Source organism: Sphingomonas sp. TDK1, from assembly GCF_001650735.1.
Classification (GTDB): Bacteria; Pseudomonadota; Alphaproteobacteria; order Sphingomonadales; family Sphingomonadaceae; genus Sphingomonas.
In genome coordinates, this window is sequence record NZ_LXVY01000019.1 from 1 (window position 1) to 57,671 (window position 57,671).

Annotated in this window: 46 protein-coding genes, 1 tRNA gene, 1 rRNA gene and 1 pseudogene (1 of these 49 running past the window's edge); 32 read left to right on the forward strand and 17 right to left on the reverse strand. The window is 64.7% G+C overall.

Translation table 11 applies throughout. The features are described from left to right. The first annotated feature begins 56 nt into the window (after window positions 1-56). The 4 genes from rrf (at window position 57) to A7X12_RS11550 (ending at window position 2,785) form a co-directional block, all read left to right on the forward strand. A 5S ribosomal RNA gene (gene rrf / locus A7X12_RS11535) occupies window positions 57-171 on the forward strand. Between the two features lie 88 nt (window positions 172-259). Next, a tRNA-Met gene (locus A7X12_RS11540) sits at window positions 260-336 on the forward strand. Between the two features lie 187 nt (window positions 337-523). Beyond that, window positions 524-1,771, forward strand: coding sequence for a tyrosine-type recombinase/integrase (locus tag A7X12_RS11545; RefSeq protein WP_064311785.1), 1,248 nt, complete (start codon window positions 524-526; stop codon window positions 1,769-1,771). Between the two features lie 198 nt (window positions 1,772-1,969). After that, window positions 1,970-2,785: a COG4705 family protein gene (locus A7X12_RS11550; RefSeq protein WP_232318479.1), complete on the forward strand. Its 816-nt coding sequence runs from the start codon at window positions 1,970-1,972 to the stop codon at window positions 2,783-2,785. 132 nt (window positions 2,786-2,917) lie between these two features. Here the strand turns inward: A7X12_RS11550 and A7X12_RS25105 are convergent, their stop codons facing one another. Continuing rightward, window positions 2,918-3,727, reverse strand: a complete 810-nt coding sequence (locus A7X12_RS25105; RefSeq protein ID WP_198162012.1) for a glyoxalase superfamily protein — start codon at window positions 3,725-3,727, stop codon at window positions 2,918-2,920. A gap of 1,571 nt (window positions 3,728-5,298) precedes the next feature. Here A7X12_RS25105 and A7X12_RS25940 point away from each other — a divergent pair. The 3 genes from A7X12_RS25940 to A7X12_RS11570 all read left to right on the forward strand — a co-directional run bounded on the left by A7X12_RS25940 (window position 5,299) and on the right by A7X12_RS11570 (window position 15,249). Continuing rightward, a complete protein-coding gene (locus A7X12_RS25940) occupies window positions 5,299-6,147 on the forward strand; it encodes a hypothetical protein (protein WP_198162013.1) in 849 nt (282 codons plus the stop codon). Window position 6,148: 1 nt separating this feature from the next. After that, a complete protein-coding gene (locus tag A7X12_RS11565) occupies window positions 6,149-8,803 on the forward strand; it encodes an AAA family ATPase (RefSeq protein ID WP_064311787.1) in 2,655 nt (884 codons plus the stop codon). Between the two features lie 326 nt (window positions 8,804-9,129). Beyond that, window positions 9,130-15,249, forward strand: coding sequence for a DUF3320 domain-containing protein (locus A7X12_RS11570; protein ID WP_064311788.1), 6,120 nt, complete (start codon window positions 9,130-9,132; stop codon window positions 15,247-15,249). A gap of 266 nt (window positions 15,250-15,515) precedes the next feature. Here A7X12_RS11570 and A7X12_RS11575 read toward each other — a convergent pair whose 3' ends face one another. Next, window positions 15,516-16,148: a tyrosine-type recombinase/integrase gene (locus A7X12_RS11575; RefSeq protein ID WP_064311789.1), complete on the reverse strand. Its 633-nt coding sequence runs from the start codon at window positions 16,146-16,148 to the stop codon at window positions 15,516-15,518. A 379-nt stretch (window positions 16,149-16,527) separates the two neighbouring features. Between A7X12_RS11575 and A7X12_RS11580 the strand changes: the two genes are divergently transcribed. The 9 genes from A7X12_RS11580 (at window position 16,528) to A7X12_RS11620 (ending at window position 26,965) form a co-directional block, all read left to right on the forward strand. After that, a complete protein-coding gene (locus tag A7X12_RS11580; RefSeq protein ID WP_064311790.1) occupies window positions 16,528-18,459 on the forward strand; it encodes a methyl-accepting chemotaxis protein in 1,932 nt (643 codons plus the stop codon). A gap of 5 nt (window positions 18,460-18,464) precedes the next feature. Continuing rightward, on the forward strand, window positions 18,465-19,844 hold the full coding sequence (locus A7X12_RS11585) for a chemotaxis protein CheW (RefSeq protein WP_064311791.1): 1,380 nt from the start codon (window positions 18,465-18,467) through the stop codon (window positions 19,842-19,844). Beyond that, on the forward strand, window positions 19,841-20,920 hold the full coding sequence (cheB, locus tag A7X12_RS11590) for a chemotaxis-specific protein-glutamate methyltransferase CheB (protein WP_064311792.1): 1,080 nt from the start codon (window positions 19,841-19,843) through the stop codon (window positions 20,918-20,920). The genes A7X12_RS11585 and cheB overlap by 4 nt, the downstream gene beginning before the upstream one ends. Next, window positions 20,917-21,771, forward strand: a complete 855-nt coding sequence (locus A7X12_RS11595) for a CheR family methyltransferase (protein WP_064311793.1) — start codon at window positions 20,917-20,919, stop codon at window positions 21,769-21,771. Before cheB ends, A7X12_RS11595 begins: the two co-directional genes overlap by 4 nt. After that, window positions 21,771-23,681 (forward strand): chemotaxis protein CheA, encoded by a 1,911-nt coding sequence (locus A7X12_RS11600; protein ID WP_064311794.1) that lies wholly within the window; start codon window positions 21,771-21,773, stop codon window positions 23,679-23,681. Before A7X12_RS11595 ends, A7X12_RS11600 begins: the two co-directional genes overlap by 1 nt. Beyond that, on the forward strand, window positions 23,678-23,911 hold the full coding sequence (locus A7X12_RS11605) for a hypothetical protein (protein WP_064311795.1): 234 nt from the start codon (window positions 23,678-23,680) through the stop codon (window positions 23,909-23,911). Before A7X12_RS11600 ends, A7X12_RS11605 begins: the two co-directional genes overlap by 4 nt. 78 nt (window positions 23,912-23,989) lie before the next feature. After that, window positions 23,990-24,373, forward strand: coding sequence for a response regulator (locus A7X12_RS11610; RefSeq protein WP_064311796.1), 384 nt, complete (start codon window positions 23,990-23,992; stop codon window positions 24,371-24,373). Beyond that, on the forward strand, window positions 24,370-25,008 hold the full coding sequence (locus A7X12_RS11615) for a chemotaxis protein CheX (protein ID WP_064311797.1): 639 nt from the start codon (window positions 24,370-24,372) through the stop codon (window positions 25,006-25,008). The genes A7X12_RS11610 and A7X12_RS11615 overlap by 4 nt, the downstream gene beginning before the upstream one ends. Beyond that, complete coding sequence (locus A7X12_RS11620; protein ID WP_064311798.1) at window positions 25,001-26,965, forward strand: hybrid sensor histidine kinase/response regulator; 1,965 nt, start codon at window positions 25,001-25,003, stop codon at window positions 26,963-26,965. The genes A7X12_RS11615 and A7X12_RS11620 overlap by 8 nt, the downstream gene beginning before the upstream one ends. A 304-nt stretch (window positions 26,966-27,269) precedes the next feature. Here A7X12_RS11620 and A7X12_RS11625 read toward each other — a convergent pair whose 3' ends face one another. Continuing rightward, the gene (locus A7X12_RS11625) at window positions 27,270-27,491 is read right to left on the reverse strand and encodes a helix-turn-helix transcriptional regulator (protein ID WP_064311799.1); all 222 of its coding nucleotides are present in this window, start codon (window positions 27,489-27,491) and stop codon (window positions 27,270-27,272) included. Window positions 27,492-28,247: 756 nt separating this feature from the next. Here A7X12_RS11625 and A7X12_RS11630 point away from each other — a divergent pair. The 3 genes from A7X12_RS11630 to A7X12_RS11640 all read left to right on the forward strand — a co-directional run bounded on the left by A7X12_RS11630 (window position 28,248) and on the right by A7X12_RS11640 (window position 30,356). Next, window positions 28,248-29,156, forward strand: a complete 909-nt coding sequence (locus tag A7X12_RS11630; RefSeq protein WP_064311800.1) for an ArdC family protein — start codon at window positions 28,248-28,250, stop codon at window positions 29,154-29,156. Next, window positions 29,153-29,362 (forward strand): sigma factor-like helix-turn-helix DNA-binding protein, encoded by a 210-nt coding sequence (locus A7X12_RS11635; protein ID WP_064311801.1) that lies wholly within the window; start codon window positions 29,153-29,155, stop codon window positions 29,360-29,362. The genes A7X12_RS11630 and A7X12_RS11635 overlap by 4 nt, the downstream gene beginning before the upstream one ends. A 70-nt stretch (window positions 29,363-29,432) precedes the next feature. Continuing rightward, window positions 29,433-30,356 (forward strand): HEPN domain-containing protein, encoded by a 924-nt coding sequence (locus A7X12_RS11640; RefSeq protein ID WP_064311802.1) that lies wholly within the window; start codon window positions 29,433-29,435, stop codon window positions 30,354-30,356. A 42-nt stretch (window positions 30,357-30,398) separates the two neighbouring features. Here the strand turns inward: A7X12_RS11640 and A7X12_RS11645 are convergent, their stop codons facing one another. From A7X12_RS11645 to A7X12_RS11655, 3 genes are all read right to left on the reverse strand, one after another. Beyond that, entirely contained in the window at window positions 30,399-30,908 is a 510-nt protein-coding gene (locus A7X12_RS11645; RefSeq protein WP_064311803.1) for a MucR family transcriptional regulator, read from the reverse strand. 100 nt (window positions 30,909-31,008) lie between these two features. Beyond that, window positions 31,009-31,224 (reverse strand): conjugal transfer protein TraD, encoded by a 216-nt coding sequence (locus tag A7X12_RS11650; protein WP_232318480.1) that lies wholly within the window; start codon window positions 31,222-31,224, stop codon window positions 31,009-31,011. Between the two features lie 13 nt (window positions 31,225-31,237). Further along, window positions 31,238-31,561, reverse strand: a complete 324-nt coding sequence (locus A7X12_RS11655) for a conjugal transfer protein TraD (protein WP_064311804.1) — start codon at window positions 31,559-31,561, stop codon at window positions 31,238-31,240. A gap of 172 nt (window positions 31,562-31,733) precedes the next feature. On the opposite strand from A7X12_RS11655, the gene traA reads away from it, so the two are divergent. Together traA and A7X12_RS11665 are read left to right on the forward strand one after the other, a co-directional pair. After that, entirely contained in the window at window positions 31,734-34,757 is a 3,024-nt protein-coding gene (gene traA, locus A7X12_RS11660) for a Ti-type conjugative transfer relaxase TraA (protein WP_064311805.1), read from the forward strand. Window positions 34,758-34,759: 2 nt separating this feature from the next. Further along, window positions 34,760-35,464, forward strand: coding sequence for a DUF6118 family protein (locus tag A7X12_RS11665; RefSeq protein WP_064311806.1), 705 nt, complete (start codon window positions 34,760-34,762; stop codon window positions 35,462-35,464). A gap of 409 nt (window positions 35,465-35,873) precedes the next feature. On the opposite strand, the gene A7X12_RS26780 is transcribed toward A7X12_RS11665, so the two are convergent. Next, the gene (locus tag A7X12_RS26780; RefSeq protein WP_157105580.1) at window positions 35,874-36,155 is read right to left on the reverse strand and encodes a DUF6894 family protein; all 282 of its coding nucleotides are present in this window, start codon (window positions 36,153-36,155) and stop codon (window positions 35,874-35,876) included. Between the two features lie 869 nt (window positions 36,156-37,024). On the opposite strand from A7X12_RS26780, the gene A7X12_RS25945 reads away from it, so the two are divergent. The 9 genes from A7X12_RS25945 (at window position 37,025) to A7X12_RS11705 (ending at window position 46,636) form a co-directional block, all read left to right on the forward strand. Then, window positions 37,025-37,513 (forward strand): hypothetical protein, encoded by a 489-nt coding sequence (locus A7X12_RS25945; RefSeq protein WP_232318481.1) that lies wholly within the window; start codon window positions 37,025-37,027, stop codon window positions 37,511-37,513. A gap of 715 nt (window positions 37,514-38,228) precedes the next feature. Next, the gene (gene hemA, locus A7X12_RS11675) at window positions 38,229-39,431 is read left to right on the forward strand and encodes a 5-aminolevulinate synthase (RefSeq protein ID WP_064311808.1); all 1,203 of its coding nucleotides are present in this window, start codon (window positions 38,229-38,231) and stop codon (window positions 39,429-39,431) included. A 239-nt stretch (window positions 39,432-39,670) separates the two neighbouring features. Beyond that, window positions 39,671-40,489 (forward strand): AraC family transcriptional regulator, encoded by an 819-nt coding sequence (locus A7X12_RS11680; protein WP_198162016.1) that lies wholly within the window; start codon window positions 39,671-39,673, stop codon window positions 40,487-40,489. Window positions 40,490-40,754: 265 nt separating this feature from the next. After that, complete coding sequence (locus A7X12_RS11685) at window positions 40,755-41,582, forward strand: alpha/beta fold hydrolase (RefSeq protein WP_064311810.1); 828 nt, start codon at window positions 40,755-40,757, stop codon at window positions 41,580-41,582. A gap of 88 nt (window positions 41,583-41,670) precedes the next feature. Next, the gene (locus tag A7X12_RS11690; protein WP_064311811.1) at window positions 41,671-43,137 is read left to right on the forward strand and encodes a catalase; all 1,467 of its coding nucleotides are present in this window, start codon (window positions 41,671-41,673) and stop codon (window positions 43,135-43,137) included. A gap of 69 nt (window positions 43,138-43,206) precedes the next feature. After that, a complete protein-coding gene (locus A7X12_RS11695) occupies window positions 43,207-44,163 on the forward strand; it encodes an MBL fold metallo-hydrolase (RefSeq protein WP_064311812.1) in 957 nt (318 codons plus the stop codon). A 199-nt stretch (window positions 44,164-44,362) separates the two neighbouring features. Continuing rightward, window positions 44,363-44,800, forward strand: coding sequence for a DsrE family protein (locus A7X12_RS11700; RefSeq protein ID WP_064311813.1), 438 nt, complete (start codon window positions 44,363-44,365; stop codon window positions 44,798-44,800). Window positions 44,801-44,910: 110 nt separating this feature from the next. Beyond that, window positions 44,911-45,099, forward strand: coding sequence for a hypothetical protein (locus A7X12_RS25950; protein ID WP_269747816.1), 189 nt, complete (start codon window positions 44,911-44,913; stop codon window positions 45,097-45,099). A 331-nt stretch (window positions 45,100-45,430) separates the two neighbouring features. Next, window positions 45,431-46,636: an aspartyl protease family protein gene (locus A7X12_RS11705; protein WP_064311814.1), complete on the forward strand. Its 1,206-nt coding sequence runs from the start codon at window positions 45,431-45,433 to the stop codon at window positions 46,634-46,636. 38 nt (window positions 46,637-46,674) lie between these two features. Here A7X12_RS11705 and A7X12_RS11710 read toward each other — a convergent pair whose 3' ends face one another. Both A7X12_RS11710 and A7X12_RS11715 read right to left on the reverse strand, forming a co-directional pair. Beyond that, window positions 46,675-48,084, reverse strand: coding sequence for an ISNCY family transposase (locus A7X12_RS11710; RefSeq protein WP_064311815.1), 1,410 nt, complete (start codon window positions 48,082-48,084; stop codon window positions 46,675-46,677). Between the two features lie 388 nt (window positions 48,085-48,472). After that, window positions 48,473-48,805: pseudogene (locus tag A7X12_RS11715) on the reverse strand (transposase); the annotation flags it as partial. Between the two features lie 239 nt (window positions 48,806-49,044). On the opposite strand from A7X12_RS11715, the gene A7X12_RS11720 reads away from it, so the two are divergent. Then, window positions 49,045-49,563, forward strand: coding sequence for a thioredoxin family protein (locus A7X12_RS11720; RefSeq protein WP_064311817.1), 519 nt, complete (start codon window positions 49,045-49,047; stop codon window positions 49,561-49,563). Window positions 49,564-49,598: 35 nt separating this feature from the next. Then, window positions 49,599-50,315, forward strand: a complete 717-nt coding sequence (locus tag A7X12_RS11725; protein WP_064311818.1) for a DOPA 4,5-dioxygenase family protein — start codon at window positions 49,599-49,601, stop codon at window positions 50,313-50,315. A gap of 21 nt (window positions 50,316-50,336) precedes the next feature. Here the strand turns inward: A7X12_RS11725 and A7X12_RS11730 are convergent, their stop codons facing one another. From A7X12_RS11730 to chrA, 8 genes are all read right to left on the reverse strand, one after another. Then, window positions 50,337-51,134 (reverse strand): MetQ/NlpA family ABC transporter substrate-binding protein, encoded by a 798-nt coding sequence (locus A7X12_RS11730; protein WP_064311819.1) that lies wholly within the window; start codon window positions 51,132-51,134, stop codon window positions 50,337-50,339. An 8-nt stretch (window positions 51,135-51,142) separates the two neighbouring features. Then, complete coding sequence (locus A7X12_RS11735; protein WP_064311820.1) at window positions 51,143-51,808, reverse strand: methionine ABC transporter permease; 666 nt, start codon at window positions 51,806-51,808, stop codon at window positions 51,143-51,145. Then, window positions 51,805-52,773 carry a methionine ABC transporter ATP-binding protein gene (locus A7X12_RS11740; protein ID WP_064311821.1) on the reverse strand — a complete coding sequence of 323 codons (969 nt, stop codon included), beginning with the start codon at window positions 52,771-52,773 and terminating at the stop codon, window positions 51,805-51,807. The genes A7X12_RS11735 and A7X12_RS11740 overlap by 4 nt, the downstream gene beginning before the upstream one ends. Further along, window positions 52,770-53,783: an LLM class flavin-dependent oxidoreductase gene (locus A7X12_RS11745; protein ID WP_064311822.1), complete on the reverse strand. Its 1,014-nt coding sequence runs from the start codon at window positions 53,781-53,783 to the stop codon at window positions 52,770-52,772. Before A7X12_RS11745 ends, A7X12_RS11740 begins: the two co-directional genes overlap by 4 nt. Next, complete coding sequence (locus A7X12_RS11750; RefSeq protein ID WP_064311823.1) at window positions 53,780-54,697, reverse strand: ATP-grasp domain-containing protein; 918 nt, start codon at window positions 54,695-54,697, stop codon at window positions 53,780-53,782. Before A7X12_RS11750 ends, A7X12_RS11745 begins: the two co-directional genes overlap by 4 nt. Further along, window positions 54,694-55,611, reverse strand: a complete 918-nt coding sequence (gene epsC / locus A7X12_RS11755; protein WP_064311824.1) for a serine O-acetyltransferase EpsC — start codon at window positions 55,609-55,611, stop codon at window positions 54,694-54,696. The genes A7X12_RS11750 and epsC overlap by 4 nt, the downstream gene beginning before the upstream one ends. A 302-nt stretch (window positions 55,612-55,913) precedes the next feature. Continuing rightward, complete coding sequence (locus A7X12_RS11760) at window positions 55,914-56,114, reverse strand: hypothetical protein (protein ID WP_064311825.1); 201 nt, start codon at window positions 56,112-56,114, stop codon at window positions 55,914-55,916. A 185-nt stretch (window positions 56,115-56,299) separates the two neighbouring features. Next, window positions 56,300-57,671, reverse strand: partial view of a chromate efflux transporter gene (gene chrA, locus A7X12_RS11765; RefSeq protein ID WP_064311826.1) — the 3' portion only. The gene runs 26 nt beyond the window's last position; 1,372 of the gene's 1,398 nt are visible here — the last part of the coding sequence; its start codon lies off the right edge, out of view; it ends in the stop codon at window positions 56,300-56,302.

Genomic DNA, 57,671 nt, shown 5'->3' on the forward strand with positions numbered 1-57,671 from the left:
GACAGTGCACGATTTGAAAAAAACCTGTTCCCATGCGCGCCACACCGGCTTCATTGCTTGGTGGCCATAGCGTCTGTGACCCACCCGATCCCATCCCGAACTCGGCCGTGAAACCAGACAGCGCCGATGGTACTATTGCTCAAGCAATGGAAGAGTAGGTCGCCGCCAGGCATTGAAGCCGGTGTCGCACGCACGGAAACAGGAAAAACCCATTCACAGTCGTCCCCCGTTCTGCCTCACACGAGGCATCCAGCTTTGGCGCGGGGTGGAGCAGCCCGGTAGCTCGTCAGGCTCATAACCTGAAGGCCGCAGGTTCAAATCCTGCCCCCGCAACCAAACCCAAACATACCAAACCGCTTCAGGACATCCTGAGGCGGTTTTTTTGTGCCTGTTTCCCGTGGCTTATCCCCGAGTCGCGTCGTCTCATACGGCCCCTTTGGACCCCATCGGACGCCAGGACGTCGATTTGCTTTTGGGGGTATTTTCTGGGGTAGTTGCCGCAACCCCAGCGGAGTACCCCCAGATGGCACTCAAGGAACTCGAAGTCCGCTACGCGACGAAGCGGCAGAAGGATTACAAGCTCGCCGATGGCGAGGGTCTGTACCTGCTCGTTCGGCCCAATGGCTCGAAGCTCTGGCGCATGAAGTACCGCTTCGACGGCAAGGAGAAGCTGCTCTCCTTCGGTCGCTATCCCGATCTCAGCCTTGCAGAGGCGCGCCTCCGCCGCGCCGAGGCCAGGGTGACGCTGGGGCAGGGCAGGGACCCCGGTGCCAACAACAAATCGCCAGCCGGCAAGACCTTCGAACAGGCGGCGCGTGCGTGGCATGAGAACCGCGAGGGCAATCTCGACGACGGCCATGCCAGGCGGCTGATGACGCGGCTCGAGCGCGATGCCTTTCCGGTGATTGGCGATCGGCCGCTTCGGTCTATCACCAGCGCCGACGTGCTGGCGATGGTTCGGACCGTGGAGGCGCGCGGCGCGCTCGACGTCAGCCGGCGGATCAAGCAGCATGTCAGCCAGATCTATCGCTTCGCCATTCCTCAGGGCTGGGCCGATCAGGATCCTGCGGCCTATCTCTCCGACCTGTTGAAGCCTAAGCCGCGGGTGCGGCACATGGCACGGGTGGGGCTGCAGGAGTTGCCGGCACTGGTGCAGGCGATCGACAACTATGACGGCGAGGAGAACCCTCGGCGGCGTGCCGTTACCCGTGCAGCATTGCTGTTCACGCTGCTGACCTGGGCACGTACCAACGAGACGCGGCTTACCCGATGGGACGAGTTCGAGGGGCTCGATGGATCGGAGCCGATTTGGCGCGTGCCAGCGCAGCGGATGAAGATGGAGCGCGAGCACATCGTGCCGCTTTCGCGCCAAGTCGTGTCTCTGCTTGAAGACGTTCGAACCTACGCGGCTGGGATCTATGTCTTTGGAGGCGACAAACTCGGCCAGCCCATTTCGCAGAACACCATGATCTATGGCTGTTATCGCATGGGCTATCGGGGGAGGCAGACCGTCCACGGCTTCCGCGGGCTCGCATCGACTTGGGCGAACGAAGCCGAATGCTATCGCTCTGATTGGATCGAGATGTCGCTTGCCCATGACGATCGTGATGACGTCCGCAGCGCGTATAACAGCGCGCTGTACCTTTCACCCCGCAGGCGCATGCTGCAGGATTGGGCCGATCACGTGTTCTGCTTTTTGAAGCAAGTTAGCGACACGCCCCACCTCAACGATCTCGAACCGGCTCATGCGGTGCTGACATCCACCTGCTGACAAGCTTCGGATCAACGATAGGCTGCCGCAGCCAATAATGCCCAGGGGGGCCGCTCGCGACCAAAGTACGCCGTTCCGACGGGCGAGCGGAAACGACCGCTTCGCCCGGAAGCGGTCGCTCGCGGCGCTGATAGCTCCTGATTCGCGCCCAATTTGCGGACCTGCTGCGTTCGCCTATAACAATAGGTGCTCGGTGTCGTGGAGATCGCAGACGTGCCAGAAACAAAGCCGACAACCAGCAAAGTTCCGGCGGTGACAATCACCTTCTGGGTCATCAAGATACTCGCCACAACGCTTGGCGAGACGGGCGGGGACGCGGTGAGCATGAGCTGGTTGGGCGAGACGACGCCTGACGCTGGCAGCAACGGAGTCAACGGATATCTCGTCGGCACCGCCATTTTCGGCGTGCTACTGGCCGCATTGGCCTTTTTGCAGATCAGGGTGCGGCGGTTCAATCCTTGGCTCTATTGGGCTACCATAATTGCGTCCACCACCGCAGGCACCACGCTCGCGGATTTTGCCACCCGGTCCCTAGGCTTGGGGTATCCCGGCGGCTCGACACTGCTATTCGGGCTGGTGCTCGCATCGCTGTTCAGCTGGTATCGCGCCCTCGGCACGGTCGATGTCAACGCCATCGATAATGCCCGTGCTGAGACGTTTTATTGGGTCACGATCACCTTTTCCCAAACGCTCGGCACGGCGTTAGGGGATTGGGTAGCCGACGGCTCACTCGGTTATTCCGGAGCCGCGATCCTTTTCGGGGCGGCGCTTGGCGTGTTGGCCTTGCTCTATTTCAGCAGCACCGTTTCCCGAGTGATGTTGTTCTGGGCAGCTTTCATCCTTACGCGCCCACTGGGGGCAGTCGTCGGAGATTTCCTCGACAAGCCAGTGGCGAAGGGCGGGTTAGATTTCAGTCGTCCGCTTGCCACGGCCACGCTCTCCATCGCGATCATCCTTTTGATCCTGTTCGTGCCGCAGCGCGCGGGGGCAGGTCACGGCGAGGTCGCCCGCTGATCGCCACGACGGGGGTCCGCCATCCCGGTCTTCGGGCCTGGGCCGCCGTTAAATTCAGCCGTCTGCTGCCGACCTGGTGCGGCCATTCAGGGCACAGCGGCGAAGGTCAGCTCTCCGTCTGTATATCCGCGATCAGGGTCGCTGAGCTTCTCGAGTTCCCGCCGCAACCTGACGATATTGCACAAAAGAAATCTCGTTGCCGTCCGGATCACGAACGTGGAAATCCGTTCCGCCCCAGGCTTGATCGACCAGCTTTCGGGAAATGGTCACGCCCCGGCTTTCACATTCAGCATGAAGCGCTTCTATGTCCGATACCTCGATAGTCGCCAGTATCAGATCCCGTTCCTTCGCGGCCAGTTCGGCGAAATTGGGCTGACCGACGTGGCGCAGATGTAGGCAGGCTACGCCACGCGATACAGACCCGTAAAAGGGCGGGTTACCGTGTAGGAAGTCCGTTGCGAAGCCGAGCTTCTCGCTAAAGAACTGCGCGGTCCGGCGCACATCGCTGACGAGGAGGATGGGAACGACGCCTTTGACGCGTACCTGTCCCGCGCGATCCTGATCAGGCGCCCCACCTCGCCCCAGACCGATCAGGGCAGCCAGCATTTTGCGCAGTGCCAACATGCCCGCTTCGCTGGTGCGCTCCGCGAGAGAGTCATCAACCATCTGGCGCGCCTCTGCTTGCACAAGCGCCGCATCTCGCCCGCGCTTGCTCAGGGAAATGACCAGACGTCGCCGATCCTGCGGGTCCGTCTGGCGTTCCAGATAGCCGCGCGTCACCAGCGTATCGACCAATTGCCCCCCCGCCTGCTTTGACAGGCCCAGATCCTCAATAATGTCCGCGAGGGGGATATCGCGCGTTGCCTGCGCCAGCCCGCCAATCACATAAAGGCCGTTGCGGGGAATGTCGTTATAGCCCTCGACCTCTAACGCCTTACGCATGAACGTGCCGTAAGTTGTACGCGCATGGCGCAACAGAACCGGAATGGACGCAGTCTCGTATGTGGGAGCATCTGTCATGGAACACCATTTAGTCCCGAATCATGATAGTATGATATCAGTACTAAAGACTTAGGGCAATATCGGTGCAGTGCTTGATAGAAGGTTTACGTGGAGGTTCCTAAAGGCTGGACGCTGAAGGACCGATTGGAACAATAGTCGCCGGTCTGCAGGTGGCGCATACGGCAGCAAAGCCCCACTTCGCCCCATTCAGGGCAACCGGCGGCAGCCGACCAACACACGCCATTCCGAGGCGGCAGCGGGAATGTCCGCTCAGGCCGAAACCAGTCGTTGGCGGTGCCTATGGTCTTCCCCGCCATTAGCGCCTGATGTTCGTCGAAAGCATCACTTGTTCTTGCTCGCGAAAGCCGACATGCTCTGGTTTCTCTACCGAATTAGGGCAGACTTATGCTGAAGATGCTCGGTGGTTTCGTACTAACTGCAGCGTTGGCGTGGCCGTCGCTAGTACTTGCGCAAGCGACTACACGACCGTGCAGCGCGATCGAGATTGCGGGTCCGGCCTGCCTGCTCGCTCACAGCCAACTCCCATCCTTGCCGGCCGGTAAGGTATACTGGCACCTCGATCGCTTCTCGTCGAAATCGGACGCAGAACGCGCTGCCATTTCGACCAGCGTTGTTGTGGAGGCATTCAGCTCAGTCTGGCTCTTTACTATCACGAAATCCGGATGGCACGCTCGCGGCGGCAAACACGTGTCGACCGTTGGACCGCTTCCCATTGCGCCAGCAGCTACCTACGCGACGGAGTATATCCGGTCCGTGTTTGAGCCTGGTACGACTGCACCGTTGCATGTGCACTCTGGCCCGGAAGCTTTCTTTGCAGTTGAAGGGGACACTTGCCTCGAAACACCCCAAGGAATCCGAATCGGGCGGGGTACTGGCAACCAGATGATGATCGAGGCTGGGCCGCCAATGCTGCTGATGGCGATCGGGAGAATTCCTCGGAAGGGCTTCGCGCTAATCTTACATGACGCAAGCCAGCCTCCCACGACACTGACGCAGGCGTGGAAGCCACGGGGGCTTTGCGCGAGGCAACTCTCTGCTGATCAGGGTCGTTAGCCGCTGTTCCACTCCCCTTCCACGGCCGTTCAGCGCAACTTTTCCCAAAAGCCGAGAGTCTGCTCTCGACCAGAATGGGACGTTCGCGGGTTGAGCTAACAACGGCAGCTTCTGCCAAGACCTGCCTTTCGCCCGACGTGAACACGCTTGGCAGCTGCGCGCCCCAATAGCGGTCGCTGCGTGGTGGAACCATAGTTCTCGAAAGCCGCCGTAGGTCGAAGTGGGATCCTGGTCGCTGACTTAATCCGAAGATGATGAGCAAAAGTCTTTCTAGACGTACAGCGTTTATAGTCGGCCATTCAAACTCTCGTCGATCCACACCCAATGCTCGGAAAAGTCGGACAAAAAGGGATAAAGGAATCTGATTCGATCCAGTAGGCCGTATTTACATGCGTCTCCCACTAGTGCAGCCTCGCGACCCTGAGGGGGAATTGATCATGACGGATTTCGCGAACATCGCACGATGGGCGAGCCATAGAAGCGCGTTACCGCCCGTCACCCCCACGCTCATCATTGACGCGGTCCCCCTTGATCCAGATCGGGATCTACCGGCAATTGGGGCGGCGGAGCCGCAGCCCATCTCAGCCTTCGTCTGTATAATCGAATACGAGGGTAACACGCGCCTTATCACCTGCCGACGCTTCGATAGAATCGGAGAGGCGGTCTATGTGGGCGCCATATGCCACTCAGCGCGCGCGTACCGTCAGTTCAGGTCCGACAGAGTGAGCGCTGTATATGATGCGGCCACCGGCGAAGTATTGGGTGATGGCAGCTACTTCGAACGCTTCTCGGTCGACTCGCAGCGCGAGCGCGCCGCGACTTGGAACCTCTCGCCTGCACGGAAGGCGACGCTGGTTGCAGGGCTGAACGTGCTTGCCTTCATGGCCCGCTGCGACGGCTACTGGCATCCCTTGGAAGCCGACGTGGTGGAAGGATTCATATGCTCCATGTGGCTGCGCAAGGAGTGGGAAGGCGAGCCGCCGTTGGCTGATATCGTTGCGCACGCACAGCGCCTGTCGCCCGATGCCAACACCTTCTTCCACGCGCTGCGGCACTATGCGGGGAGCCGCACGTCGACGCGGATCTTATGCGGAGCTGTGTCGGATCTGATCACGGCCGACGGTGTCATTTGCTCGAGCGAGGCGCGTTGGGGCGCAGAGATCGATGCGTTCCTCAGAGACTACAGAGAGGACGAGTTCGAACGATATTTCGGCTCGGCTGGAGGATCCCATCCGGTGGCTTCGGTGCCTCCCGCCGGCGGAGGTACGGTGCTCCCAGAGAAATAACATGGGCAAGTTACAAGATTGGGTCGCGGGGCAGGATACGTGGGTAGGCGACGCTCTACGACGCGCTGCGTTGGCGGGCAGCGCAACGGCGTCTGATGCAGATGCGGTGGCGGCAAGGGTTCAGGCCGCCAACGGTATTGCGGCTGCCGGCGCGCCCGAGTGCATCGCATTTGACGAGCAATGCCTCGCGCCCAGCAGGGCCGCAGCGGATGTAGAGTTACTTTGCTCGATCGGTCCGGTCAATCACGTTGACCGCTTGGCCGACGGCCAGGAACTCAAGTTTGCGCTCGACGGGCTCACGATCATCTTCGGTGAGAATGGCTCAGGTAAGAGCGGCTACGCGCGTGCTGCACGCCGGCTTTGTACGTCTCGCGTTCCAATCACGCTGCAGGGCAATGTCTTTGCGGAAACGGAAGCGCCCCCGACGATTACATTCAAGGTCAGGGCCGGGAATGCCGAACCTGTCCCGCATCAATGGGCTGAGGGATCGGCGCTGCCCGATTGCTGCCGCCAGATGAGCTTCCTCGATACTGCCAATGCGCGGACCTATGTCGAGGACAAGACTGAGATCTTGTTTCTTCCGCCCGAAGTTCGATGTCTCACGACTCTCGGCCAACTCTATGTGCTTGCGGCCGAGCGCTGCCAAGCGGCGGCTGACTTGCTTTCGGCTACCCATGGGTCCGCGATCGGCGTCCAGTTCGCCTCCAGCACCAGCGCAGGAGCACTAGTGGCCTTGCTGACAACCGTCACGCCTTTGGCGAAACTACCGTCGGCAGAGCAACTTCAGGCTGCCGCCACGTGGGACGATACGGCTGCCGCCCAGCTCTCTGAGATTCGGATCCAGCTCGCCGAAGGACCCGCCGGCCAAGCACGAACCCTGCGGCGATTAGGGGACACTGCCAAAGCGGTCACCGACAAGGCCCTCGCCGCGATCGTCGCGTTGGGCAAGCCGCAGCTCGATCGTGATGCCGAGCTGCTGGGAGCTCTAGCTCAAGCTCGTGCGGCTGCAGAAGCCTTTGCCGCAGCGCAAACGGGGCGTTTCCCCATCGTCGCCACCGGCAGCGACACTTGGCGTCAGTTGTTCATGATCGCACGAAAGTTCGCCGCAGAAGCCGACCTTGTGCCCGAGGATGGCGCGTTTTCTGTCGGCGACCCCTGTATGCTGTGCCAACGTCCGCTCGACGAAGCCGCAAGCGACCGGATGAACGCGTTTGACGCGTTCGTGGCAGGTGAGGTGGCTGCCGCTGTCTCGACGGCGGAAGCCGAGATCGATGCCAGAATCGAGCTGCTGCGGGCTCTCGATCTGGACAGCGCAGACCAGATCCTGCTGGCGCTTGCCGAGCATCGCGCTCGGGAGGAGCCGGTTCGCATTGCTGTCGAAAACGCTGCGCATGAATCGCAGGAGCTTCGTGTCCGCCGCGACTATATGATTGCACATCTTGAAGGTGGCGCCGTCGTTGACGGCCTACCGGCGATCGGTTCGATAGTGCAGTTGTCGCGGATAGCGGATGATATGGTCGTGCGCGCCGATGCACTTGCGCAAGGCGGCAGCGCTGACTCTGCAGCCATCGCGGCGGAACTGGAGCTTCGCGATCGTGAAACCCTCGCCAGCTGCATCGACCTGATGACCGCGCGACGTGACGGACTTGCCGACCGCCAGCGCTATCTCGCCTGCGTCGCGGCGCTGGGAACCCGACCAATCTCCCTGCTCGCCTCGTCAGTTCGCGGCGAACTAGTGACGCCCGAATTGCGTCAACGGATCGAACGCGAGATCGCCGCGCTGGGGATCGATCATATCCCCTTGCGCTTCACCGAACAGAGCGCATCGGGCAAGAGCTTCTTCGAAATGGCGCTTGCGAGTGCGGGCAAGGCGAAAAAGGCGACGGTGCTTAGTGAGGGCGAGCAGCGCGCCCTGGCGATCGCCTGCTTTCTTGCAGATGCTCATGTCAGCGCGAGCAGGGGCGCGATCATTGTCGATGATCCTGTAACTAGCCTCGACCATCAGCGAATTCGCCGCGTGGCCAATCGGTTCGCGGCGGAAGCCGCACGGGGGCGGCAGGTAATCATCTTCACTCATAATCTACTTTTCTATCAGGAGGTTTTGCGAGCTTGCGCTGATCGAGATCCGCAGGTCAGTGCGCTTCCCTGCCTTGTCCAGCAATCGCAGGAGGGCTTCGGCTTTGTATCAGTTGACGACCAGCCTTGGATTGCCAAGAAGGTCAAGGAGCGCGAACGTGTACTCGATGCTCAGGTCACGGCCATTCCTGATGATTTGGCGGTCGACAGCGAGAAGATGCGTCTCCTCGCGAAACAATTTTATACCGATTTGCGCGAGACTTGGGAGCGCGCGGTTGAGGAAGTGGTGCTCGGCGGGGTTGTCGAGCGCTTCGGCACCGACGTTAAGACCCAGAGTCTAAAGCTCGTCGATATCGATGATCAGGATTACCGCACGATTTTCTTTGCGATGAAGCGAGCGTCGGAACGCTCCGGGCACGACCAGGCCGCAGCCAAGCAGATCGATCCGCCGGACAAGAAACAGATGGAGGCGGACCTCCTTGAGCTACGCGGTTTCATCGCGACTCATCGAAAGAAGGCGCGGTCGGCGGAGGAGCGACGCAAGGAGCTAGAGCAAGCACCTAAGGCAGCGGTTGCGTAGTACCGAATTTTTCGATTTGACAGCTTCCAGCCCGCCGCAGGCTCAGCATTCATCCGTCGAACTTTCACTCGGCTAGTCTGCTTTAACCGGTGGTAATTCTGAAAGCGCACAGACCATTGACGGCTCGTGCCATGCGTAGGATTATGAGTTTCTCTCGCCGGCTACCCCTTATCCGGCGAAGTGCGCGGTGGTCACTCAGCCTTTGACCATCGTAACCGGGGCTGCCTCATCGCCGTACCCGCCATTGCCAATAAGGATGGAATTCGACTCGACATACCACTTCTGACGCGGAATCATCGACTTCGGGCGATCTGCAGGGGGTTGGGGTGGCGACGAATCCGATTGACGAACAGACGGGTGAGATCCCGTCAGTGTTCCAGAGCAATCTGCCGCTACGAGAGAAGCTCGACAGGGCGCGCACCGAGCTACTGGATCTGTCCGCCAGGAATCGGCTTCTCAACATGCCGCGCTCGTCGAAGAGTGTCCGCGCCCTCGAGGTGATCGACGAGATCAGCGCGGAGGTGTTCCGGCTGCTGGTGCGGGAAAACCGACCCTTCACTTTCGTTGCCGGCAAGTCGGCGGGCGAGGAACAGGCTGCGGACGGGGAACAGGAGGAGGTCGACGAAATCGTCGACCTCGCGCAGCCAGAGGACGACGAGGTCGATGAGCGCGGCGTCCATGTCCGACACTCCGACACGCGGCTGCAGACCCGGCTGACGCCGAAGGGACTGCAGAAGCGCCTGCTCGACCTTTTCTTCGACGCACGCACTCTGGAGGAGGAGCAGGGCGTCAACATCCTCTATCTGACGCTTGGCGCGCTCAAGTGGATCGATCCTCAGAACGCGGCCAACATCCGCTACGCTCCCCTCGTACTTGTCCCTGTGTCGCTGGAACGCGGAAACGCCGGCGAGAAGTTCAAGCTGCGCGCGCGTCAGGAGGAATACGCCTCCAATCTGTCTCTCGAAGCCTTCCTTGAGAAGGTGCACGGCATCCGGCTGCCGGGGTTCGAAGCGAGCGACGCCTTCGATATCACATCTTACTTCGACGAGGTCGCGGAAGCGATCTCCGCGAAGCCGGGTTGGGAGGTGATCAGCGACAACATTGTCCTCGGTTTCTTCTCCTTCGCCAAGTTTCTCATGTATCGCGACCTAGACCCGGATGTCTGGCCGGAGGGTCGCAGGATTGTAGACCGCGATCTGATCAGGGGCCTCATCTCGGACGGGTTCGAGGGATCCGACGCGATGATTCCCGAAGACTCGAACATCGACCCGTTCATCCCGCCCAGCGAAATGCTCCATATCGTGGATAGCGACAGCTCGCAGGCGCTGGCGGTGCACGAGGTCCGGCGGGGCAGGAACCTCGTCATCCAGGGTCCGCCCGGAACCGGCAAGAGCCAGACCATCGCCAATGTGATCGCCTCGGCCGTGGCGGACGGCAAGACGGTCTTGTTCGTCGCCGAGAAGATGGCGGCGCTGGAGGTGGTCAAGCGGCGCCTCGACGCGACCGGCGTCGGCGACGCCTGTCTCGAGCTCCACAGCAACAAGGCGAACAAGCGCGCCCTTCTGGAGGAGCTGCGCCGGACGTGGGAACTGGGCGCTCCACGCGGCCAGGCTCCGGGGACGCTGAACGCGAGGCTCACCGAGACGCGCGATCGTCTCAACGCACATGTCCAGCGAATGCACGCGGCCCACGGCACCTCCGGTTTGACGCCGTTCCAAGTCGTCGGTCAGCTGAGCCGTCTGCGGCTCGACGGCGAGAAGCCTTCCGACTTGGAGCTTGAAGGCGCCGCAGATTGGACTGCCGGCGATTTCGCAGAGCGCCATTCCCTGCTGGCGGATCTTGCCGAGAGGGTTGTCACGCTGGGACGACCGGACGAACACCCCTGGCTGGGCGTCGGCCTTTCATCCATCCTGCCGACCGACGTCGAGCGACTCATGGTGCGGCTGTCGGACCTTGTAGCGAGGATCGGCGCATACGATGCCGCGCAGGGGGATCTTGCTGCCAAGATTGAGACCGATAGGCCCGCAACGCTCGCCGGCCTGTCGTCGCTCACCAACCTGGCAGCGCGAATTGATGCGGCTCCGGCGATAGCGGCCGACGCCCTGTCCGCCGCCGTCTGGGAGGTGGATGCGGCCCGCATCGGCAACCTGCTCACGGTCGGCGCCCGGCATGCAGACCTGAAGCTCGAGCTCGAGCCGGCGGTTTACGATGCGGCGTGGGCCGCCGACCTCGACGAGACCATCACCGCGCTGTCGCTGCTCCCGGCTTCCTGGTCGCTAGAGGCGTTCGACCGGATGGCAGCATCCGCAGCCGACCTGCCGCGTCTGATCGCGGACAGCGCGGCGCTCGCCCGCGCGCTCGGCCGCGATGCGCCCATCACGCTCGCCGGTGCCGGGATGCTCGCGCGCGTGGGTGAACGGGTCGCGGCGGCCCCCGACGCCAGCCCCGAAGCCTTCGCCGCGGATCTGTGGGACAACGGCGTCGAACGCGCTGCGGATCTCGCCCAGGCGGTCGCCCTCCTCGAACGTTCGCGGGTGGAGATCGACGGGCGGCTATCCGATGCCGCGTGGTCCCTCGACCTCGCCGAAGCGCGTGCCGTCCTGGCCTCGCATGGAAGCGGCCTCTTCAGATTTCTCAGCGGCGAGTGGCGGCGCCGTAACCGCTTGGTGAGGTCCGTACTGACGCGGTCCGACATTCCGCTGGACGATGTCCTGTCGCTTCTGGATTCGCTCGCAGCGGGGCAGAAGGCCATGCGAGCAATCGACGCCGACGAGGAATTCGGCCGGAGCGCGTTTGGCGCTGATTGGCGCGGCGAGCGCTCCGCCTCGGCTCCGCTGCTGGCGCTGGTCGAGTGGATGCGCTCGCTACGGGGACTCGGTGCCGAACCACGGCTGATCGCAGCGAAGCATCCGGAGAAGCCCGAGGTCGCGAACCGCGCGGCCCGCGTCGCCCAACTCGAGGCAGGCCTTTCCGCTACCATATCGCGGCTGTGGGACGATCTGGCAGATGTCCGTGAGCTTGCCTTCGGCGATGCTGACGACGCCAGACGAGCAGACCTCGCCGCAGTTCTCGCGTTCGCTGACCGGATCGCAACAGCTCGCCGGGTGTCCGCAAGCCTGCTGAAGGCTGAGCCGGGCGGGATCGAGGCGCGTATTCGTGTGCTGCAGACGGCCGTCGCTGGGCAGCGGGCTGCCGCCTCGATCGAAGAAGGCGAGGCGATTGGCCGCTCCGCTTTCGGCGAGCTCTGGAGCGGGCAGGCGTCGGACTGGACGTGCCTGCGCGAGGTCGCCGACTGGGTCGGGCGGAATGGCGACATCCGCCTGCTCGTCGGCCGGATCGAAGACCGGGGCGAACCGCTGCGTAGGGTGCGCCAACTTGATGAGGAGCGTGCTACTCTGTCCTCTAACCTGTCCGCCCTCTTCGACCTGCTGCAGCTGGATCGCCAGCTGGCGCTCGGTTCGGCCGACCCCGAGGCGACCGAAATCTCGGCCCTGCAGGCCAAGCTCACCCTGTGGACGGCATCCGACGAGAAGCTGTTCCAGTGGGTCGCCTATCGCGACCGAGCCGGACGAGCCGCTGCGCTGGGGTGCGGTGACGTAGTGCGGCGGCTCGCCGACGGGCGCTTGGCGCCGGACGCTGCGATTGGCGCTTACGAGATGGCCTATTACGAGGCGGTCTATGCCGATCAGGTACAGTCCGATCCCGAGCTCGGCACGTTCGACGGGACGGCGCATGGTCGTCTTGCGCGCGAGTTCGCCGACATGGATCGCCAGCGCATCGCCGCCGCGAGCTACGAGGTAGTGAAGGCGCACCATCAGGCAGTGCCGCCGCGCGACGGCGGCTCGGTCGGGCCGCTCGGCGTTCTGCGCGCCGAGATCGCGCGCAGGCGCGGACACATGCCGATCCGCAAGCTCATGGAGCGGGCTGCTCCTGCGGTGCAGGCGCTGAAGCCTGTCTTCATGATGAGCCCGCTCTCGGTCGCCCAGTTCCTTGCGCCGGGAATCTTCGACTTCGACCTTCTCGTCATGGACGAGGCGAGCCAAATCCAGCCGGTCGACGCACTGGGTGCAGTGGCGCGGGCCAAGCAGGTCGTCGTGGTGGGCGACCCCAAGCAGCTGCCGCCCACGGCCTTCTTCTCGAAGATGACCGGCGCGGCAAACGACGAGGACGACGATGCCGGCAGCAGGGTCGCCGACATCGAAAGCGTGCTCGGCCTATTCACCGCTCGCGGCTTGCCGACGCGAATGCTGCGCTGGCACTACCGCAGCAAGCACCAGTCCCTGATCGCCGTCAGCAATCGCCAATTCTACGAGAACAAGCTGTTCATCGTGCCGAGCCCCTACACGGCGGAGGCCGGCATGGGTCTGCGCTTCCACCACATTCCGCAGGGCATCTGGGACGCCGGCGGCACGCGGACCAACGCGGTCGAGGCCAAGATGGTGGCGCAGGCGATCGTCGCGCATGCGCGCGAGCACCCGCACCTCTCGCTCGGCGTCGCGACTTTCTCGACCTCACAGCGTAGAGCAATCCTCGACCAGCTCGAAGTGCTGCGTCGGTCCCTGTCGCCGGAGGTTGAGAACTTCTTCCAGTCGCACCCTTCCGAACCGTTCTTCGTCAAGAACCTCGAAAACGTGCAGGGCGACGAGCGCGACGTGATCTTCATCTCGGTCGGCTATGGACCGACGGTTCCCGGCGGTCGCGTGCCCATGCGCTTCGGCCCGCTCGGGACCGAGGGGGGCGAGCGTCGCCTCAACGTGCTCATCAGCCGCGCGAAGCAGCGCTGCGAGGTCTTCTCCTCGATGACGGACGAGGACATCGAGCCCGACTTCGCGCAGACCCGCAAGGGGGTGTTCGCCTTCAGGCTCTTCATGCACTTCGCGCGCACCGGGCAGATGACGATGGCCGAGAGCACCGGCCGGGATCACGACAGCGTCTTCGAGGAACAGGTCGCCAAGGCGCTGCAGGCTCGTGGCTATCAGGTGAGCCGGCAGGTCGGACTGGCAGGCTTCTTCATAGACCTGGCCGTGGCGGACACGGACCGGCCGGGCCGATATCTGCTCGGCATCGAATGCGACGGCGCCTCCTACCACGGAGCACGGTCCGCCCGCGACCGCGATCGGCTCAGGCAGTCGGTGCTGGAGAGCCACGGCTGGAACATCCATCGAATCTGGAGCACGGACTGGTTTCAGCGGCCGAACGAGCAGTTGGACCTCGTCATCGCGCGGATCGAAAGCGCTAAGGCGGAATACGACGCTCAGGCCGAAGGACGGCGCTCGACCCGTGCGGTCCCGATCGAGATCGTATCGGTAGAGCGCGAGGGGCTCACGGAGATCGGCCTGGTCGCCAACGACGATCAGCCGGAGGTCTCCTTCTATCAGGAGGCGGCGCTTACGATACCCGCCCACGTGACCACCGAACTCCACAGCACGCCGCGCGGCATCCTGTCGTCGCTGGCCGAAGAAGTCGTGGCCGTCGAAGGCCCGATCCACATCGACGAGATCGTGAACAGGATCCGGGAGGCTTGGGGCCTGAAGAGGGCGGGCGGTCGCATCCAGGAGGCGATCGAACGGGCGGTCGAGGTCTCGGTTAAGGTCGGTCGATTGTCGGAGGACGGCGACTTCGTCTCGATTCCGGGCAGCAAGCCGAAGGTCCGGGATCGCGGTGCCGTCCGGTCGGCGACGCTGCGCAAACCGGACATGTTGCCGCCGGCCGAGATCGAAGCCGCCGTGATGGACGTCGTTCGCGCGAATTTCGGAGCGACCGAGGAGCAGGTCAGCACCGTCGTCTGCCGCACCTTCGGCTTCAAATCGACCAGCGCGCAACTGCGCAAGATCGTCGCGGACGTCTGGATCAAGGCGATCGCCAAGGACTGGCTGGCACGACGCGACGGCCTGCTTGTCCTGGGTGCCGCGGCGCCGGTCGCCGAGCCGCCGCGGTCCGCATCGCCGATCCAGACGCTGATCGCCGAAGGAGAACACGAACGGCTCGAATTCAAGGAGACGATCCGCTGGGACGTTCGGCTGGGAGGTGAGAATAGGAAGCTCGAGGACATCGTGCTGAAAACGCTCGCCGGCTTCGCCAACCGGGTGGGCGGCACGCTTTTGATTGGCGTCTCGGACGAAGGCGAGGCAAACGGCCTCGAGCGCGACTTCTCATGCCTCGGCGGAAATCGTGACAAGTTCGAGCTCCACCTCACAAACCTCTTCGCCAAGCACTTCGGACAGGCCTGCCGGGCCTCGAAAATCAGGATCACCTTTCCTGAAGTCGACGGGATGGCCCTATGTCGCGTTGACATGGACGCGTCGGCGCAACCGGTGTTCATCAACGTGGCAGACCGTTCTGGTAGCGTGGCCGAGCGCTTTTATGTTCGATCGGGAAACTCCACCCAGGAACTGAAGCTCAGCGAGGCGACAGGCTATATCCGCGACCATTTTCGGACTGCTTGAAATTTTCGTTGCGAAACTGGTCCGCGCGAACACGGCGACCGCGCGGTTTCAGTCGACCGCATATTGGCTGTCGGCTTTAGCGCTGTTTGAGTTTGGAAGCTGCCAGTCCACTGACGGCCCAATCTCCGTCGTTCTGCGGAACCGGTCGTCCAAGCGCGGGCCGTCGGCTTCTGGCCAGACCTGACGTTCAACACGGCGCCACGGAACGGCAGAAAAGTCCCATGCGCAGTAAGGTCGGCCCCTCGCCCGAGCGAGGAGCCGACAGGTCAAATCTCGGTGTTCTCGGCGAGGGCAAGTGCGTCTTCCACATCGATGCCGAGATAGCGGACCGTGTTCTCGATCTTGCTATGGCCGAGCAGGATCTGGACGGCACGCAGATTGCCGGTTGCCCTGTAGATGATCGATGCCTTCGTTCGGCGGAGCGAGTGCGTACCGTATTCACTTCGGATCAGACCGACCCCTGTCACCCATTCATCGACAAGCCGGGCGTACTGGCGAGTGCTGAGATGCCCATTACGATCGACCCGACTGGGGAAGACGTAGTCGTCCACCGTGCCGCCCCGCCGCTCCAGCCAAGCCAGCAGGCTGGCGCGAGCGTCTGGAAGCAGCTCGAACTGAACCGGTCGGCCTGTTTTCTGCTGCATGACAATCGCTCGCGTTCGGACTTGCCCACCGCTGACAAGGTCGCCGATCCTCATCTGCACCAAGTCGCAGCCTCGGAGTTTGCTGTCGATCGCCAGATCGAACAGCGCCCGATCTCGCAGGCGTCGACGCTGATTGAGATAGAACCGAATTTCCCAAATCTGCTTCGGTTTGAGGGCACGCTTCGCACCGACGGTTCTTCCGGCATTCCAGACTTGCCGCTTTGTGACGGTGCGCTCGGTTTCAGGCATCTCCATAATCGTTCTCCAATGGCCAGATCGGCCTTCGGAAGAACGCTTGCGGGTATGAGGGTCTGGTATTGCTCGGGGGCCTATGCCGACCACAATCGGTCGATGCCTTTCGAACGATTGAACGTCCGATACTGCCGAAAGCAGCCGATGGGACTGGTAAGATCGCCCTTCACCCGTCGAAAGGAGGGCCTAGTCCGGCCCGAACGGATCGTCAGAAGCGCTTGATGACCCTCCGCCATAGTCCCCAAATCGGCGGTAGCGCGCTGCCACAAACGCAGTCGGTCCCCGCATCGCTTGGCGGCAGGTGGCCGCAGCTACGCGGATGCTGGCGCCATCGTCTGCTGTGCTCTAAGCAGGCTGAAAGCCCAATATCCCTGGAGTTCTGATGGCGCTGGTGAAGAAATCGACCCTTGGCGCTCGCGCAAAACGAGACAGGGAAGAATCTGCGGCGGCTGAGGCCAAGCCGGTATCGGCGCCCGTGCCGCAGGCGCGGGCCGTCCGCCGGGCGCGTCGCCCCGCCAATGCCGTCGAAGGGATGGACCGGGCCGTCCAGGAACTCGCGAGCGGGATCGCCGAGGCCTCCGCCGCCGCAAGCGAGCTGCAGCGGGCGATGGACCATATCGCGAGCGGCGCCGAAGAAGCCGCCGGCGCGGCCCAGGAATCGCAGGGCCTCATCGCCTCGCTCAACACCAATTTCAGGGACGCGAGCAACCGGGCCGAGGACGCGCGCCGCCAGATCGAGATCGTCCAGAACGCCTTTACCGAGGTGGGGGTGCAGATCGAGGTGTCGGTCGTCGCGATCGAGCTCAACGCCCAGCGCCAGCTTGCGACCGTCACCGTGATCGACGCACTGGAGCAGGTCGCCGGGGAGATCGGCACGGTCGGCGTCAGCGTCGCCGATGTTGCGGACGAAACCAGCCTGCTCGCGCTTAACGCGACGATCGAGGCGGCGCGGGCAGGGGACGCCGGCAGCGGCTTCGCGGTGGTCGCGGACGAGGTTCGCGCGCTGTCCGAAAGCTCCGAAGCCAGCGCGGGCGAGATCCAGCAGCTGGCGGCAAGCGTCGTCGGCGAGGTGAACCGCGTGGTGCAGCAGGTGCGCGCGGCCTCCGAACTTGCAACGCGCGAGGCGCAGTCGGGCCGCGCGGTCGTCGTGCAGCTCAAGGAAGCGCGCGAGGAGCTGTCGGCGCTGGGTGCGGGCACGGCGGCGATCGTCCAGGCCTCGTCGGAGGCGGAGGCTGCCGCCGCGGAGGCCGAGCAAGGCGCCGAGCAGGTCGCAAGCGCCGCCGAGGAGCAATCGGCGGCCACCGCGCAGGCGCAGCAGGCGGTGGAGCAGCAGGGCACGTCGCTGGAGGAAAGCCAGCGCACCGCCGAGATGCTGGGCGATCTGATCCAGGCGCTGGAAGGCAACGGCGCGAACCAGGGCGCGGTCGAGCAGATCGCTGCCGCGGCCGAGGAGCTGTCGGCGACGGTGCAGGAGCTTTCGGGTGCCTCGGGCGAGATCCTCGTCGCGCTCGAACAGATCGCGCGCGGCACCCAGATCCAGGCGTCCGCGACCATGCAGGCCGATACGGCGATGGGCCAGATCGAGGGCCTGGCCGAGGTGCTGCAGGCGCGCGCCTCCGCGGCCGCCGAACGGATCGGCGCCATCGTCGAGGGCGTCGTGGTGAGCGGCTTGGCGATCGAGCGGGTGGCGGGCGGCGTCGAGCACGGGCTGACGGAGCTTCGCGCCGTGCTCGATCTGCTGGGGGCCCTGGCGGATACGGCGCGCGGCATCGACAAGATCATCGGCAAGCTCGCATTGATCTCGGTGCAGACCAACATGCTCGCGGTGAGCGGTTCGGTGGAGGCGACGCGCGCGGGCGAGGCCGGGCGCGGCTTCACCCTGGTGGCGGGCGACATCCGCAAGCTCGCGCAGGATTCGGGGACGCGCGCAGATCACGCGGCGGACATCGTGCGCACGATGCAGGACCAGATCGCGACGGTGCGTCGCGACCTCGAGCAGGTGATCGGCGCGGCCGAAGTGGAAATCGGCCGCAACCGTGCGTTCGTCGAGCGCTTCCGCTCAATGATCGAGGACCTGCAGGCGGCGCGCGGCGCGAACGATGCGATCCTCGCGGGCACGCAGGACATCCTGCGCTCCGTGCGCGAGATCCGCAGCGGTACCAACCAGATCGCCGAAGCGGCGGACCTCGCGAACGGCGCCGCGCGCGAGGCCGGCGCCGCCGCGCGCCAGCAGGCGCAGGGTGCCGAGCTGCTGGCCGCCGCGATCGAGGAAATCGCCCAGATCGCGACCGCAATCGCCGCGCAGGCGGCCTGAGCGCGATGGGCAGCGAGGGCGAGGCGGGGCTTCGGGTGCTGACGCTGCAAGCCGGCGGCGAACGGCTTGCCGTGCCCGCGCCGATCGTCCGCGAGGTCGCCCGGATTCCGCGGCTGACGCGGGTGCCGCATGCGCCCAGGGCGCTGCTGGGGCTGGCCAATATCCGCGGGGCGGTGGTGCCGGTGTTGTCGCTGGCCGAAATGGTGGAGCGCCCGGTCGGCGTCGCGCGGCGGGTGGTGATCGTCGACGACGGCGCGCTGTTCGGGCTGGCGGTGGACGCCGTCGATGCGCTGGCGGAGGACGGCGATAGCGGCGCCCGCATGCTCGATCTGCCCGCGCTGATCGCGGCGAGCCTGGCCCCGGATGGCAGCCGACGGGGCGTCGGTCGCGCCGTAGCGGAGGAAATGGTGGCCGAAGCCGCGGACCATGCGGTGCTGCCGCTCGTCGTCTTCGCGCTCGGCAGTCAGGAATTCGCGCTGCCGCTTGGCGCCGTCGAGAGCGTGCTGCGGCTGCCCGAGGCGATCGCGGCAATGCCGCACGCCGAAGCGGTGGTCGTCGGCAGCGCCACCGTACGCGGCGCGCTGCTGCCGTTGCTCTCCCTCCGCGCGCTGCTCGCGATGCCGGCGGCGGCAGCGACCTCGCGCACCCGCGTCGTGATCGCGCGGATCGGGCCGCACCGCGTGGGCCTGGTGGTCGATTCGATCCGCGGGGTCGAGCGCGTGCCCGAAACCGCGATCGACGCGATCCCGCAGGTGCTTACCCGGGGGAGTGCCGAGGCGCGGATTCAGGCGATGTGCCGGCTCGACGGGGGACGGCGGCTGGTATCGCTGCTCGCCGCCGAGCATCTGCTGCGCGAGGACATCACCGCTCGGCTCACGCAAGCCAGCACCGCGAACGAGATCGAGGAAAGCGCCATGGACGCGACGGGCGAACAGTTTCTCCTGTTCCGGATCGGCGACAGCGACTTCGCGCTGCCGATCGCCGCGGTAGGGGAAGTCGCCCCCCTGCCGCGCAAGCTCACCCGCCTGCCCAAGGCGCCCGCCTTCGTGCAGGGGGTGATGAACCTGCGCGGCGCGGTGGTGCCGGTGATCGACCAGGCCGAGCGCTTCGGCGCGGCCATGGCGGCGGGCGGCAAGCGGCGCGTGGTGGTGGTCCGCATCGGCGATCTGCAGGTGGGCTTCGTCGTCGATTCCGCCTCCGAGGTGCTGCGCATCGCCGCCGATGCGGTGGGCCCGGCGCCCGACCTCGGCGGTGCGGAGACGCGCGTGTTCGAACGGGTCGCCAATCTGCCCGATCAGGACCGGATTGTGCTGATCGTCTCGCCGCGCGAACTGCTCGACCGCGCCGAACAGGATCTGCTGCGGGGCATGGCCGCCGCATCGTGATCAAGCTGCTCGTCGTCGACGATTCCCCGCTGATGCGGCGCCTGCTGGTCGACATCTTCACCGAGGCCGGCGGGTTCGAGGTGGCGGTCGCACGGAATGGCGCCGAGGCGATCGATCTGCTCGCCGAGGTCGCGCCCGACGTGATCACGCTCGACATCCATATGCCCGGCATGGACGGGCTTGCATGCCTCGACCGGATCATGGTGACGCGGCCGTGCCCGGTGGTGATGGTCTCGGCGCTGACCGCGGAGGGGGCGGACGAGACGCTGGAGGCGATCGAGCTCGGCGCGGTGGACTTCATCGCCAAGCCGCGGGGCGCGCTGTCGCTGGAAATCGATTCCGTCGTCCCCGCGCTGGTTGAGAAGGTCCGTAGCGCAGCGGGCGCGCGGATCTCGCGGACGACGCGGCTGCGCGAGCGCGTTCGGGCACGGGCAGAGGGTGCCGCCGAACCCAAGCCCGCCGCGCCGCGTCGCACCGCGCCGCTCGCGGCGCCGCTGCCACCCGAGGGGCTCGTTTTGGTCGGCTGCTCGACCGGCGGGCCGCCAGCGCTCGATGCGCTGCTCGGCAATTTGCCCGAGGATTTCCCCTGGCCGATTCTTGTCGCGCAGCACATGCCGGCGAGCTTCACCGGCCCGCTCGCGCGGCGGCTCGACAAGCTCTGCGCGCTGAGCGTCCAGGAGGTGACGGGCACGACGGTGCTTGCGCCCGGCAACGTCTATATCGGTCGCGGCGATGCCGATCTGGTCGTTACCCGCCGTGCCGGGGCGCTCGCCGCTGCTGCCGCGCCGAGTAGCGCCGACCATTTCTGGCATCCCAGCGTCGATCGCCTTGTGGCGAGCGCGATGAAGAGCGTCGCACCCGAGCGGCTGGTTGGCGTGTTGATGACCGGTATGGGAAATGACGGAGCCGGCGCCATGACGGAATTGAAGGCGCTGGGCGGCACGACGCTTGCGGAATCTGCCAAGAGTGCGGTGATCTGGGGCATGCCGGGGGCGCTGGTCGCCGCTGGCGGCGCCACGATCGTGGCACCGCTGGACCGGCTCGCGGCCGAACTGCTCGCCTGCTTCGCACGGTGACGCGGGAAAGCACCCTCGCCAGCGCGCCCCCGGCGGCGCTTTCCGACGACGAGGTCGCGCGGGTGGGGGCGCTGCTCTATCGCTGGACCGGCATGATCTTCGGCGCCAACAAGCGCTATTATATCGAGCGGCGGATCGGTGCGCGGATGGCGCGGAGCGGGATCACCGAGGCGACGCGCTATCTCGATTTCGTTGCCGCCAACCCCGCCGAGCGCGAGGCGCTGATCAACGCCTTCACGATCAACGAGACCTATTTCTATCGCGAGGAGCACCAGTTCGCCGCGCTCGCCCGGCAGATCCTGCCCGAGCTGATCCGCACGCGGCGCCCCGGCGACCTGATCCGCATCTGGTCGATGCCCTGCTCGACGGGCGAGGAGGCCTATTCGATCGCGATCTGGCTGCTCGAAAACTGGCCGCTGGTCGACGCCTATCATATCGAGATCGTCGGTTCGGACCTCGATACCGCCGCGCTCGCCCAGGCGCAGGCGGGGCGCTACGCGGCACGCGCGCTGGCCAGGCTGCCGGCGGACGTGGTCGAGCGCTATTTCGAGCCCGAGCGCGGCCACCGCCGCAAGATCATCGACGATCTGCGCGAATCGGTGCGCTTCACCCCCGCCAACATCGTCGATCGCGCGACGCTCACCGGGCTCGGCCGGTTCGATGTGATCCTGTGCCGCAACCTGCTGATCTATTTCGACGATGACTCGCGGCAGCTGGCGGCATCCAACCTGTTCGAGAGCCTCAACAGCGGCGGCTTCGTCTGCCTCGGGCACAGCGAATCCATGGCGCGGATCACGGACCGGTTCACAATGGCTCGCCTTGAAGACGCAATCGTCTATCGTAAGCCGTGATGGACGAGCTGCTGGCGCAATTTCTGGTCGAGGGGCGCGACCTGGTCGCCCAGGCGGCGGCGGCGTTCGATGTGCTGGCGCGCGACCCCGGCAACGCCGCCGCGATCGACGACGCCTTTCGCGCGATCCACACGCTGAAGGGCTCGGTCGCGATCTTCCCGATGGCCGCGGCGGAACGCACGCTCCACGCCGCCGAGGACGTGCTCGAACGCGCCCGCAAAGGCAGCATGACGCTCGACGGCGCGGCGACGGTCGCGCTGGTCGCGTGCCTGGACGGCGTCGACCGCTGGATCGACGAAGTGGAACTGCGGGGCACACTGGGCGAGGACGCGGACGGCATCGCAGCGTCGTTGATTGCGGGCCTGCCCGGGCGGGAGGCCGCCGCACCCATGTCGTCCTCCGCCGCCATACCGGACTGGGCCCGGCAGCTGGCCGACGTCGCCGAGGGCCCCGTGGTGGCGTTCCGCTACACGCCCGATCCCGACTGCTTCTTCCGCGGCGAGGATCCGCTGGCGATCGTCGCTACGATCCCGGACCTGCTCAGGCTCGATATCCGTCCGGCTGGAGGTCGCTGGCCCGCGCTCGATGTGATCGAGCCCTTCCGCTGCATCTCGATCCTCGAAGGGCTGAGCGCAGCCTCGCCGGAGGCGGTGCGCGCCGCCTTCCGGATGATGCCGGACCAGATCGCGCTGCATCGAATCGAGGCTGCCGCCCCGGCGCCCGCCACCGATGCGCCCGCCGACGCAGGCCCCACGACCACGCTGCGGATCGACGCCGCGCGCATCGACGCGCTGGCCGACGGCCTCGGCGAACTGCTGGTCGCGGTGAACGCCCTTGCGCCGCTCGCCGCCCGCGTCGAGGCGCAGGACCGCGCGCTGGCCGCTGCCATCCGTACCGCGCAGGCGGGCATCGAACGCAGCGCAGCCAACCTGCAACGCAGCGTCGCGGCGGTGCGGCTGGTGCCGCTCGCGCCGACGCTCCGCCGCCTGCCGCGGCTGGCCCGCGAGATCGCCGCGACGCTCGGCAAGCCGATCGCCTTCGCCATCGAGGGCGACGGGCTGGAGGTCGACAAGCAGATCGCGGAAGGGCTGTCCGAGCCGCTGCTGCACCTGCTGCGCAACGCGATCGACCACGGCATCGAGGATGCGGCGACGCGCGTCGCCGCCGGCAAGTCCGCCGAGGGCCGGGTCACGCTGACCGCGACCCGGGAGGGCGATGCGGTGGCGATTACCCTGGCCGATGACGGCGGCGGGATCGACCCGGCGCGAATCCGCGCGACCGCCACGGCCCGCGGCCTGCTGGAGGCCGAGGCCGCCGACCAGCTGAGCGACGCCGCCGCGCTCCGCCTGATCTTCGCGCCCGGCTTTTCGACGGCGGAGACGGTCACCGGCGTCTCCGGGCGCGGGGTCGGCATGGATGCGGTCCAGGCGGCGGTGGAGAAATTGCGCGGCACGATCGCGATCGACAGCACGCCTGGCCAGGGCACCCGCTTCCGGCTGCGCTTCCCCGCCAACGCGCTCACCACCCGGCTGCTCGTCGTCGAGGCGGCCGGGGATCGCTACGGCGTGGCGCTCGATCAGGTGATGGAGACCGTCCGCGTCGAGCAATCGGCGCTGCTGCCGATCGGCGAGGGTACCGCCTGTGTCCTGCGCGGCCGCACCGTGCCGGTGCTCAGCCTCGCCCGCCTGTTGGGTGGTGCGGAGGTGCCCGGCGCCCATGCCAAGCTGCTCGTCACCAGCGCCGAGGGCGAACGCGTCGCGCTGCGGGTCGATGACTTCGCGGATCGCATCGATGCGGTGGTGCGGCCGCCCAGCGGGCTGCTCGCGGGCGTGTCGGGCATCGGCGGCGCGACCCTGCTCGGCGATGGCGGCGTGCTGCTCGTCCTCGATCTGCCGGCGCTGGTCGCATGACCGTCCGGATCGATGCCGATGCCATCCATCTGGTGGGCCGATGCGCGGCCGAGGATGCGGACACGTTGCTGGTCGCGGTGCAGGAAGCGCCCGGGCGGACGGTCGATCTGGGCGCGGCGCAGCGGCTGCATCTTGCGGTGGCGCAGGTGCTGCTTGCCGCGCGGCCGCCGATACGCGGCGTGCCGCCCGGCGACTTTCTGGCACGATACCTGCTTAATCTGTTGCAATGACATCGGGACGATTCGTCGCTAGGACTGTTGCGCAGCCGAACCGCTTCGTGCTGCGCACGCCTTGATCTGGAGTTCCGAATGCCGGTTACCGTCCTTATCGTCGATGACAGCAAGCTTGCGCGCATCGTCGCCGGCAAGGCGCTCTCGGAGCTGCAGCCGGAGTGGCAGAAGGCCGAGGCGGGCAGCGCAGCGCAGGCGCATGAGGTGGTCGCCGCCCAGCCGGTGGACGTATGCCTGATCGATTTCAACATGGCCGACAAGGACGGGCTGGAACTTGCCGGCGAGCTCCACGAGATGCGTCCGGACATGCCCATCGCGATCATCACCGCCAACATCCAGGACGAGATCATCGCTCGCGCCCGTGCGATCGGGGCCGCGTTCGTCCCCAAGCCGGTCAGCGCGGACAGCCTCGAGGCGTTTCTCTCGGGCGCCGCGCTTCGCCTGCGATCGGCGAAGGCGTGATCCGCGACAGCGTGACGCTCGGCGAACTCGAGCGCGATGCGCTGACCGAGATCGTCAATATCGGCGTGGGGCGCGCCGCCTCCAGCCTGCGCAAGATGATCGGCGACCAGGTGACCCTGTCGGTCCCGGCGATCGACATCGTCAGCCAGCGTCGCGCGGCCCGGCTGATCAGTGAGCGCGAGGCGGCCGAGCTGGTCGCCGTGCGGCAGGATTTCGACGGCGCGTTTGCCGGCCGCGCGCTTCTCATCTTCCCCGAGAGCAACAGCCTGGAGCTGGTCCGCGCCGTCACCGGCGAAAGCCTCTCCGCCGAGGACCTGGCCGAGATGGAGCGCGAGGCGCTGACCGAAACCGGCAACGTCATCCTCAATGCCTGCCTCGCCACGATCGCCAACATGCTCAAGCGCTCGCTGGCGATGACCATTCCAGAGGTGCTGCACGGCAACAGCGCGGCGCTGTTCGAGATCGAGAATGCCGAGGACGAGGACGGGCTGGTGCTGTTCCTCTATATCGACTTCGCCGTGCGCAAGCGCGACATCCGCGGCTATATCGCGATGATCATGGACATCCCCTCGCTCGAAAAGCTGAAGGAACTGCTCGACGAATTCATCGCCCGGGTGGTCGGGGACGATGGCTGAGGCAGGCGCCGAGCAGGTCCGCTCGATCCTCGCCGCTGCCGGCGCAAGCGGCAGCTGGGACTGGGACATCGCGGCCGACGCCCTGCGCATCGATACGCGCTTTGCGGAGCTGTACGGGCTGGAACCCGAGGCTGCCGCGGGGAATCTGCCGACGGCGACCTTCTTCGCCGCGATCCACCCGGCGGACCGACCGCGGATCCGCATCGCCGTGGCCGGCATGCTCGCCGGGGCGGAGCGTTTCTCCAAGGAATTCCGGGTGCTCGCGCCCGACGGATCGACCCTGTGGATGCACGGTCGCGGCCAGGCGCATCTGGACGAGGATGACGCGCCGGTGCGCTTCACCGGCTTGCTCATCGACGTCACCGAACGCAAGCGAACCGAGGAACGGTTGCGCATCGCCCAGTCGGCGGGCGGCGTCGGCACGTTCGAATATAGCGACGGCTTCGCCACGGCCACCGTCTCCACCGAGTTCTGCCAGCTGCTCGGCCTGCATCCCGCCGCGGTGCTGCCGGTGCGGACGATCAACAGCGTGCTGTGCGATGGCGAGCCGCTGCTGCTGCCGCAACCCGGCAGCGATTCGATCGGGGATACGCTGGATGCGGTGTTCCGCATCGTCCGCAACGACGATGGCAGCCATCGCTGGATCGCGCGCCGCGGCGAGGTCGTCCGCGAAGGATCCGGCTATCGCCTGATCGGCGTGATCTATGACGTCACCGCAGCCAAGGAGCAGGAAGCCAAGCTGCGCGAGCTGGCGGATACGCTGGAGATGCGCGTCCAGCAGGAGGTGGCCGAGCGCCGGGAAGCCGAGGAAGCGCTCCGCCAGGCCCAGAAGATGGAGGCCGTCGGCCAGCTGACCGGCGGCATCGCGCACGACTTCAACAACCTGCTGACCGTCATCATCGGCAATATCGACACGGTCGTTCGCCGAATGGACATGGAGCATGATCCGCGGATGCGGCGTTCGCTGGAGAATGCGTTGAAGGGGGCGGAGCGCGCAGCGTCGCTCACGCAGCGGCTGCTTGCCTTTTCGCGTCGCCAGCCGCTGGAACCCAAGACGATCGACATCGCCCGCGTGCTGGCCGGCATGTCGGACCTGCTCACCCGCTCGATCACCGAGACGATTGCGATCCGGATCGACACCGACGCGGAGCTGTGGAAGGTCGAGGTCGATCCGCACCAACTCGAAAACGCGATCCTCAATCTCGCGGTGAACGCGCGCGACGCCATGCCGAGCGGTGGCGGGCTGACCATCGAGGCCCGCAATGTGGAGGTGCAGGATGCACGCCCTGGCGGGTGCCTGCCGGGCGCCTATGTCGTCGTCTCGGTGACCGACAGCGGCACGGGCATGTCGCCGGAAACCGTCGCCAAGGTGTTCGACCCGTTCTTCACCACCAAGGAGGTCGGCAAGGGTACCGGGCTGGGCCTGTCGATGGTCTATGGCTTCGTGAAACAGTCCGGCGGCCACATCACCATCGACTCCGCCGAAGGACGCGGCACGGCCGTGCGGCTTTACCTTGCCCGGAAGCAGCAGGACGTCCTCTTGGAGATCGAGGAGCGGCGCCCGTCCTCGCGGATGGGCAATGCCGACGAGACCATCCTGGTGGTCGAGGACGACGATGACGTCCGCGCCTATACGGTCGGCATCCTGCGCGAACTGGGCTATCAGGTGGTCGAGGCGCAGGACGGCGATGGCGCGCTGCGCTTGCTCGGCGGCCACGACGTCGGCGCGACGCTGCTGCTGACGGACGTGGTGATGCCCCGCATGTCCGGTCCCGAATTGGCCAGCCGTGCGAAGGCGTTGCATCCGGAACTGCGCGTGCTCTTCACCTCCGGCTATACGCGCGATGCCATCATGCGGGACGACCGGCTCGACCCCGATGTCGATCTTCTCTCCAAGCCGTTCACCTATGCCACGCTGGCCGCCAAGGTGCGGGAGTTGCTCGACCGGGAGTATTAATCTGAAGGAACAATGCCAGCGGACTGCCTTCATATGATGGGCAGGACGGTGGCGTCTGTTTGCCCACCCGTATGGCTCGCCGATGGAAAATTGCCATGGATGTTCATTGACCCAACTCACTCCTGCGGAGACAACTGCCGCAGACCTCCAAAGGCTGCTTTAACCTCAACCCGCCGTTCCCTAATGCCTTGGCGAACGGCAGAAATGTCCCACGTGCGGCCGAACAGCGAACGGGTTTATTATCCGAATCAGTCGGCGCTGGCGGAGGATGGGGGCACCGTGTGAAAGGCCGTCGCGGGCCTCGTCATCCTCCTTTGCGATTGGCAGCGTCATAAGACATCGGGTTATCCAGCCATTCAGCGATGGCGGATTCCCGCCAGCCCATGCAGCGAGTGCTGATCTGCGTGTTCTGGGGAAAGGTGCCGGCTACCATTTTCCGGTAGAGGGTGGAGCGGGTCAGGCCGGTGCATGCGAGCACGGCCTTGATCCGAAGAATGCGGTCCAGTGGTTCGGGTTGGATCTGCATTGCTATCACCTTGCATCGTTTGCGAGTGGTGGAGCGCCCCAGGATAAGTTTGCGTCGAGTGGCGGATGGGGAAAAGGTGCCAGACACCGCCAACGGCCGCCAATTGGTCACTCTCGCCGCCATGCGTCCGGGCAAGAAGGCCCCCGATTTCAAATTCGATGTCTCACTGCGTCTCACGCCTTCGGCGTGACTGCGCTCGCACGCCGCTGTGCGGTGCCGAGTCGGCTTGGCCGTCTCGTCCCTGCGGGTTTTGATCGCGGACGCTGCCGATCCTGCGGATCGGCGGCCGGCAGGTGCCGGCAGCGGAACGCGGGTGCGGTGCGCGCGCTGGCGCACGCCTGCGGCGACACCAGGGCTTGCAGGTTGCTGGTGCCCGCGTGGCACACTTGCCCGGGCGGGAGGCGCGGGCGGCGGCTGGCGCACGTGCTGGCGCGCGCACGCCGCCCGCGCGAGGCCAGCCCGGGTGCAAGGGTGCGGGTTTTGGTCGGGGGCACCGTGGCAGCGCGTTTGCGCTGACAGGATGGTCGCCGCGCTTGGCGCGGCGGCGCTGGTGCGCCGGCACGCGGAAATGGCGGGGGGAGCGTCGCTGGCCTCTAGTCCTGCCGCGGCATGCCGCAAGCCGGGCGGTGCCCGGCTCCTCCACGGTGTTTCGGCCTTCGGTGCGGCCTGCCTCTGACGGCAGGACTGCCGGTTCGCTCCTGCCGCTCCCCCCGCCCTTCCGGCGCCGGTTGCGGTGTTTTGAAAAGGAGCAGGACCATGGGTGTTGGACACGAGAACCGTGCAAGCCTCTATGCCGAGGTGACGGGACGGGTGATTGCCGAACTGGAACAGGGACGGCTGCCCTGGGTGCAGCCTTGGGATGCAGCGGCGTGTGGTTGCGCGATGCCGGCGAATGCGGTGACCGGGCGGCGCTATTCGGGGATCAATGTGCTGATCCTCTGGGCTGCGGTGATCGAGGGACGCTATGCCTCGCAGCGCTGGCTGACCTTTCGGCAGGCGCAGGCAGCGGGTGGCAGCGTGCGACGCGGCGAACGGGGGACAACGATCTGCTATGCGGATCGCTTTACCTCGAAGGACGAGGCCGAGCGGGCGCGCGGTGAGGACCGGGAGGCGCGGCAGCTGGCCTTCCTCAAGCGGTTCACCGTGTTCAACGTCGACCAGTGCGAGGGGCTGCCGGAGCGGTTGGCTACGGTCGAGCAGAGCACGCCGGTGGCGGAGGCCGACCGCATTCCCGCTGCCCATGCGCTGATGGAAGCATGCGGCGCCGACTTCCGGATCGGAGGCGGCGAGGCCTATTACAGCCCGGGTAGCGACTATGTCGCGGTGCCGCCGCAGCTGGCATTTTACGACCGCATCAACTGGTATCGCACCGTGCTGCACGAACTGGGGCACTGGACCGGGCATGGCTCGCGACTGGGGCGAGACCAGTCGGGGGCATTTGGCAGCGCTGCCTATGCCCGCGAAGAGCTGGTCGCCGAGATGGCGAGCGCGTTCACCTGTGCGTCGCTGGCGATCCGGCCGACGGTGCGGCATGCCGATTATATTGGCAGCTGGCTGGCGGTGCTGCGTGAGGATGAAAAGGCGATCTTCCGGGCGGCGAGCGCTGCCAGCAAGGCAGCCGATTACCTGCTCGGCTTCGTCTCGGACGAGGAGGCGGGGCAATGATGCGTTGGCTTCGACTGCGGCGGATGCGCCGCGCCTTCCGGGCGCTTCCCGAGCGCGATCGGGCGATCTTCGGATCGGTGCGGTTCGATGATTGCGATTACATCGAAACGGCCGAGCGCCATGGCTGCACCGTGGCGGAGGTCGAGCAGACGGTCGCCCGCGTGCTGATCGCGCTGGGTCGAGCGGAGCGGGGCGAGCAGCCATGAGCGATGGGACACCTCGCCCGGGGAACCGGGCGAGGTGTACGCCGCAGCATCAGCGCGTTAGGATCAACGCATGAGGACCAGCCTCGACCATCTGCCCCCAGCCAAGCAGCGCGAGCTGGAGCGCGTCGTCCAGATCCTGTTCGAGGAGTTTGGCGACGCGATCGCCATTGCAACGTCGGATTGGAAGAAGCAGGCGCGCATTCTCAAGGTCATCCTGTACGGCAGCTATGCGCGCGGCGGCTGGGTCGACGAGCCATACACGGCCAAGGGCTATCAGTCGGATTTCGACTTGCTGATCATCGTTAACAGCGACAAGCTGACCGACCGCGTAGAGTTCTGGGCGACGGCCGAGGATCGGCTCAACCGCGAACTGGCCATCACCAAGACGCTACGCACCCCCGTCAATTTCATCGTGCACACCCTGCAGGAGGTGAACGATGGGCTGGCGCACGGGCGGTACTTCTTCATGGACGTCGCCCGCGACGGCATCGCGCTCTACGAGAGCGATCCGAGCGAACTGCACAAGCCGAAGCCCAAGACGCCGCCGCAGGCAGTGGCGATGGCCCGAGAGTATTTTGAAGAATGGCTGCCGGCTGCGATGTCACGCTTCAAGCTAGCGCGGTATGCCATGGCAGAAGGCCTCAACAGGGACGCGGCTTTCGACCTTCATCAGACCGCCGAGCGCTTGTATCACTGCGTGCTGCTAGTCTGCACCTTCTACACGCCCCATGTGCATAATTTGGCCTTCCTGCGTACCCAGGCTGAACGCATCGACCCGCGTTTGGTCGACGCTTGGCCACGTGACCAGCGCATCGATCGCTCTCGCTTCGAGAAGCTGAAGGAAGCCTATGTGAAGGCGCGCTATTCGAAGCATTATCGGATCAGCGCCGAGGAATTGGCGTGGCTGGGCGAACGCGTCGAAGTGCTGGGGCAGGCGGTGCAGGTGATCTGCGAAGAACGCATCGCCGCGCTGGAGCAAGCTGCCGCCGCATGATCGTCGCGCGCCGAGGCGTTGAGCCTCGGCGCGCGATTGAATTCAGGTAGTCGGTGCCGCCTTTGCGCGCGGCTTGCGCGCGGGCTTAGGTGCGGGCGCTTCGGCAGGCGCGTTGCGTGCTGCGCGGCCCTTGGCGCCCAGCCCGATCTTGTGCGCCATCGCGCGACGCTGCTCCGAATAGGTCGGCGCCACCATCGGATAATCGGCCTTCAGATTGTAGCGCGCCCGATATTCCTCGGGCGTCAGGCCGTGCGTGCTCAGATGCCGGCGCAGTGTCCGGTATGGCTTGCCGTCGATCAGCGAGATGATGTGGTCTTTCGAGGTCAGCGATTTGCGGACCGAGACGGCCGGCGTGAATTCTTCCGACGCAGTTTCTTCGCTCGCAACTTCTGCGCTCGTGACACCACCTGAAAGTTCAATCACATCTGCATGCATCTTCCGCAGAAACGTGGAGACATCGTCCATCGTCGCGCGATTGTTCGGGTTCGATAGCCAGGCAATGGTGAGGTCGCTTGCGAGTTCAACGGGGTTGGTATTGCTCTGCTCAGACATTCTGCGTCCCTGCTCCTTGTTTTGCGGCATGCTGCCGGCAGTTTGATTATAGGAGCGTGCGTCTTCCGTCTGCTAAAATATATTGGAAAACGCTACGCCTTTACTCATTCTGCAGCTGCTCAAACGCCCGATGCCCACGTCTTCGCCATAAGGTCAGCGCGTGATCGCGTCGTTGGCTTTTCAGCGTGGCAGCAGCGTCGATCATGACGCCGAACAATACGGCGCGATCATCGTCGGTGAGTTCGACCAATCCGGCTTTGGCAACCAGCCCACCCAGTTCGATCAGTTGGCGCGTTCGTTCGCGGCGCTTCACCATCCAGTCCCGCGTGTTATTCCGCGCTCGCTGCGCTTCCAAGCGGTGCCGCGCCGCTGTCAGCTGCCGCAGGCGATGCCGCACGCGAACGAGTGCTGCCGCGAGCTTTCCCCTGTCGCAGAAAGAAGGTCGCGCCACGCTGGCGCCAGTCCTCCCGAGCGATCATGTCGGACACGCTGACAGCGGCGAGCAGCGCGCCTGCCAATTGCTCGACCGGCAGTGCATCGGCACCGGTCGCGACTACCAGCTCGCCAAGCTGCTGGAGCTTGGCTTGTTTGAGCTGTCGCGCCTTGTTGTCGAGCGCCTTCAGCTCCGAATCAAAGTCACGCGGTTTGCGCATCGAACCCTCCGCAGTTGATGGATGATGCGTGGTGATTTAGGAACTGCGTCGATAAGCGCAAATGTCGTGAAACATCTTGGGATGATCACGTCGCGAAAAAGATGAAATCTTTTGAGCGCGCGCTTATACGTCGTGCCGACGTCGCTTGTTTTAGTGTACGTGAAGTGTCGCTATGGCGATCTACCACTTCTCGGCCAAGATCATCAGTCGCGCCAGCGGATCGTCGGCGCTTGCCGCTGCCGCGTATCGCTCCGCCTCGCGGCTGCACGACCAACGGCTCGATCGGCACCACGACTTCTCCAACAAGGCCGGCGTCGTGCATTCCGAAGTGCTGCTGCCGGACGGCGCACCCGAGCATCTCGCCGATCGCGAAGAACTGTGGAATGCCGTCGAAGCGGTGGAGCTGCGCAAGGACGCGCAGCTTGCCCGCGAGATCGAATTCGCCATCCCGCGCGAGCTGAACCAGGCCGAGGGCATTCGGCTCGCGCGCGACTTCGTCCAGGCCGAGTTCGTCGACCGCGGGATGGTCGCCGATCTCAATGTCCATTGGGATATCGGCGCCGATGGCGAAGCGAAGCCGCATGGGCATGTCATGCTGGCATTGCGCGAGGTGGATGCGGACGGGTTCAGCAACAAGAACCGCGACTGGAACCGCACCGATCTGCTGGAGAAATGGCGCGAGCGCTGGGCCGGGCACGTCAATGCGCGGCTGGCCGAATTGGATATCGATGCACGTGTCGATCACCGCTCGCTAGAAGCGCAGGGCATCGAGCTGGAGCCGCAGCACAAGATCGGCCCGGCAGCGGCGCGTATGGCCGAACAGGGGCTGTCGCCCGAACGGCTCGAAGAGCATCGCGAGATCGCGCGCGCCAATGGTGAGAAACTGCTCGCCGACCCGGCGCTGGCGCTCGACGCGATCACCCGCACCCAGGCGACCTTCACCACCCGCGATCTGGCGATGTTCGTGCATCGGTACAGCGAAGGGAAAGAGCAGTTCGATCAGGTGATGGCGGCGGTGCGCGCGTCGCCCGACCTGGTGAAGCTGGGCAAGGACGGACGCGGCGAAGAACGCTTTACCAGCCGCGATATGATCGAGACCGAGGCGCGGCTGGAGCGCGCGACCGTGAAGCTCGACGCCCGTCGCGGCCATGGCATGGACGAGCAGCATCGCAAGCTTGCCTTGGCACGCGCCGAGATGCGCGGGCTGATTCTGTCGAGCGAGCAGCGCAGCGCCTTCGATCATGTCACCAGCGGCAAAGATCTGGGCGTCGTCGTCGGTTATGCGGGTACCGGCAAGTCGGCGATGCTCGGCGTTGCGCGGGAAGCATGGGAGAGTGCCGGTTATCAGGTGCAGGGCTTGGCGCTTTCCGGCATCGCCGCCGAGAATTTGGAGAGCGGCTCCGGCATCGCGTCGCGCACCATCGCCAGCACCGAACATCAATGGGCGCAGGGGCGGGAGCTGCTGACCGACAGGTCGATCCTCGTGATCGACGAAGCCGGCATGATCGGCACCCGCCAGATGGAGCGGGTGATTGCCGAAGCCGAGAAGCGCCGCGCCAAGGTGGTGCTGGTAGGTGATCCCGAGCAGTTGCAGGCGATCGAGGCGGGGGCGGCGTTCCGATCGGTGGCCGAGCGGCATGGTGCAATCGAGATCACCGACATTCGTCGGCAGCGCGAAGACTGGCAGCGCATGGCAACGCGCCAGCTTGCCACCGGCCGCACGGCCGAGGCGCTGGGGGCCTATGCCCAGGCCGGCATGGTCGTCGACTCGGAGACGCGAGTGGATGCCCGATCGACGCTGATCGCGCGTTGGGATCGCGAGCGGATCGCCGATCCGACGGCGTCGCGCATGATTCTGACCCACACCAACCAGGAATGCGATGAACTGAATGCGCTGGCCCGGAACGCGATGAACCGCAGTGGGGCATTAGATGCTGATATTGCAGTAGAAACCACCCGCGGAGAACGCTTGTTCGGCGCCGGGGACAGGGTCATGTTCCTGCGCAACGAACGCAGCCTGGGTGTGAAGAATGGCAGTCTCGGCACCATCGAACAGATCAATCACGCCCGCATGGCCGTGCGGCTCGACGATGGTCGCCAGGTCGCCTTCGACCACAAGAATTATTGTGACGTCACCCATGGCTATGCCGCCACGATTCACAAGGCGCAGGGTGTCACCGTCGATCGCGTCCATGTGCTGGCAACGCCGGGCCTTGATCGGCACGCTGCCTATGTCGCGCTTTCGCGTCACCGCGACGCGGTGCAGCTCTATTATGGCCGCGACGACTTCGCTGACCAGGGCAAGCTTGCCCGCACCCTGTCGCGCGACCGGCCCAAGGACAATGCCCTCGACTATGATGCCGCTGCCGAGCGTTTCGCCGCACGGCGCGGCGTCGAGCGGTCGCGCATCCTCGATACGCTTGCAAGGGAGCCGCTCGCCGAACCCGAGCGCAGCGCACCTGCACCTGCACGGCGACGGGGCATGTTCGACGGGTTGCGGTTGTCCATCCCCGAGCCCGAACGCGCGCCAACCAAGCTGCGCTTCGACGGGCTCAAGCTATCGACGTCGGCGACTGCGCCCGAGGCATCAGCAACCCAGAAACTGGAGCGGGCGGTCGAAGGCTATGCGCGTGCCGTGCAGGATGCAGGCCGTATGACCGGGCAGGGGCGTGCGCCCCTCGAAGTTCAGAAGGCGGCCCTTGCGCGCACCGCCGCGGCGATCAACGGGCTGCATCCCCACGGCGCCCAAGCTCTCGATATGGCGTTCGAGCGAACGCCGGGCCTGGTCAGGGAAGCGGCCAATGGTCGCACCGCCAATGCCATCCGCCAGATGCAGCTCGAAGCCGAGGTGCGCACCAACCCCGAACTGCGCGCGGACCGGTTCGTGCAGGCTTGGCAGCAGCTTCAGGCTCGGCGGGGCAAGCTCAGCGGGTGGGAGAATGAAGAGAAGCGCGCCGGCGTCGAAAACGCCATGCGGTCGATGGCGAAGGGGCTGGAGAAAGACCCGGCCCTAGGCGCCGCGCTCAGCCGCAGAGGCAGTCAGCTGTTCGGGCGGCAATGGTCTCCGGAATGGTCGCCGGGCAGCCGCGATGGCGGTGTCGGTCAGGCGCTCGGCGATGATGCCCGCACCCGTTCGATCATCCGCCAGCTCACCTTCTCGATCGATCGCGATCGGGGCCTAGGGATTGGAATGTAGCCATGGGTATCCACGAACCTCCCGTAGAGCCGGACCAGACCGTCCAGGCGTTCAACGACATGTCGCGCAAGCTTGCGGGGCTAACCGCTGCAATCGATGGCTTCGCCGCGCGGCAGCAGGAATTGCATGCGCGCGACTACGGCCCGGATCTGGAGAAGATCCGCGACGGCTATGAGAAGGTTTGCGGTGCGATCAACATCCTCGCCAAGCGCCCGGCGATGACATTGACGCCGCAGGAGGTCGCCAAGCAGATCGAAGCGGCTGGCGCGCAGGGGCGTGCGGACGACCATCGGGCGTGGAGCGGCGCCAGCCAGACCCTATCCGGCACCGTGCGAGAACTGAAGGGGATTGTCGCGTCGGCCCACGCCGCGGAGACCCAGCGGCTGTGGATCGCGGGGGCGGCGGCTTTGGCACTATTGGTGGGCTTCGCTTCCGGCACCGCCGTCCCAACGGTTATCGCTCAGCTCGCGCCCGAGAGTTGGCATTGGCCAGAGGCGCGGGCCGCTGCGTTGCTCAGGCGCACACCTTGGGACGCCGGCGTGCGGCTCATGCAGGTTGCCAACCCGCCGGAGGCGCGTGCGTTGGCTGAGGCAGCGCGGCTTTCAAAGGATAACGCTGACGTTCTTCAAGGGTGCCGGAAACGCGCCGAGCAGCTCAGTGGCACGGTGAACTGCTCCATCAAAATTTCGAACGCTAGGCTCGATTGAAGATTTTCCTTCGTTGCCGCCAGTTAGAAAAGGCACATTCCGCAGCCAGATAGAAATGGCACAAACGCCGTTGGCAGCGGGGGTTGCGTGGAGCCCTCCTCGTAGCGCAGCGCTGCCCCCGCTGATGCCCCACACTCCCGGCTCCCGACCCCGGGCCCGCTGCGCACGCAGCGGGCCCGGTCACACCGCCTCAACTGCCTGTGCTCGTGCTATCGGGTAGGGGGTCGATGGCAGCTTCGGGAGAGAAAGCGGACCGGCAGCTCGCGCCCAACTGCCGACGTTCAGATCCCTGCGTCGCTAGCCAAAAGCCGACATCAATTGAACTGCACTGAAGGAAGGGCTTACCCTGCAGCAATGGGCTGACGATTCAAATGAGATTCACTCAATCTTGACCAGGCGAGAGGCAGGCTCATTCGTCTGTTCGCTCTTTCGGAGGCTGACCCGCCGCCGATGCGATACCAAGAACTACGATGCTACAGAGTATCAGTCCGCGCTCATCGGTCACGTCGAGCTGCCATTCGCTATCCTCCCAAAACTCCCCGTCAATTTTGGCAAGCATATCGCCTGTAATAACAACCGCATTATTCCTCGCGGAATCGGTATCTGGCAGATCCACAGACTCAATGCTAGTAGACGGTGTCGACGTATTCGTGATGTATCGGAAAGTCGGAATTACATACTCATGCTTCATGCAGTTGTCATTTTAATCACTAAAAATTACTTCGCTTTCACAACCGATTATGTTTCGTCTGCGAATCCGCTTATCAAGTGATTTCGGCTGTCCGAGATTCCTTCGGCGCGACTCGCGACACCATCCGCGAACCATTCCAGATTTCTATATATTCAGCATGATCAATGCGAATGGCTTCCGCGGTTGCAGCTGCGTCGTCGGGGCCGATAAAATCAACGCGATCGATTACGCTATTATCGGCTCGAAGGCGATATAAGCGAAACTCAGGCATAAATAATCCACTTCAGAGAGCGAATAAAAGCTCGAGCTTTCTATATGCGTTGAATCTACGATATAAGCTAGCCCATAAATTGATGCAAATCATCTTCAGAAAAGCATTTATAATAAGGATTGAACGACATTGGCCTGGGTGCCAGTCCTATTTTTACGTTTCATATACGGAAAAGATTATTTGAACAAAAGACGCACAGCGATACTCGTTTTTCTTGGGGCAATCACGCCACTACGCTTCATGTCCAAAGAAAAACGATCCGCGGCACCGGTAAATTGTAGAGATCGTCATCAAAAGCTTTCAGGCCAATTTTGCGCCATGGCAGGTCGTGCGCATCATCGAACATTTCAACGTGCCGGCTTACGCGATCGGTCCGACAACTCGTCAATGGTCGGACCTTTGTGACAACCTGTCTGTTCGTTCGAAAGGCGCACCCCGCGCTGATAGATGGTGCAAAGTCAACATGTCCGAGTGGGAGCGTGCCGTGGCCAGAGCCTCGAAGGCAAAAGAGCGTACGACCGCATTGGGGTTTCGCTAAGCCGCCTTTACCCCATCGACAGCAAAAACGCATTCGAAGACCTTCTTCGCGTGATTGATATTGCTGAAGCCAAATGCGGTTGCGCCGCTAGCCGAACCGATCGAGACTAACCGCCCTCCATATCAGCAAGTAGGAAATTCGCACGCCGCCTTTAAGCGGATCTTCGACCTGTATCTGGTCGACCAGTACGGTAAGATGGATAAACACAGGGGAAATGGAGACCGCTGCATGGCGCCTCGCCGAGGCTGCCTCCGGATCAAGGCCCATGCCATCGTCGACGTTGACGGCCGTCCGGTCATACTGCGCCTGACTGGCGGAGACGTCCACGGGCGCCGCGAAGGCGAAGCCCAGCTCGATGCCATGCCCGAGGGCCCAGCACTTCTGGCTGCAAGCGCTGCGACATCACCTGGCCGCGCTCAAGTCGAACACAACGTTTTTACCTTTCTAAGCCAGCTTGGCCGCCAACACAGCTTGCTCGGACAAACCATAACCATATCGTCAAATTTGGCGGCGTCGCAGCTCGATATAACAGGTGCGCCAAAAACCTAATTTGCGTCTGTCAAACTAATATGCGCATAAATCTGGTGCACCGCCTAATTATTCTTTGGCTTAGTCCTTGTAGATAGAAGTGCTCCTACCGACTTACCATATATCGTCGGCAAGCGAACCTAGGCGCAGACGGCTGAGAGACTGTGCGCTCCCGCTGGTGGTTTGGAGGGCTCGCCAATGCGACGCGACGAAATCTATCTTAGATATCAACTATCGATTGCCAATGCAGCGCGCGCTGCCTGCCCAGAGGCGCGATTGGCGCATCACGCGCTTGCGGCAGCCTACGCCGATCGTATTAGGGCCTTGGACGCGGCCCCGGCGCGATTGCACGGCGTGCCGGCGTGGGAACCGGGCGTTCTCTTATATCACGACGTTTCTGATAGGGCTCATGAGCCCGCCAACTCATGATCCGGTTGCTGTGGCTCGTGCTGGCAGTTTGGATTTTGCCCGCGGGGTGCCTGTTGATCCTCTACCTATGCACCTTCCTTTCGCCCCGCTTGCGAACTTGGCTGTTGAAGCATCTTATCGCCTGATCGCGGAGGTCACCCCTGCACCTCAGGGTGGGGGACGGCTGCGGCGCCGGGCTACGGAAGCTGCTGATGATTTAGCGGGTGCCGCTACTTTGGCGTGAGCAGACCGGCGGCTTTCCACCATTTTCCGCCATGGCGGCTCCCGCCCAGTTGAGGTCATTCGCGAATGACGGCAGGTTGAGCGGATGGGAAAGCGGTCAGGTGTTCCACACCGCGAAAACGACGGACGCTATCGCACGTTCGTCGAGCTCGAACGCGTCGTCGGATCCTTTCCCAATGCCATCTGGCACAGCGCGGCCGGCGCCAAGCAAGTGACTGTCTGGTGTAGCAACGACTACCTTGGCATGGGCCAGGACCCTGCAGTACTGACCGCTATGCACGAGACGATCGCGTCTGCTGGCGCCGGGGCGGGCGGAACGCGTAACATCTCGGGCACCAACCGTCACCATGTGGAGCTCGAGGCCGAATTGGCCGGATTGCACGACAAGGAGGTGGCGCTCATCTTCACCTCTGGCTGGATCTCGAACCTCGCCAGCCTCGGCACGCTCGGAAAATTGCTGCCGGGCTGCGCGATCTTTTCCGATGCGCTCAACCACAATTCGATGATCGAGGGGATCAGGCGCTCTGGTGCCGAGCGTTTCATCTTCGCGCACAATGACCTCGTCGATCTCGAGCGGCTGCTCCAGTCGGTGGATTGCGATCGCTCGAAGATCATCGCCTTCGAAAACGTCTATTCGATGGCCGGCGACATCGCGCCGATTGCCACAATTTGCGACCTCGCGGACCGTTATGAAGCGCTGACCTATCTGGACGAAGTCCATGCCGTCGACATGTACGGCGCGACCGGCGGTGGGGTCGCGCAGCGTGAGGGTGTAGGCGACCGGATCACGCTGATCGAAGGAACCCTCGCCAAGGCGTTCGGTGTGATGGGTGGCTATATCGCCGGGCCAGAACTGCTGATCGACGTGATCCGCAGCTTCGCCGACAGCTTCATTTTCACGACGTCCCTCTGTCTGCATCTCGCCGCGGGAGCGCCCGCAGCGACCCGCCATCTGAAGGCGGATCCAACCCTGCGTGAACGCCAGCAAGCCGATGCGGCGCGCGTAAAGACGCTATTGCGCGCGTCGGGTTTCACGCTGAGCGCCACGGAAAGCCATCTGGTCCCGGTTCTGATCGGGGACGCACACCACTGCCGGAGATTGAGCAACTTCCTGCTGGAACGGCACGCCATCTACGTCCAGCCCATCAACTATCCAACCGTACCGGTTGGGCAGGAGCGGTTGCGTATCACGCCGACGCCGGCGCACGATGAGGCCGATATCCAGGCGCTTGTCGAGGCCATGGTAGACGCGCGCGCAGCACTCTCAGCGATAGCGCGCGCAGCGTGATCGCCGGAGCCCCCAGTCCGGAGCGTAGTCGCTCGCGCTGGCAGTAAGACCCGCGACCAGGCCTGTTCGTATCGGGTTTGTTCGACCGAAATTTGGACTTAGCAAAAATCGCCTTTCCCGTCTGATGGGAGCAAAAAGGCGATCATCGGGAAGGCTAGCTTATGAGCGCGCTACCGGAGTCGATAAACCCTTTCCACGGACCCATCCGTTCGCTGGTGACCGGCATAGGGGGGGCGGATATGATCATCAGTCGCGTCAACTCCCTGGAACTCGGGACTGGGATCTATTTGTCCTCCAAGGCGGAGGACGCTTTTGTCATCGCGTACCAGCTGAGCGACTTGCCCAGCTATGAGGTCTGGAACGACGGTCGGCACACGCAAAGACCTGCTGAAAAGAAATCAGCGTTCAAGATTTTCGATCTTCATCTCGATACCCTGGCGCATATCGACACGAGCTTCGACTTCCTGCTCATTCATGTTCCACGACCTGCTCTAATTGCGCTCGCAGATTCCAACGATGTTCCGCCGATTGACTGGATTGCCACGCAGTCCAGGGATTCGAAGCAGGATCCGGTGCTGGACGGCCTGCACCCGAGCGTCCTCCATCTGCTTTCCCATCCCGATGCGCATCATCGGCTCGTGCGAGAGCATCTTATGCTGACACTGCTGTCCCACGTCGCCACGCGCTACGGGGGCATGAAGTCGCGGCGGGCAAGCGTCGGAGGTCTTGCCCCCTGGCAGGTTCGCCGAGCGAAAGAGGCGCTTGGAGACGACCTCGGCACCAACATCTCTCTAGCCGACCTCGCACAGCATTGCGCCTTATCCCCCAGTCATTTCTCGCGCGCGTTCAAGGCATCGACCGGGCTGTCGCCCTTTGCCTGGCTTCAACGCCATCGTGTCGAGCGGGTGAAGGACATGCTTCGACACACCGACGTTTCCCTGGCCGAAATTGCCATCTCATGTGGCTTTGCCGACCAGAGCCATCTTGGCCGGTTGTTCGCACGCCAAGTGGGTACGCCCCCCGGGTCGTGGCAGCGTGCCCAGCGTGCCGGGCAATGAAAACAGCCGTATTGTTCCAGAATAGCGCGGGCGTTCGATCCCCCGCGGGGTGAGCACGATAGGAGATTGGCGGCGGCATGGTCGTCGCAAATCTTTCGGAGCTCGGAATATGCCAGACAACGCCGATCAAGCCACTGCCGCTACCATGGTCGGCTCACGTCGCGACGTGTTGCTTGGCGCCACTGCTGTCGCTGGCATGGCCTTGGCACAGCCGGCCCTTTCCCTGCCCCGACGCGCCCACCTACGCACCTCAGGAGCAAAAATCATGACCACCATCAAAGTCAAGGACGGCACCGAGATCTTCTTCAAGGAGTGGGGCACCGGTCAGCCGATCGTGTTCCATCACGGTTGGCCGCTCAGCGGCGACGACTGGGATACGCAGATGATGTATTTCTCGGCGAAGGGCTTTCGCGTTATCGCGCACGACCGCCGGGGCCACGGTCGCTCGAGTCCCGCTTCGAGCGGCAACGACATGGACACCTACGCCGCCGATGTCGCGGCGGTCACCGCGCATCTCGGTTTGCGCGATGCGATCCATATCGGGCACTCGACCGGTGGCGGCGAAGCGATCCGGTACGTTGCAAAGTACGGTAGTGGCGGCCACGTCGCCAAGGCGGTATTGATCGGCGCGATCCCGCCACGGTTGTCGCGGTCAGCGACCAACCCCAACGGCGTTCCACCCGAGGCGATCGATGGCATCCGCGCGGGCACCGCCGCGAACCGCGCGGACTTCTACAATGGTTTCGCGACCGGACCGTTCTACGGCTTCAACCGGGCGGGTGCAAAGGTACTGCCCGCGGTCTCCGAGAACTGGATGCGGCAGGCGATGGTTGGCGACATCAAGGCGCAATATGACTGCATCACCGCGTTCGCCGACACCGATTTCACCGCCGACCTGCAGTCTATCGATCAACCCGTGCTGATCCTGCACGGCGAGGACGATCAGATCTGCCCGATCGACACGACCGGGCGGATGGCCGTCAAGCTGCTCAAGAACGGATCGATCAAGACCTATCCCGGCTATCCGCACGGCATGGCGACGATCCATGCCGACGTGCTGAACCCCGACATCCTGGCGTTCATCCGCAGCTGAGCCGGCGGGGCGGGCGGAGCATCGGCTTCGCTCGCCCGGGCCACCGTCGAGACCTGATACAGCGCCAAGGCGCTGTGGGAGCATAGCCATGACCGACGCCAAGCCGCCGAGCCATCTGACCCACGCGACCGGCAGCCCGGTCATCGACAACATGAACATTCAAACCGCCGGCCGGCGCGGACCCGCGCTGCTGCAAGACGTCTGGCTGCTCGAGAAACTCGCGCATTTCCACCGCGAGGTCATTCCCGAGCGCCGGATGCACGCCAAAGGCGGCGGCGCGCACGGTCATTTCACCGTGACCAACGACATCACGCGCTACACCAAGGCAGCGCTATTTTCCGAGATCGGCAAGCGCACGCCGATGTTCGCCCGCTTCTCGACCGTTGCCGGCGAGCGCGGCGCGGCCGACGCCGAGCGCGACATTCGTGGCTTCGCCCTGAAATTCTACACCGAGGCGGGCAACTGGGATCTCGTCGGCAACAACACGCCGGTATTCTTCCTGCGCGATCCGCTGCGCTTCCCCGACCTCAACCACGCGATCAAGCGCGACCCGCGCACCGGCCTGCGCAACGCCGATAGTAACTGGGACTTCTGGACGCTGATGCCCGAGGCGCTGCACCAGGTGACGATCACGATGAGCGAGCGAGGGATTCCGCGCAGCTTTCGCCACATGAACGGCTTCGGCAGCCACACCTACAGCTTCATCGACGCCGACAATGTGCGGACATTCGTCAAGTTCACCTTCAAGACGCAGCAGGGCATCGAGAACCTGACCGATGCCGAGGCCGGCGCACTGATCGCCGGCGACCGCGAGACGCATACGCGCGACCTTTACGACAGCATCGAGGACGGGCTGTTCCCGCGATGGACGCTGTACATCCAGGTGATGACCACGGCGGAGGCCGGCGTGCACCGCTTCAATCCGTTCGATCTGACCAAGGTGTGGCCGCACAGCGAATTCCCGCTGATCGAGGTCGGCGTGATGGAGCTGAACCGCAACCCCGAGAACTTCTTCGCCGACACCGAACAGTCGGCATTCTCGCCTGCCAATATCGTTCCCGGTATCGGCTATTCGCCCGACAAGGTGCTGCAGGCCCGGCTGTTCGCCTATGCCGATGCGCAGCGCTACCGGCTCGGCGTCAACTTCAACCACATTCCGGTCAATGCGCCGCAATGCCCGTTCCATAGCTATCACCGTGATGGCCAGATGCGCACCGACGGCAACATGGGTGGTGCGACGAGTTATTATCCGAACAGCCGCGGCGAATGGTGCGACCAGCCCGATCTCGCGGAACCGCCGGTCGAGATACACGGTGCCGCCGCGCACTGGGATCACCGCCTCGATGACGATCATTACGAACAGCCCGGCAATCTTTTCAGGATGATGGACGCCGGCCAGCAGGCGGCCCTGTTCGCGGACACTGCGCGGGCGATCGGCGGGGCAACGAACCCAGTGCAGGACCGCCATATCGCCAACTGCGCACGCGCCGACCCTGCCTACGGCGACGGTGTTCGCGACGCGCTCGAACGCCTGCAGCAGCTGAGACCAAACTGATCGCCGCTGGTGCGGCGTCCTCAACCTCACTCGATGTGGCAGGTCTTCTGTCGGAACCAAGGATACACCATGAAAAACTCTCTTAATTCTCAGCGCGCTAGCCGCATCTTTGTGGCGCTGTCTCTCACCTTTCCCATTCTGGCGCTGGCCCAGGTCGCACCGACCGAGACGCCTATCTCGACGCCGTTCAGCCAGATCAACGCCGCCGCAAAGGCCGGTCCGATCAATGTTCATAAGCTGCGCGGCGGCATCAGCATGCTCGATGGTTCGGGCGGTAACATCACCGTGATGGCCGGACCCAATGGCTTTTTCCTCGTCGACACCGGCATTGCTGTCTCGCAGGCGATGATCCTCGATGCACTGCGCTCGATCGGCCCAGGCAAGATCCGCGTGGCGGTCGATACCCATTGGCATTGGGACCATGCCGACGGGAACGGCTGGGTGCGCGCCCAGGGCGCGAGCATCATGGCCGATCCGGTTGCCCTTAAACGCCTGAAGGAGACGATCCGCGTCGTCGAATGGGGCAATACGTTCCGGCCGAAGCCCGTCGCCGAGCTTCCCGACATCGTCATCAAGGGCGACAGGACATTGCAGGAGAATGGCGAGACCATTCGTATCCGCCATTACAAGGCCGGTCATACCGATGGCGACATTTCGGTCTATTTCGTCAAGGCCGATGTGCTTTCGACCGGCGACACCTTCTGGAACGGGCAATATCCGTTCATCGATTATGTCGGTGGTGGCAGCATCGACGGGGCGATCGCTTCGGCCAATGCAAACATCGCGATGGCGACGGCGCGCACCATCATCGTGCCTGGCCATGGCCCGGTTGGCGATCTGAAGTCGCAGACCGCCTTTCGCGATATGCTGGTGACGATCCGCAACCGGGTGTCAGCGCTGAAGCGCAAGGGCCTGACGGTCGAGCAGGCCCAGGCTGCCACGCCGACGAAGGATCTCGATGCGAAATGGGGCCAGTCCGTCATCAGCGGCAAGCTCTTCACGGCGCTCGTCTATCGCGGCGTCTGAAACGCCTCCCGGATAGAGTTTCCCGCACATGGGGGGCTCTGACGGTAGCGTTCCCTGCGCCAAGACCCTGTTCCTGAGTTCCGAGGCCCGACAGGGATGAGGGAGATCGTCGGGGCTGACCCGTCGCCCCCCTCCCGACCGCACGCCCCGAAGATCAAATTATCCACATCGGGCACATCGCCCCAATAAGGATTTTCCTATGACCACGCCCGTCCGCACGCTTCATATCGATATTGCGGTAAAGCTTACCGATGTGAATATGGTCTTCAGCATCGGCGCGCTCGCGTTCGAAGGCGACTTGCCCGCGTCGTTGTTCCATCTCCAACTGATCGTTGACGACATTGCCGCCTGGGGCGCCAAATCGGATCTGGTCGCCGTCTTTCACACCAATGCCGGCCATGTCACGCTCCACGACCACGCCTATGACGGAAACCGGAACATCGCCACCGGCAACCCCTATAGAGTGCTCGTGGCTGGCCTTATCCAGCGCGGTGTCCGGGTCGAACTGTGCGGCGCCACGGCAAAGGCGCACGGTTGGGTCAACGCCGACCTGCTCCCCGACATCAAGGTCAATACCGACGCCATGGCGCGGACGACGCAGCTTGTTCAGCAGGGGTTCGTCAAGATTACCGAATGAGGTCTCGCGGCGGTCGGAAATGATCGCGCCTCGACGGGGAACGATACCGTCATCCGGGACCCGAGAGAACGGCTGTTGCGCCAAGCGCCGGCTTCTCAAGCGGTACCCATATTCAGCATCAGGAGCCGAGCGTGGCAAAAACAGTTCTCATCACCGGTTGTTCGTCAGGCTTCGGGCTGGCGTCTGCCCGGCTCTTCGGCGAACGTGGCTGGAATGTCATCATCGCGACCACCATCATCAGCGTGCCCCCAATTGCTCGGGCGGCATGCCACTCGGAAGGCGCCGACCAGAGATTGTGACATCTCTATCTGGCGGATGAGTGACATTTGTACGTTGCGCTTACAATTTGAAATTTTTTTGTTGCCGCCAGTTAGAAAAGGCACATTCCGCAGCCAGATAGAAATGGCACAACCCGCTCGAGGCAGCGGGGGCTGCGTGGAGCCCTCCACACAGCGCAGCGCTGCCCCCGCTGATGCCCCACACTCCCGGCTCCTGTCCCCGGACCCGCTGCGCACGCAGCGGGCCCGGTCACATCGGCTCAGCCGCCGGTGCTCGTGCTATCAGGGCGGGACTTGCCAATTTGTCGACACCTGAGTCACACGATGCGGCTAGATTTGCTGCGGGAGCGACATGAAGATCAGGAAAGCCATGCTCGCTTCGCCGTTCTTGCTATTGGCAAGCGGCGGGCTGGCACAGAATGCGCCGAAGCCCGAGACGACGATCTCCTATCGCCCCCCCGCCGATCCGGCCGCGTCCTGGTCGAGCTATGATCGCACCAAGGCAGGGCCGTTGTTCGCCGAAGCGACGATCGAAGGGCGTCGTGCTGCCGTCATGGTCGATACCGGGGTTACGTTTACGACGCTCGATCTTGGGTGGATCAAGCAATTCTCCAACGGCGCCGAAGCCCAGCCAACTTTGCGCGTTGCTGCGACCGGGGGAACGACAAGCGCGGCGCTTGGACCTGTCGTAGAGCTGTCGCTGCCAAGCTACGACGTGCACCGCTTGCAGACGCTCGCAGCGGACTTTTCGGGAATCAAGAGCGCGCTCTCGCGACCTGTCGACATGGCGCTCGGTATGAATGTTATCGGTGCGGGCTCGTTGGAACTGGATCTTGGGGCCGGCCACTGGCGGTTTGCGCCGACAGGCATTCGATGGCCGCAAGCGGCGACGGCGCGGCTACTCTACACGCCCGATCGCTATCACAGCTACATCGTTATCGATATCGAGGGTCATGTGCTGCGATTGGGTGTAGACACCGGTTACGATGGCGGCTTGATGCTGACGAAGAATGCAGCCACGATCACAGGCCTCTTCGATCGAAACCCGACGACGACCGTTGCAAGTGCAGGCTTGGGTGGGATCGCGATCAGCACACTGGCCGTTCCGACCAAAATGAAATTCGGCGTGTCCGAGCTATCAAATATCCCGACCGAGATCGAAGCCGATGGTGGACTGCCTACCCAATGGAAATTGGATGGCCTGATTGGCATAGACCTGCTGCGTCAACTACATGCAGTGCTAGACTTCCCAGCGAGTACATTTTTCTACCTCCCGTCGACGGAAGTTAGCCAAGCGCCAGATCGCGCAACCATAGGCATTCAATCAGAGCGAAAAGATGGAGCATGGCGTATAATCCACGTCATGGCCAACAGCCCTGCGGCCGGAGCAGGATGGAAATCTGGCGAACGTATTTGTGCTGTGAGTCGCGTAGAGCGAAACAAAACGATACCACAAGGAACGAATACTACTTGGGGTGTATCTTCACCGGGAACGAAACTGAAATTCAAGATGTGCGATGGATCCATACGTCGATTGACCGCGCGCAACTTTTATTGAGGCCAATTTTCGAAGCCTAATTGATCTACTTCCGTCAGCTACGAGCCCCGATGCACGCCAGATGGGCACAGTTCCGCGGTAGGCCGAACGCGCTTGAGCTTCGGCGTGCATAGCGTCCTGGGGTCGATCTTCGGTTGCGCAGGGGGAGGGGGAGGGGACGCGAACACGCCCACCGACTTCGAACTGCGCACCGGCTCGCTGGTGTTCCGCTTGCGGTGATGCGGTCTCGCCGCCTGCAGCGCCTGCGCCATGGCGAGCGCAGCGCCGAGACGCTTGTTCTCGACGATCTCGGCCTGGTTGACCCGCTGCATCTTGTCGTAGACGCGATAGGGCAGGACCACTTCGCCGTGCCGTACCTCGATGCGGCCGTCGGGAAATTCGCATACGTGGACGCGCTTGCGGGCGAGCGTCCGCGCCAGCGGCGTCGGCTCCAGGATGAACATTGCCTTGTTGTAATGCAGCGCCAAGGCGCCGGTGACGGAGCGCTCGACGCGCCAGACCATCTCGGCTTCCACATTCTCGTGCGGGGCGAGAGGCCGATGGGCGTCGCGCGGATCCGCCGGCACGCACGCGAAGCGGGCATTGTGCTGGGCGAGGTACGAGGGGAGGAAGCGGTTGGCTTCCGCAATGCTGGAGATGCCCTCGAGCCGCATCGCCTTGACCAGCCTGTCCTGCAGCGTGCTGTTGGCGCGCTCGACCCGGCCCTTCGCCTGCGGCGAGTTAGCGCAGATGATCTCGATATCCAGCGCATCCAGTGCGCGGCCGAGATGCGTCATCCCGTCGCTGTCGGCGGCGGCGCGGTTGTTGCGGAACACGCTGTGCTTGTCCGAGTAGAAGGCGATCGGCTTGCCGTGCCGCTCCAGATAGGTGCGCGTGGCCTGCATGTAGGAGAGGGCGGTCTCCGCCTCGGCCATCTCCAGGTGCATCAGTTCGCTGGTGGCATCGTCGATATAGACCAGCAGGCTGCAGCGTGGGCCGCGGCCCTCGAACCAGTCATGGTCCGAACCGTCGACCTGAATAAGCTCGCCGCGGCGCTCGCGCCGGTTGCGGGTCTGATGGAGCCTGGCGCGCTTGGCGGCCTTGGCTTTCCACAGGCCGGCGCCGATCATTAGCTGCCGCAGCGTCTCGTGCGAGAGTGTGATGCCGTGGCGCTCGGCCAGGTATTCAGCCGCCAGCGTCGGGCCGAAATCAGCATAGCGCTCACGGACGATGCCGAGGATCTGGTTGCGGAAGGTTTCGCTCAACCGGCGGTTGCTCGGCCGACCGCGCTTCCGGGATATCAGGCCAGCGGCGCCGTCAGCGCGGAACCGGTCGAGCAGCCGGTACACCTGGCGCCGGCATAGCCTGAGCAGCTCGCCAGCCTCGCTTGCGGTGATCTCGCAGCGCTCGACCCGCTGCAGCGTTTCGTACCGTGACAACTCGCTCCGGCTCATCGCGACCACCGTCATCAGCGTGCCCCCAATTGCTCGGGCGGCATGCCACTCGGAAGGCGCCGACCAGAGATTGTGACATCTCTATCTGGCGGGAGAGTGACATTTGTACGTTGCGCTTACAATTTGAAATTTTTTCGCGAACGAAAAGCTTAGTTATGTTTACCCGCGCAGCTCGTCGCGCGTCGCGGGCGATATATCGATTTCAAGAAAACTTGGGGTATAATCGGGGGTGCCACGTCCGATGAGCTGACGTTTACCACTATAAGTCAAGTGCTTATAAGGTGCGCTGATCTTTGAAAAGATCCTGCCCCCGCAACCAAACGCACACATACCAAACCGCTTCAGGACATCCTGAGGCGGTTTTTTTATGCCTGTTTTCCTTAACTTATCCCCTAGAGCAATTTCACATTGACCGTTGATATCCAGCGGCCTGGAAGAAGTTGGCACATTCGCAGGGCGGGAAGCGATCAAGCAGTTCGCCGATGCGCTCGACAAGAGCATCGACGGTTCGCGCTGGCTGCTGGCGCAGGAGCGCCTTGAGCTTGGCGAAGGCCATCTCGATCGGGTTCATGTCGGGGCTGTAGGGAGGCAGGTAGAAGAGCTGGGCGCGCCGGGCGGTGATCGCCTCGCGGATGCCGGCGACCTTGTGGGCGGGCAGATTGTCGAGCACCACGACATCGCCGCGCCGGAGCGTGGGGGCCAGGACGTCGCGGACATAGACCCGGAAGGCATCGCCATCCATCAATCGCGCAAATCCTGCGAGTAACTCTGCCCAGATCGCCAACCCATCGCCGCCTCCGTCGTGACGGACGGCTATGAATCACACGGCCACCGAAAAGGGAATCCCTCGCGATTCCGCCCATCGTGAAGATGCTCTAGTAGGCGGGCGCAGTTTTTATATGTTCAAATCCCACTAGAAGAATGGGAGTTTGCCTCTCGATACGTCGCGCGTGTCGCGCGCCAAAAGGGGGCAATATGCAATTTTCCATTACCGCCGCACTGTTCGCATGCGTCCTCGCGCGGCCCGCAGCTGCGCCGCCGCCGGATCGCGCCCCGGCAGTGGGTGTCGCCAGCTTTGAGGCACTGCCCAAGCCGCTGCCGCTGCCCTATGACGACAAGGCCGATGCCGAGGCGGCGGTGAAGGCGGCCAAGGCGCGGGCGCTCAAGGGGCACAAGCTGCTGCTGATCGACCTCGGTGGCAACTGGTGCCTGGATTGCCGTCTGCTCGCCGGGACGATCGAGCTGCCCAAGCTCAAGCCTTGGGTCGAGCGCCACTATGAACTGGTGACCGTCGACATCGGCCGGTTCGATCGCAACCTTGCGATCCCGGTCCGCTACGGTGTCGGGTCGCGGCCGGAAGGCGTGCCCGCGTTGCTCGTGATCGATCCGAAGACCGACAAGCTGCTGAACGGCGGCCGTGTTTCGGCGCTGGCCGATGCCCGCAGTCTCACGCCGCAGGCGCTGGCCGACTGGCTGGCACAGTGGACACGCTGATGCGCCCTTCAGGCCAACCGTTTCCGGGGGGAAGCATGCACGAAGAATCCATCGTTCCGAACAGCGCCGAGGATCAGGCCTGGGCCGACCTGCTGTCGCCGACGCGGCGCGGGCTGATCACCGGCTCGACGCTTGCGGCGGCGGGGATCGCCGCCAGCGGGTTGGGTGCCGGGGTGGCGGAGGCGCAGAGCCAGGCGCCGCTGGGCGATCCGAACTTCCGTCCGGTCCTGCCGCCGCGCGACGTGGGCAAGAGCCCTTGGGGCGAGAAGACGGCGCTCGAGCCGGCGACCCGCCCGCCGAGCATCCGTCCCGAAGGCGGCGACGGCCTGCCCGAGCGTCCGCGGCCCTACACGGCGGTGAAGAGCTATCACGCGCATATCTATTTCGATGAGGACAATTACCCCAAGGCCGCGCGGCTGCGCCAATGGGTGATCGAGCGGTTTCCGGTGGAGCTTGGCAACTGGAACCGCACGCCGCGCGGGCCGCACGTGACGCCGTCCTTCTATTTCGGTTTCACCAACGATCTGCTGCCGGTGGTGGTCCCGTGGCTGCAGCTCAACAGCCTGGGGCTGACCATCCTGCTGCATCCGAACACCGACGATCCCCGGGCGGACCATCTCTATTACACGTTGTGGGTGAACCGCTCGCAGCCGGTCAACGCCTTCAACTGGAAGAAGGCCGGCGAGCCCGGCGCGGAGCCGGTCGAGCGGATCTATCCCAATATCCGCCCGACCCTGCCGCTGGAGGTCTGATCCTTCGGCCCGTCGTCCCGGTCAGAAGGCCGGGACGACGGCGCCGTCATATTTCTTGGCGATGAACGCCTTCACCTCGGAGCTGCGCAGCGCCGCGACAAGCTTCTGCACGCGCGGATCGTTCTTGGCGCTTTCCGGCCCCACCACGAAATTGACGTAGGGGCTGTTCTTGTCCTCGATCGCCAGCGCGTCGCGGGTGGGGTTCAGCTTGGCGTCGAGCGCATAGTTGGTGTTGATCAGCGCGAGGTCGACCTGACCCAGCACGCGCGGCAGCGTCGCCGCCTCTAGCTCGCGGAACACCAGCCCGCGCGGGTTGCTCTCGATGTCCTTGGGCGTGGCGGTGACGTTCTTCGGGTCGCGTAGCGTGATCAGATGCTCGCGGGCGAGCAACTGCAGCGCGCGGCCGCTGTTGCTCGGCTCGTTGGGGATCGCGACCGTCGCGCCCCTGGGCAGCGCGTCCAGCGACTTCCAGCGCCGCGAATAGGCGCCGAACGGCTCGACATGCACGCCCGCGATGGTGACGAGGTGCGTGCCCTTGGCCTTGTTGAACTCGGCGAGATAGGGGCCGGTCTGGAAATAGTTCACGTCGATCCGCCCTTCGGCGACCTGGACGTTGGGCTGGACGTAATCGTTGAACACGCGGACATCGAGCTTGAGGCCCTGTTTCGCGAGCGTCGGCTTGATGAAATCGAGGATCTCGGCGTGCGGCACCGCGGTGGCGGCGACGCTGAGCGTGTTCGGGTCGGCGGGCTTGGCGGCATTGCCGCATCCGGCGAGCGAAAGCGCGGTGGCGAGCGACAGGAACAGGCGACGGTGCATGGGCGATCCTATTTGCGGGTGAAGCGGCGAACGAGCGCATCGCCCGCCATCTGGAGAAGCTGGACGAGCGCGAGCAGCAGCGCGACGGTGACGAGCATCACGTCGGTCTGGAACCGCTGATAGCCGAAGCGGATGGCGAGATCGCCGAGCCCGCCGGCGCCGACCACGCCTGCCATCGCGGTGAACGAGACCAGTGCGATCGCGGTTACCGTCGCGCCTGCGACGATGCCGGGCAGCGCCTCGGGCAGCAGCGCGCGGAAGACCAGGTCACGGGTGGTGGCGCCCATCGCCTGCACCGCCTCGATCGTGTTGCGGTCGACTTCGCGGAGCGCCGTCTCGACCAGGCGGGCGAAGAAGGGCGCCGCGCCAACCACCAGCGGCGGGATCGCGCCGGCAACGCCGAGCGAGGTGCCGACGAGCAACACGGTGAGCGGGATCATCACGATCAGCAGGATGATGAACGGCACCGAGCGCAGCAGATTGACCAGCAGCGCCAGCGCGCCGTTCGCCACCCGGCTCCGCCACGGCCCGCCCGGCCCGGTAAGGAACAGCAGCACGCCGAGCGGCAGCCCGATCAGCAGGGTGAGCAGCAGCGATCCGCCGAGCATGACCAGCGTGTCGAGCGTCGCCTGGACGATCTCCGCCCAGTCGACATGCGCGAAGAACCCGCTCATGCCGCCACCGCCCCCAGGCCGTGGAGCGCGGCGAGCGCCGCCTTGGTGTCGCCGCCGGACAGGCCGAGGGTCAGCTGGCTGAAGCGCTCGTCCTTGAACTGGCCGACGCGGCCGTCGAGGATCGCGACATCGGTGCCGGTCTCGCGCGCGATGCGGCTGAGCACGGGCGCCGCCACCGCATCGCCGCGGAGCGTCAGGCGCAGGACGGGGCCGTCGAAGGGGATCGGTGCCGCCGCCGCCTCGTCCTCGTGGAGCAGCGCGCGGGTCTCGGCGGTGCCGGGGGCGAGGAAGATGTCCGCCACCGCGCCGCGCTCGACCAGCCGCCCGGCATGGAGCACCGCGACGCGGTCGCACACCTGGCGCACCACCTCCATCTCATGGGTGATCAGCACGATGGTGAGGCCAAGCTCGCGGTTGAGATCGGCGATCAGCGCGAGGATGCTGCGCGTCGTCTCGGGGTCGAGCGCGCTGGTCGCTTCGTCGCACAGCAGGATGTCCGGCCCGGTCGCGAGGGCGCGGGCGATGCCGACGCGCTGCTTCTGGCCGCCCGACAGCTGGGCAGGGTAGCGCGCGCCATAGTCGGCAAGGCCGACGCGGGCGAGCAGCTCCGGCACCCGCGCCCGGATCGTCGCGGCGTCGGCGCCGGCGATGCGGAGCGGCAGCGCGACATTGTCGAACACCGTGCGGGCGCTGAGCAGCCCGAAATTCTGGAAGATCATCCCCACCCGGCGGCGCAGCGCGCGCAGCCCGGCGCCGTCGAGCGTGGCGAGGTCGGTGCCGTCGAGCAGTACCCGGCCGCCGCTCGGCCGTTCGAGGCCGTTGAGCAGCCGCACCAATGTCGACTTGCCCGCCCCCGAGCGGCCGATGATGCCGAACACCTCGCCGCGGGCGATCTCCAGATCCACCTCGGCCAACGCGGCGCGACCGGCGGCGTATTGCTTATGGACATTCTCCAGGCGCATCATGCGGCGATCACCTGCGCGGCAAAGCGTTCCATCTCTTCCTTTTGCGGGCTCATCTGGAGGAGCAGCAGGTCGAGCCCCGCCGCTTCATATTCGGCGATCCGTTCGCGCAGCTGCTCGGGCGTGCCGACCAGATTGGGGCGGAGGCCCCGGTTCGACACCGAATATTCCTGGATCTTGAGTTCGCGCTCGAGCTGGGTGCCCGACAGCCACTGGTCGAAATTGGCATAGCCGGCGGGCAGCGCCTGGACGTCGGTGATCCGGGCCAGCTCGCGCTGCGCCTCGGCCTCGCTGTCGCGGACGATCGCATAGGCGGCCATGCCGAAGGTCATGGGCGCGCCGCCGGCATCGGCGCGGCGGGCGCGCATGTCGGCGATCTTGGGTGCGATCGCCGATACGGGATCGCCGTGCATCACATAGGCGTCGCAGCGCCCGGCGATCATCGTCTTCGCTGCCTCGCTCTCGCCGCCGGCATAAAGGATGGGCGCGTGGAGCGGCTTGGGGGCGCAGATCGCCTTATCGGTGCGGTAGAACTGGCCCTCGAAGCTGAACCGCTCCTCGCGCCAAAGCCCCTTCACCACGTCCAGCCACTCGCTGGTGCGGGCATAGCGATCGTCATGCTGGTCGAACTGCAGGCCATATTGGCGCGCTTCGTCGGCCCACCAGGAGGAGACGACGTTGAGCGACAGCCGTCCGCCCGAGATCCGGTCGATATTCGCCGCCGCCTTGGCGAACAGCGCCGGCTGGTGGAAGTTCGGCCGCACCGCGACCATGATCTCCTGCGTGCGCGTCACCGCCGCGATCGCCGCCGCGGTCGACCAGGCATCGAGCGCGGGTTCGGTCACGCCCTTGATGTCGTTGAGGTTCAGTTCGGCGATCAGGGTGAGGTCATAGCCGATCTGCTCGGCGCGGATCGCGAGGTCGCGGGCATAGTCCCAGCTCGCTTCCATCTGCTCGTCGACGACGTTGCGCAGCCAGCCGCCGAACACCGGCATCCAATAGCCGTACCTCATGCGCGCACCGCCGCAAGCTGCGCTTCGAGCCAGTCGACCAGCCGTTCGTGCGGATCCCAGCCGAGGATGTCGAGCGGGTTGGCGACGAAGTTGGACAGCGCATTGATGTCGTAGAAGCGCGGCGTGCCGTCGCGATCGTCGATCATCACCTCGATTCCGCCGATGTCGAGCTTGGCCGCCTGCGCGATGGCCTCGGCAGCCTCGATCAGCGCGGCATCGGGCCGGGCCTCGGTGAGCGTGATCGCGGGCTTGCCGGGGGTGGCGAGGCAGACATCCGCCGGGCAGAGGTCGAAGCTGCCGCCGCCATCTACGTCGATCGCGTAGAGGAAGCGGCCGCCCAGCGTTTCGATGCGGGTGATCTTGCCGCCGCGGACGGGGACATACTCCTGCACCAGCAGCACGCGATCGATGCTGTCGGGCACCGTCCCGGCGGCGATGGCTTCGGCGAGGCTGGCGGCATCGTCATAGCGGATGATGCCCGCGCCCGAGCCGCCGATATTCGCCTTCACCACGATCGGGAAGCGCAAGTCGGCGGCAGCAGCGGGCAGGTCGGCGGCACGGTGGACGACGCGAGTCGCGGGGATGGCGAGGCCGAGCCTGGCGATCAGCGACAATTGCCGGGCCTTGGAAGCATCGACGGCCAGCGTCTCCGCGCCGTTGAGCACGCGCGCACCGGCGTCCGCCCAATGCGCCATCAGCGCCTGGGTGTAGAAGATCGGATGCTCCCGCTGGCGCAGGAAGCTCGACATGGCGATGCGGTTGAACACCAGTGGGGCAGGGGGCGTGCTGTCGGCCGGATCATAGGCATGGCCATCGGCATGGAGCGCCAGATAGCCGATGCCGCGCCGGTCCAGCGCCGCGAACAGCGGCTGGAACCAGGCGGGGTGTTCGTAGAGCAGGGCAAGATCGGTCATTGGGGTCCTGAAAGCTGCGGCCGGACGGCCGGTTCGGAGGCTTCGACGACGCTGTCGGGCGGCACGTCACGGCGCAGCCAGACATTGCCGCCGACCTGCGAACGCGCACCGATGGTGATCGGCCCCAGCAGGACCGCGCCGGGGAAGATCGCGACATCGTCCTCGATCGCGGGGTGGCGACGCTGGCCCGAGGATGCGGCGCGCGTGCCGATCGCCTGCGGATCGCCGCCCAGCGTCACGCCCTGGTAGAGCCGCACCCGGTCGCCGATCACGGCAGTCTCGCCGATGACGATGCCGGTGCCGTGATCGAGGAAGAAGCTGCGGCCGATCTGTGCGGCGGGGTGGATGTCGACGCCGGTATCGGCATGGGCGACCTGTGCGATCACCCGCGCGACCAGCGGCGCGCCCGCCAGGTGCAGCCGGTGCGCGATCCGGTGGTGGATGATCGCCCCCAGCGAGGGATAGGAGAGCAGCACCTCGTCGACGCTGCGCGCGGCGGGGTCGCTCGCGAACCCGGCCTCGACATCGGCGTCGAGCTGCCGGCGCAGTTCGGGCAGGGCCGCCGCCAGTTCGCCTACGATCCGCTCGGCCTCCAGCCCCTCGTCCTGCGCGGTGATGCCGGGCGTGGCGATCCGCAGCTCGAGCGCGACCTGCGCGCCGAGCTGCGACAGCGTGGATTCGAGCGTCGCCGCCACCCAGGCATTCTCGTTGGAGGCGGTCAGCTCGGGTGGCCCCAGCCGCAGCGGGAACAGCGCAGCACCGAGCTGGCGCAGGATCTTGGCGAGCGCGCGCCGCGAGGGGAACTGGATGCCGTGCTCAGCATGGCGGGCATAGGCCGCGCGCCATTCGAGCCGCGCCGCCTGCAGCGCGTCGATGACGGGATCGAGCCCGCGATGGATGTCGACCGGCGCCATGGCCTCTCCTTCCTTACGTCGCCGCCGTCGCGCAATTGCGCCGCGGCCAATCCCTAGTGCAACGATAGGATTGCATTCCGCAAGCTGGCTGAGAGAAGGCCCCCCCTAGTTTTTCTTTTGTGCCGCGTATCCCGCTCGATGACGCTGGCCGGTGCCGCTGGGGTGAAGATCTTGACGGTCGGCGGCGGCCTGTAACAGGAAACGGGTCCGGTGTGGCAGCACCGGACCCGAGGAGCGCCTAGCCTAGGGAGCTACAGGCGTGCGTGCGATTGGTGGATCCGCAGCATTGCTTCGCGGTATCCTTACTGTGCCGTAGCGTTGCCCGTTACATTGCCCGCCGGTGCCGCTTCGTTGGTCGCCTCGCTATTGGCGAGCGCGTCCGTGACATTAGCTTCGTTGGCGACTTCGACGTTGGTCGCGCCATTATCGCCCGCCGACTTGTTGCATGCGGCGAGCCCGAGCGCCGTTGCGGCGATCAGCGAAATGGTAACGAACTTCTTCATCGATGAATCTCCAGGTGTCGGCCGATCCCCCGGGCACGCCCTATCGCTGCCCCTGCCTCGGTTCCGATCACAGCCGTAACGATGGCGTATTTCCTACACGATTGGTAGGATAAAAAATGCGGGTCGGTGAAAGCTGGCATTGACACGCCATGGGCCTCGCTGACCGATGGCCGGCGGCGCCGAGCTTAGCTGATCGCACCCAGCCCGTGCAGCACCAGGCCGGCGGTCGCTGTCGCCAGCAACGTCGTGACCACGCCGGCGCGCATCCTGAAGATCGCATAGGCGGCGGCAAGCGCCAGCAGCAGTGCCGCCGGATCGATGCTGTGCAGCACGGGTGCGTCGAAGCGGATGGGCCCTGCGCCAACCGGGATCGTCGCGCGAAACAGCGTGTGCAGCGCGAACCAGATCGCCAGATTGAGCACGACGCCAACGACCGCCGCCGTGATCGCCGACAGCGCGCCGGCGACCGCGGCGTTGCCGCGCAGCCGTTCGATGAACGGTGCGCCGAGGAAGATCCACAGGAAGCAGGGCACGAACGTTACCCAGGTCGCGAGCAGGCCGCCGAGCGTGCCGGCCAGCAGCGGCGACAGCCCGCCGGCGTCGCGATAGGCGCCCAGGAAGCCGACGAACTGGAGCACCATGATCAGCGGCCCCGGCGTCGTCTCCGCCATGCCGAGGCCGTCGAGCATTTCCTTGGGATCGAGCCAGCCATAGCCCTGGACCGCCTGCTGCGCGACATAGGCGAGCACTGCATAGGCGCCACCGAACGTCACCGTCGCCATCGTCGAGAAGAAGGTCGCGATCCGGCTGAACACGTTCTCTGGTCCCAGCACCCCAACCAGCGCGGCGACCGGCGCGAGCCACAGCGCCAGCCAGACCAGCGCCGTGCGCAGCGTCTCCCACCAGCGCGGATGCGCATGATTCGGCAATTCCTCGCCGAGCAGCGTATCGGCATCGGCGACGATCATGCCCTTGGCGCCGCCGTGCCCGCCGGCGCGAAAGGCGGTGCTGCCTCGCCGCGCCGACCACCAGCCGAGGATCCCGGCGCCGAGGATGATGGCAGGGAAGGGAACGCCGGCGAAGAAGATCAGGACGAACGCGGCGGCGGCCAGGAGCCGGGCGGGTCCGCTGCGCAATGCCCGGCTGCCGATTCGCACCACAGCCTGGAGGACCACCGCCAGTACCGCCGCCTTGAGGCCGAAGAACAGCGCCGACACGGTGCCGACCTGTCCGTAAAGGACGTAGATCCAGCTCAGCGCCATGATCGCCGCCGCGCCGGGCAGGACGAACAGCACCCCGGCGACGATCCCGCCCTTGGTGCGGTGCATCAGCCAGCCGATATAGGTGGCGAGTTGCTGGGCCTCGGGCCCGGGCAGCAGCATGCAATAGTTGAGGGCGTGGAGGAATCGCTGCTCGCCGATCCAGCGCTTCTCCTCCACCAGGATGCGGTGCATCACCGCGATCTGGCCGGCGGGGCCGCCGAACGACAGCAGGGCGATCCGCAGCCAGACCCAGAAGGCCTGGCGGAGCGTGACCTGCTCGGGTCGTGGGCGGAGC

Coding starts and splice junctions, on each gene's coding strand:
- A7X12_RS11720 (WP_064311817.1), top strand. CDS start 49,045: ATGCAATTTTCCATTACCGCCGCACTGTTCGCATGCGTCCTCGCGCGG.
- epsC (WP_064311824.1), bottom strand. CDS start 55,611: ATGGCGCCGGTCGACATCCATCGCGGGCTCGATCCCGTCATCGACGCG.
- A7X12_RS11710 (WP_064311815.1), bottom strand. CDS start 48,084: ATGACGGTGGTCGCGATGAGCCGGAGCGAGTTGTCACGGTACGAAACG.
- A7X12_RS11605 (WP_064311795.1), top strand. CDS start 23,678: ATGACCGTCCGGATCGATGCCGATGCCATCCATCTGGTGGGCCGATGC.
- A7X12_RS11695 (WP_064311812.1), top strand. CDS start 43,207: ATGAAAAACTCTCTTAATTCTCAGCGCGCTAGCCGCATCTTTGTGGCG.
- A7X12_RS11700 (WP_064311813.1), top strand. CDS start 44,363: ATGACCACGCCCGTCCGCACGCTTCATATCGATATTGCGGTAAAGCTT.
- A7X12_RS11645 (WP_064311803.1), bottom strand. CDS start 30,908: ATGTCTGAGCAGAGCAATACCAACCCCGTTGAACTCGCAAGCGACCTC.
- A7X12_RS11580 (WP_064311790.1), top strand. CDS start 16,528: ATGGCGCTGGTGAAGAAATCGACCCTTGGCGCTCGCGCAAAACGAGAC.
- hemA (WP_064311808.1), top strand. CDS start 38,229: ATGGGAAAGCGGTCAGGTGTTCCACACCGCGAAAACGACGGACGCTAT.
- A7X12_RS26780 (WP_157105580.1), bottom strand. CDS start 36,155: ATGAAGCATGAGTATGTAATTCCGACTTTCCGATACATCACGAATACG.
- A7X12_RS11625 (WP_064311799.1), bottom strand. CDS start 27,491: ATGCAGATCCAACCCGAACCACTGGACCGCATTCTTCGGATCAAGGCC.
- A7X12_RS11630 (WP_064311800.1), top strand. CDS start 28,248: ATGGGTGTTGGACACGAGAACCGTGCAAGCCTCTATGCCGAGGTGACG.
- A7X12_RS11690 (WP_064311811.1), top strand. CDS start 41,671: ATGACCGACGCCAAGCCGCCGAGCCATCTGACCCACGCGACCGGCAGC.
- A7X12_RS11610 (WP_064311796.1), top strand. CDS start 23,990: ATGCCGGTTACCGTCCTTATCGTCGATGACAGCAAGCTTGCGCGCATC.
- A7X12_RS11620 (WP_064311798.1), top strand. CDS start 25,001: ATGGCTGAGGCAGGCGCCGAGCAGGTCCGCTCGATCCTCGCCGCTGCC.
- A7X12_RS25105 (WP_198162012.1), bottom strand. CDS start 3,727: ATGCGTAAGGCGTTAGAGGTCGAGGGCTATAACGACATTCCCCGCAAC.
- A7X12_RS11650 (WP_232318480.1), bottom strand. CDS start 31,224: ATGGTGAAGCGCCGCGAACGAACGCGCCAACTGATCGAACTGGGTGGG.
- A7X12_RS11545 (WP_064311785.1), top strand. CDS start 524: ATGGCACTCAAGGAACTCGAAGTCCGCTACGCGACGAAGCGGCAGAAG.
- A7X12_RS11705 (WP_064311814.1), top strand. CDS start 45,431: ATGAAGATCAGGAAAGCCATGCTCGCTTCGCCGTTCTTGCTATTGGCA.
- A7X12_RS11760 (WP_064311825.1), bottom strand. CDS start 56,114: ATGAAGAAGTTCGTTACCATTTCGCTGATCGCCGCAACGGCGCTCGGG.
- A7X12_RS11735 (WP_064311820.1), bottom strand. CDS start 51,808: ATGAGCGGGTTCTTCGCGCATGTCGACTGGGCGGAGATCGTCCAGGCG.
- A7X12_RS11740 (WP_064311821.1), bottom strand. CDS start 52,773: ATGATGCGCCTGGAGAATGTCCATAAGCAATACGCCGCCGGTCGCGCC.
- A7X12_RS11585 (WP_064311791.1), top strand. CDS start 18,465: ATGGGCAGCGAGGGCGAGGCGGGGCTTCGGGTGCTGACGCTGCAAGCC.
- A7X12_RS11730 (WP_064311819.1), bottom strand. CDS start 51,134: ATGCACCGTCGCCTGTTCCTGTCGCTCGCCACCGCGCTTTCGCTCGCC.
- traA (WP_064311805.1), top strand. CDS start 31,734: ATGGCGATCTACCACTTCTCGGCCAAGATCATCAGTCGCGCCAGCGGA.
- A7X12_RS11665 (WP_064311806.1), top strand. CDS start 34,760: ATGGGTATCCACGAACCTCCCGTAGAGCCGGACCAGACCGTCCAGGCG.
- A7X12_RS11575 (WP_064311789.1), bottom strand. CDS start 16,148: ATGGAGATGCCTGAAACCGAGCGCACCGTCACAAAGCGGCAAGTCTGG.
- A7X12_RS11745 (WP_064311822.1), bottom strand. CDS start 53,783: ATGAGGTACGGCTATTGGATGCCGGTGTTCGGCGGCTGGCTGCGCAAC.
- A7X12_RS11655 (WP_064311804.1), bottom strand. CDS start 31,561: ATGCGCAAACCGCGTGACTTTGATTCGGAGCTGAAGGCGCTCGACAAC.
- A7X12_RS11640 (WP_064311802.1), top strand. CDS start 29,433: ATGAGGACCAGCCTCGACCATCTGCCCCCAGCCAAGCAGCGCGAGCTG.
- A7X12_RS11750 (WP_064311823.1), bottom strand. CDS start 54,697: ATGACCGATCTTGCCCTGCTCTACGAACACCCCGCCTGGTTCCAGCCG.
- A7X12_RS25940 (WP_198162013.1), top strand. CDS start 5,299: ATGACGGATTTCGCGAACATCGCACGATGGGCGAGCCATAGAAGCGCG.
- A7X12_RS11680 (WP_198162016.1), top strand. CDS start 39,671: ATGATCATCAGTCGCGTCAACTCCCTGGAACTCGGGACTGGGATCTAT.
- A7X12_RS11600 (WP_064311794.1), top strand. CDS start 21,771: ATGGACGAGCTGCTGGCGCAATTTCTGGTCGAGGGGCGCGACCTGGTC.
- A7X12_RS11635 (WP_064311801.1), top strand. CDS start 29,153: ATGATGCGTTGGCTTCGACTGCGGCGGATGCGCCGCGCCTTCCGGGCG.
- A7X12_RS11725 (WP_064311818.1), top strand. CDS start 49,599: ATGCACGAAGAATCCATCGTTCCGAACAGCGCCGAGGATCAGGCCTGG.
- A7X12_RS11565 (WP_064311787.1), top strand. CDS start 6,149: ATGGGCAAGTTACAAGATTGGGTCGCGGGGCAGGATACGTGGGTAGGC.
- A7X12_RS11685 (WP_064311810.1), top strand. CDS start 40,755: ATGACCACCATCAAAGTCAAGGACGGCACCGAGATCTTCTTCAAGGAG.